Raw genomic sequence first — 55,349 nt, forward strand, 5'->3', positions numbered from 1 at the left:
CCGCGCGCTTCATCAACAAGGACAAGGTGCACGACGCCGTGTGGTTCCAGGAGCCTGGTCGCAAGGGCGCCTACTACGACCTCACAGGGCGCAGCAAGGTGCGCGCCTTCCTGTCGTCTCCGCTGGCCTTCTCCCGCGTCACCTCTGGTTTCGCCATGCGCTTCCACCCGATCCACCAGACGTGGCGCGCCCACCTCGGCGTGGACTTCGGCGCCCCGACGGGCACCCCCATCCGCGCGGTGGGTGACGGCGTGGTGAGCTTCGCAGGCCAGCAAAATGGCTACGGCAACGTCGTGCACATCCAGCACAGCGGCGACCGCACCACCGTGTACGCCCACCTCAGCCGCATCGACGTGCGCCGTGGTCAGCAGGTCGAACAGGGTGTGCGCATTGGCGCGGTGGGCGCCACGGGCTGGGCCACGGGACCGCACCTGCATTTCGAATTCAAGGTGGGTGGCCGCCAGGTTGACCCGATGACGATTGCCCGCGCTTCGGAAAGCCTGCAGTTGTCGCCGCTGGCGCTCGGCCAGTTCCGCCGCATGGCCGTGGACGTGGCGCAGCGCCTGAACATGGCCAGCGAACAGCAGACGGCCGGCGCGGCCACGGGTCCACGCTTCGAGTGAAGCTCACATGAGCGAGGGCCCCAGCCAAGCGGCCGAAACGTACATCGGCCTGATGTCGGGCACTTCGCTGGACGGCGTGGACGGCGTGCTGCTGCAGCGCACGGCCGGGCAAGGCACAGGCTGGCAAACGCTGGCGCACGCCCACCGCCCCTTCCCCCCCGCGCTGCGCCAGGCCATGCTGGCGCTCAACACACCGGGTGAGAACGAACTGCACCGCGCCGCCGAAGCCTCACAGGCGCTGGTGGTGCTCTACGCCACGGTGGTGCACGCGCTGTGCACCGAAGCCGACGTGCTGCCCACCGAGGTCACGGCCATCGGCGCCCACGGTCAGACTGTGCGACACCGCCCTGACCTTGGCTACACCTGCCAGCTCAACCACCCGGCCTTGTTGACCGAGATGACCGGCATCGACGTGGTCGCCGACTTCCGCAGCCGTGATGTGGCCGCAGGTGGCCAGGGCGCACCGCTGGTGCCCGCTTTCCACGACGCCATCTTCGCGCGACCCGACGCCACCGTGGTCGTGCTGAACATCGGCGGCATGGCCAACCTCAGCATCCTCAGGCCAGGCCAGACGCCGCTGGGCTTCGACTGCGGCCCGGGCAACGCCTTGCTGGACATGTGGTGCGAGTGCCAGACCGGCCATGCCTACGACGCCAATGGCGAGTGGGGCGCAGGCGGCAACGCCCGGGAGGCGTGGTTGTCAGACGCGCTGGCCGAGCCCTACTTCGCCCTGCCGCCACCCAAGAGCACCGGGCGCGACCTGTTCAACGCCGAATGGCTGCAGCGCTGGCTGGCGCCACACGGCCTCACCGATGGCCCCCAGGCCGACCCCGACACGGCCCGCGACGTGCAGGCGACCTTGTGCGAGCTGACCGCGCGCAGCGCCGCACTGGCCGTGCAGGCCCACGCGCCGGATGCGCAAGAGGTGGTGGTGTGTGGCGGCGGCGCGCTCAACGGCGACCTGATGCGGCGCCTGAGCGAGCAACTGCCTGGCGTGCACGTGGCACGCTCAGACGCCCACGGGCTCGACGCGATGCAGGTCGAGGCAGCAGCCTTCGCCTGGCTGGCTTGGACGCACGTGCAGCGACTGGCGGGCAACCTGCCCGCCGTCACCGGCGCCAAGGGGCCCCGGGTGCTGGGCGCCCTTTATCCCGCCTGATACCGCCCAAGCCGGCTCAACCCGGCTGGGCTGGATGCATCAGACCGAGAAACTCGAACCGCAGCCGCAGGTGGTCTGAGCGTTCGGATTGCGGATGACGAACTGGGCGCCTTCGAGGTCGTCTTTGTAATCGATTTCGGCGCCGAGCAGGTACTGCAGGCTCATGGCGTCGATCAGCAAGGTCACGCCGTTCTTGGACATCTGGGTGTCGTCTTCGTTGCTGATTTCATCGAAGGTGAAACCGTACTGGAAGCCCGAGCAGCCGCCGCCTTGCACGAACACGCGCAGCTTCAGGTCGGGGTTGCCCTCTTCGGCGACCAGCTCGGCCACCTTGCCCGCAGCCGCGTCGGTGAAGATGATGGGCGCAGGCATCTCGCCCGCATCGGCGGCGAAGTGGGCGGCGGTGTCTTGGGCGACGGCGGTCATGTGGGGCTCCGAGAAAAACAGGTCAATGACAAAAGAACGAACGATCAGGAGGCGGCGCGGTCGGCGCTGCCAGCAGGCGGCGCACCGGTCACAGGCACGCTGCTGGCCGCCAGTTTGAGCCCGGGTTTGGGCTCGGATTTCATGGCACGCAACTCACCATCGATGGTGGCGCCCTGGTGCATTTCAAGGGCTTCGTAGCGGACGTCGCCCACGATGCGCGCCTTGGGCTGCAACTCCAGCAACTCCTCGGCCATCACGGGGCCTTCCACGCTGCCATTGATGATGACATGTCCGGCCCTGACCTTGCCATGCACGCGGGCTTTGTCGCTGATGACGAGCAGGCTGCGGCCGTCGCCCACGGAGGTGACATTGCCGTGCAGCTCACCGTCGATGCGCAGGCCATCGCTGAAGCGGATTTCGCCCGTGATGACCGTGCCCTCACCGATCAAGGTGCGAATGGGGGGCGTCTTTTTCCAGTTGAACATCCATCCAGACATCACGGCATCCTCATCCAGGGTGACAAACCCACAAGCCTACACCGACGGCCGCCCCGGTCAATGCCCCGCTCGGGCGGGAGCGCGACGCAATGCACGGCCCAAGCGAAGCACACGGTGGCAGCGGGGGCGACAGCCAGGGCAATGGCGGTCACAGCGGTTGCGCCTGTGTGGCACGCACGGCACCGGCCTCGTCCAGCACGCGCACTTGCACCTGGCGCGGCTGCGCGCCCGGCGGGGCCACGAGGATGCCGTCGATGCGGCGGTACTGGCGGAACTGCACGGCCTGCTTGAACACTGCGGCCGGCTGCGAGCCGGGTGTGCCGTCGCGCTGGGCGCCGAGGGTGAGCTCGACCGTGCCGCGGAACTCGGCCGGGCTGCGGCCACCTTGCTGCATCACCAGCAACTGGTAGCGCCATTGCCCTGCCCCCGCCGCTTCGATCTGCAGCCCCCGGATGGACAGCCCCTCGCCCGCCGCGGGCAGCAGGCGCTCGAAAAAGCCCAGGTCGGCCTTGAGCATCTGGGTTTCGGCCTCCAGCGCCCTGACCTGCTCGGCCAATTTTTGCTGGGTGACGCGCTCGGCCTTGAGCAGGCTGTCCGCCGAATTGGCGATGGACTGGGCCTGGTCTCGGTCACGGCGGGCCGCGTCCAGCGCCTGGCGCACTTCGGCCAGCTGGCTGCGCTGCGCATCGAGGTCGCGCCCAGGCAAGCCCGCCAGGCCTCGGCCGAACTCGAAAGCCCACAGGGCCAGCGCGCCTGAGAAACCCAGCATGACGGCCACCACCGCCCAGCGCAAGGGCCAGGGCAGGTGGCTGCGCACCGCCATGCGCGGCGAGCTGATGGACAGCCGCCGGCGCAGCAGTCGCCAGCGCATCAGGGCAGCACGGGCACGCCGGTCAGGCCCAGGTGCTCATCGAGGCCGCACATCAGGTTCATGCACTGCACGGCCTGGCCCGAGGCACCCTTGGTGAGGTTGTCCTCGACCACCAGCACCATGACGGTGTCGGGCTGCGGGCGGTGCACCGCGATGCGCACGGTGTTCGACGCGCGCACGCTGCGGGTCTCCGGTGCGCTGCCTGCGGGCAGAACATCCACGAAGCGCTCGCCGCGGTAGGCATTTTCGAAGATGGCTTGCAGGTCGGCGGCCTGGCCCGCGCTGTTGAGGCGCGCGTACAGCGTCGAGTGGATGCCGCGGATGATGGGCAGCAGGTGGGGCACGAACAGGCAGTTGACCGAGTCGTCACCCGCAATCGCGCGCAGCTGCTGGTTGATCTCGGGGCCGTGGCGGTGGCCCTTGACGCCATAGGCCTTGAAGTTGTCAGACGACTCGGGGAACAGCGTGTGGACCTCGGCCTTGCGGCCTGCACCCGACACGCCCGAGGCGCAATTGGCAATCAGGTGCGTGGGCTCGATCAGCTTGTGCTGGAGCAGCGGCGCAAAGCCCAGCTGCACCGACGTCGGGTAGCAACCCGGGTTGCCGATGAGGCGGGCCTTCTGGATGGCCTCGCGGTTGATTTCGGGCAGGCCATACACGGCCTCGGCCAGCAGGTCAGGGCAGGTGTGGGCCATGCCGTACCACTGCTCGAAGACGGCCGTGTCTTTCAGGCGGAAGTCGGCGGCCAGGTCGATGACCTTGACGCCAGCGGCCAGCAGCTCGCGGGCCTGGGCCATGGCGACGCCATGGGGCGTGGCGAAGAAGACGACGTCGCACTCGGTGAGCTTGGCGTCATCGGGCGTGACGAAGGCCAGATCGACATGGCCGCGCAGGCTGGGGTACATGTCAGCCACGGGCAGGCCAGCCTCTTTGCGGGACGTGATGGCCTGGATCTGGGCCTGCGGGTGCTGCGACAGCAGGCGCAGCAATTCCACCCCGGTGTAGCCGGTGCCACCGACGATGCCAACCTTGATCATCTTCCATCCTTTCAACAAAGAGGCGCCATTGTAGGAACAATGCGCCCCACAAAACAGACACCCTGAATGACAAACCCGCCCGGGGCCAAGGCCAGGGGCGGGTTGGGTTGGCTCTGACCGCGCCGCAACCAGTGCAGCACAGCCAGCGAGAGCCAGCCGTGGGGTCGATCAGCGCTTGCTGAACTGCTTCCTGCGACGAGCGCCGTGGAGGCCGACCTTCTTACGCTCGACTTCACGGGCATCGCGGGTCACGAAACCAGCGCGGCTCAGTTCGGGCTTCAGGGTCGCGTCGTAGTCGATCAGGGCGCGGGTCACACCGTGACGCACTGCGCCGGCTTGACCGGATTCGCCACCACCGTGAACGTTCACCTTGATGTCGAACAGTTCGGCGTTGTTGGTCAGCACCAGGGGCTGCTTGACCACCATGATGGAGGTCTGACGGCCGAAGTACTGCTCAACGGGCTTGCCGTTGACGATGATCTGGCCGGTGCCCTTCTTGATGAAGACGCGGGCGACGGAAGACTTGCGACGGCCGGTGCCGTAGTTCCAGTTACCAATCATGTGGCCGCTCCTCAGATTTCCAGGGGCTTGGGCTGCTGGGCGGTGTGCGGATGCTCACTGCCTGCATAGACCTTCAGCTTCTTGATCATGGCGTAACCCAGGGGACCCTTGGGCAACATGCCCTTGACGGCCTTTTCGATGGCGCGACCAGGGTGCTTGGCTTGCATGTCCTTGAACTTCGTGGCGTAGATGCCGCCGGGGAAGCCCGAGTGACGGTAGTAAATCTTGTCCACGGCTTTGGTGCCGGTGACGCGGATCTTGTCGGCGTTGACGATGACGATGAAATCGCCGGTGTCCACGTGAGGCGTGTAAATGGCCTTGTGCTTGCCGCGCAGACGGAGAGCGACTTCGCTGGCCACTCGTCCGAGCACCTTGTCGGTGGCGTCGATCACAAACCACTCGTGCGTCACTTCGGCCGGCTTGGCGCTGAAGGTCTTCATGGGTGTTTCCTTTTATAGGAAGTCAGACAGTTGACTGCTGCCCTTGGAACCACTTCTTGGAACCCGCGTGACATGCACGTGGGAGTCGGTGGCCTCGCAGACGGCTTTCGTGCCAGCACGGGCGCCACCAACACGGCAGACAGCCCCACATCACCAGCAACTTCTCTGGACTGCCACGCAGCCAGCTCCCGGCAACCGCAACGGGAATCCGGCAGTATATCCCAGCCCGACCCATGTGTGCAAGGCGCGCTCGCCCACGGGCCCAGACCCGGCAAACGTGAAGGAATTGACGCGGCACAAGGCTGGATGCACCCACCGCTTGAAGGGGTTCGGGTTTTCCCCTACATTGCAGGGCATGCACCGGATGACAGGGCGCGTCCTTCATGAAAGGATGGCACCGCGATCCAGGTGAAGAAAGGGGTCTCACATGACCGCAACCAAAGACCGCACACCGATCGACCGATTCGGCATGCGCACACCCGCTGACATGACTGGACAGAACAATCCGACCCCTCGCCCCCGCACCGCGGAAGGGTGGGTGCCCATCCGTGACCTGCATGCGCGCCACCGCCGCCGCATCCTGGACCACCTGCTGGAACTCGACGAGCACGACCGCTACCTGCGTTTCGGCTACCGCGCCACGACCGAGCAGATCCAGCACTACGTCGCCTCCATCGACTTCAAGCGCGACGAGGTCTTCGGCATCTTCGACAGCAAGCTGCACCTGGTGGCCGTGGCCCACTTGGCCGCCATGCCCGGCAAGGGCCCGCACGGCGATGGTTCGTCCCGCGGTCGCGCCATGGAGTTCGGCGTGTCGGTGCTGGAAGCCGGCCGCGGCAGGGGCCTGGGTCTGCGCCTGTTCCAGCACGCCATCACCCACGCCCGCAACCAGCACGCCAGCCACCTGATGATCCATGCGCTGAGCGAAAACGGCCCGATGCTGCGCATTGCTGCGCGCGCTGGCGCCGCCATCGAGCGCGATGGCCCCGAGGCCGAAGCCTGGCTGAAGCTGCCGCCCGACACCGTGGGATCGCACATCGACAGCTCGTTGCAGTCGATCGGCGCCGAGCTGCTCTACCGCGTGCGCTACAACGCCATGCACGTCAGCGACTGGATGCGGATGCTCGTGGCCTCGCCCTGAGCCCACCCCCTCAGTCATCGACAAAAAAGCCCCGGGCGCCTCACAGCGTCGGGGCTTTTTGCATGGCGGCGTGCCCGATCAGACGGCGGCCGTCACGAGCAGGGCGTTGACGCGGCGCACGTATGCAGCGGCATCTTCAAGCTGCCCGCCTTCGGCCAGCACGGCCTGGTCCACCAGGATGTGGGCGAGGTCGTCGAAGTGCTCGCTGGCTTCCAGCTTCTTGACGAGGCTGTGCTCCGGATTGAGCTCCAGCACGGGCTTGACCTCGGGCGCTTCCTGGCCGGCTTGCTTGAGCAGGCGCGCCAGGTGGCCGCTGATCTCGCCATCTTCGGTCACGAGGCATGCGGGCGAATCCACCAGGCGGGTGGTGACGCGCACGTCCTTGACGCGGTCTGACAGCGCGGTCTTGAGGCGCTCGAGCAAGGGCTTGAGGTGCTCGGCGGCTTCCTCGGCCTGCTTCTTCTCAGCCTCGTCTTGCAAGGAGCCCAGATCGACCGCGCCCTTGGTGACGTTGTGCAGGGGCTTGCCCTCGAAGTCGTGCAGGTGCGAGAGCAGCCATTCGTCCACGCGGTCGGTCAGCAGCAGCACCTCGATGCCCTTCTTCTTGAACAGCTCCAGCTGCGGGCTGTTCTTGGCAGCGGTGACGGTGTCTGCGGTGATGACGTAGATGCCCTCCTGGCCTTCCTTCATGCGGTCCACGTAATCGGCCAAGCTGACCGACTGGGTGGCGCCGTCGTCCACCGCGGTGGAGGCAAAGCGGAACAGCTTGGCCAGGCGCTCGCGGTTGGCGAAGTCCTCGCCGATGCCTTCTTTCAGCACGCTGCCGAACTCGGTCCAGAAGGCGGCGTACTGGTCGCGCTTGGCCTGGTCTTCGTGCTTGGCCAGGTCTTCCAGCATGGACAGCACGCGCTTGGTGCAGCCTTCGCGGATGGCCTTGACGTCGCGGCTTTCCTGCAGGATCTCACGCGAGACGTTGAGCGGCAGGTCGGCCGAGTCCACCACACCCTTGACGAAGCGCAGGTAGCTGGGCAGCAGCGCTTCGGCGTCGTCCATGATGAAGACGCGCTTGACGTACAGCTTCAGGCCGCCCTTCTTGTCGCGGTTCCACAGGTCGTAAGGCGCCTTGGCGGGCACGTAGAGCAGCTGGGTGTACTCGCTGCGGCCTTCGACGCGGTTGTGCGTGTGGGCCAGCGGGGCATCCTGGTCGTGGCTGATCTGCTTGTAGAAATCGTCGTACTGCTCTTGCGTGATGTCGGACTTGCTGCGCGTCCACAGCGCGGCGGCCTGGTTGACGGTGTCCCAGGTGTCGAGGGTGACGTGCTCGCCCTTCTCGGCGTCCCACTCTTCCTTCTGCATGAGGATGGGCAGGGAGATGTGGTCGGAGTATTTGTTGACGATGCTGCGCACCTTCCAGGCCGAGAGGAACTCGTCTTCGCCTTCGCGCAGGTGCAGGACGATGTCGGTGCCGCGGGTCGGCTTGGTGATGGCGTCCACCTCGAAGTCGCCGGTGCCTTCGCTGCTCCAGCGCACGCCCTCTTCGGGCTTGAGGCCCGCGCGGCGGGACTCGACGGTGATGCGGTCGGCCACGATGTAGCCGCTGTAAAAGCCCACGCCGAACTGGCCGATGAGCTGGGCGTCTTTCTGCTGGTCGCCCGAGAGGCGGCCCATGAAGTCCTTGGTGCCGGACTTGGCGATGGTGCCGAGGTGGTCAATGGCCTCTTGCGCGCTCATGCCGATGCCGTTGTCGCGGATGGTGAGGGTGCGCGCGGACTTGTCAACGAGGATGCGCACGTCGAGGTTGGGAGCGTCTTCGTAGAACTCGGCGTGGTCCAGGGCCTCGAAGCGCAGCTTGTCGCAGGCGTCCGAGGCGTTGGAGATCAGCTCGCGCAGGAAGATTTCCTTGTTGGAGTACAGCGAGTGCGTGACCAGGTGCAGCAACTGCTTGACTTCGGCCTGAAAGGAAAGGGTTTGCTTGCTCATGGTGTGACGGTCGGTGTGTCAGGGGCGGGGTCTTGGGGGAGTCGGAGACGGCTCGGGTCAGCCCGGCGGCCGGCGCTTGGGATGTGGTGCTGGCCGCGGCGTTTTCAAGGGGTGAGGCCTGGCGCCACAAAAAAACGCGATGTGCTTGCGCGGCATTGGAAAACCGTCATATAATTTTGGTCTTGTCGGCGCTTTAGCTCAGTCGGTTAGAGCGATGGAATCATAATCCACAGGTCCGCGGTTCGAATCCGTGAAGCGCCACCAGAATTTAGCCTTGTGAATCAATCACTTGGCTCTGAAAGCCACCCTTGCGGTGGCTTTTTGCTTTGGGCCTTGGCTTGCGAGCGCCCGCGGCTTATCCACAGTTTCTGTGGACAACCCTGTGGGCGCTTGCGGGACAGCCCGCTCAGATGCCAGCTGTCACGCGATGTGCGCCAGTTTGCCCACCCGCGCAGCGCGGGGTGTCACACATCGTGCACGGGACGGGCGGGGCGGGCCGGCGGCTTGGGGCACCGCAGCTCAGCGCATAAGCAAGCGCCATTTCCTTCGTTCCGTCCTCGCAGGCCGCGGCCTAGCATGGGCTCACTGTTTCACTGCTTTGAGATCACCCCATGCCTTTGCTGTCTCGCTCTCGCCGTTCCTTCCACGCTGTGGCCGCTGTCGCCATCGCTGCAGCCGCCGGTTTCGCGTCCCTGGCCCCTGCGGTCGCCCACGCCAGGGACGTCACCCTGCTCAACGTGTCCTATGACCCGACCCGTGAGTTCTACCAAGAGTACAACGCAGCCTTCGCCAAGCAATGGAAGGCCAAGACGGGTGACAACGTCACCGTCAAGGCCTCGCACGGCGGTTCGGGCAAACAAGCACGCTCGGTGATCGACGGCCTGGAAGCCGACGTCGTCACCCTGGCCCTGGCCTATGACATCGACGCCATCGCCGAGAAGGGCCTGCTGAAAACCGACTGGCAAAAGGAATTCAAGGGCAACAGCTCGCCCTACACCTCCACCATCGTCTTCCTGGTGCGCAAGGGGAACCCCAAGCAGATCAAAGACTGGTCTGACCTGATCAAGCCTGGCGTGGCCGTCATCACCCCGAACCCCAAGACCTCGGGCGGCGCCCGCTGGAACTACCTGGCTGCCTGGGGCCATGAGCTCAAGAAGACCGGCTCCGAAGCCAAGGCCAAGGAATTCGTGGGCAAGCTGTACGAGCACGTGCCGGTGCTGGATTCCGGCGCGCGTGGCTCCACCGTGACCTTCGCCGAACGCGGCCAGGGTGACGTGCTGCTGGCCTGGGAGAACGAGGCCCACCTGTCGCTCAAGGAATTCGGCGCCGAGAAATTCGACATCGTTTACCCCAAGGTCAGCATCTACGCCGAGCCGCCCGTGGCCGTCGTGGACAAGGTGGTGGACAAGCGCGGCACCCGCGATGTGGCCAAGGCCTACATCGAGTACCTGTACAGCGCAGAGGGCCAGGACCTGGCTGGCAAGAACTTCTACCGCCCGACCGATGCCAAGGCCGCGGCCAAGTACGCCAAGCAGTTCCCGAAGATCGAACTCCTGAAGCTCGATGACCTCTTCGGCGGCTGGGCCAAGGCCCAGAAGACGCACTTCGCCGACGGCGGTGTGTTCGACCAGATCTACACGAAGAAATGAGCTGAGAGAGCAAGTGGGGGCGCGGCACGCACAGGCCCAGGTGCCTAGAATCGGTGCCCAGATGTCCGCTGTCGCCCCATGCCCACCCCGTCGCCCTCGACCGCCCCACTGAACGCCACCCTGCCGGCCACCTACGCGCTGTCTTTGCTGTCGCTGATGCTGGAGCGCGGCCAGCCCGAGGCCGATGTGCTGGCGGGCACCCAGCTCAGCCGCGAGCAGCTGCAGGACCAGCGCGCCCAGATCGGTGCCTGGCAGTACGCCGTGCTGCTGGGCAATGCCATGAAGCTCGATGGCGACCACAGCCTGGCCTACGAGCTGGGCCTGCGCAGCCAGGTCACCAAACACGGCTTCGTGGGATTTGGCCTGATCAGTTGCGCCACCCTGCGCGAGGCCATCGAGTTCAGCGAGCGCTACTTCCGGGCCCGCGTGCCGGCCTTCACCAATGTGCTGTCGGTGGTGGGCGACGAGGTCGTCATCGAACTGCGCGAGACCATCCCCCTGGGGCCACAGCGCGACTTCGTGATGGACCTGGTCGTGGTGGAACTGTGCAGCCTGTTCGCCAAGGTGCTGGGCATGGACCCGGCGGTGTCTGGCTGGCTCAGCGAAATCGGCGTGCCGCACGCCGAGCCTGCGGCCTACGCGCGCTACCGCGACCGGCTGCCGCGCTTCCACTTCCACCAGAAGGCGGTGGAAATCCGCTTCCCGGCGCGCTTGCTGGACGAGCCCATCGCCACGGCCGACCCGGTCAGCGTGCAGTTGGCCATCGAGCGCTGCGAGCAGGAGATCTCCCGCCAGGAAGCCGCCAGCGGCACGCGCGGCCTGGTGCTCCAACACCTGGTCTGCCGCGACGGGCGCTACCCCGACGTGGGCGACGTGGCCGCAGCGCTGCACCTGTCGGAGCGCACGCTCAAGCGCCGACTGCAGGACGAGGGCACCAGCTTCCAGGCCCTGCTGGACCGCGTCCGCCAACGCGACGCGCAGCAGCTGCTGGCCAACCCGGCCCTGGCGATCAAACAGGTGGCCGAGGCCGTGGGTTACAGCGACCCGGCCAACTTCGCACGGGCCTTCGCCAAATGGACAGGGCTGTCGCCGCGCGAATGGCGCACCCAGAGCGGCGGGCGCATCGGCTTTGTCGCCAACGGCAAGAACGCAGGCGCGATCCCTGGCCCAAATTGACTGGTTTTCGGCCCGCGCACCCCTCACGGTGACAGGTCGGGCCTGGGTACGCTGGCGCCTCGTCACAAGTCTCGTCCAGAGACGGAGAAAGAGGAGACCATGAGCAAGAAGCCAACCGGTGGCATGACGGACGCCCAGAAGTCCGAGCGCATCCGCAGCGTGGTGCTGCAAGCCGGCGAAGACCTGCGCGCGCGCCACCCCTGGCTGCGTCACCAGGACGCCATCGGCGCGACCATCATGGTCGTCTCGCTGCTGGGCATGATCGCCAGCGGCTGGCTCTACGTCGAAGGCGCCATCCCCTGGTGGGTGTGCGTGCCCGTGACGGCCATCTTCGCGTCGTTCATCCACGAGCTGGAGCACGACCTCATCCACCAGATGTACTTCCGCAGCAAGCCCTGGGCGAACAGCCTGATGCTGGCCGTGGGCTGGCTGGCGCGCGCCTCCACCGTGAGCCCCTTCGTGCGCCGCAAGCTGCACCTGCACCACCACAAGTTCTCGGGCACGGCCTCCGACCTGGAGGAGCGCGGCATCACCAACGGCACGCCCTGGGGCTTGCGCCGCCTGCTGATGACGGGCGACAACATGCTGTCGGTGTTCCTGCGCCCCAACGAGATGCGCCGCGCCACCGCTCAGTACATCCAGTCGCAAAAGCCCGCCAGCCGCCAGGAGGCCCTGAAGATGGCCGCCGAGCAGACCCTGGCCTACGTGCCCATCGGCCAGCTGTACTACGCCCTGTTCCATGGCTGGGTGGTGCTGCATGCGGTGATGTTCGCCGCGCCCCTGCTGGGTGTGGACATCCCCTGGCCGCAGTGGACGCCTTCGGTGATGGGCGTGCTGGACATCTTCGGCGTGGTCTATGCCCTGCCCTGCCTGCTGCGCACCTTCTGCCTGCATTTCATCAGCTCGAACATGCACTACCACGGTGACGTGGAGGCCCGCAACGCCATGCAGCAGTGCCAGGTGCTCAACCCCTGGTGGCTGATGCCGATGCAGCTGTTCTGCTTCAACTTCGGCAGCACGCACGCCATCCACCACTTCGCGGTGAAAGAGCCCTTCTACGTGCGCCAGTGGAACGCCAAGATCGCCCACCGGGTGATGAGGGAGATGGGCGTGCGCTTCAACGACTTCGGCACCTTCCGTCGGGCCAACCGCTTCGGCCTGCAGCGCACCGCACAGGCCTGATCCCCGCCCCTGATCTGGATCAGGGATTTGCGCCACCGTTGCGCAAATGCTAATCATTCTTGTTATCGTATGGGTCCGCGCTCCCTCCGGGGTTCGCGGGCCTTTTTTTCACCGACACAGGAATGCGCGCCATGGTTTCCCGTCTGACCCGACTGTCTTCCCTGACCCTGCTGGCGCTGGCCGCCACCGCACCTGCCCAGGCCGCCGACCCCGAACTCAACATCTACTCGGCCCGCCACTACCAAACGGATGAGGCCCTGTACGCCAACTTCACCAAGCTCACCGGCATCAAGGTCAACCGCCTGGACGGCAAGGAGGACGAGCTGCTGGAGCGCCTCAAGAACGAGGGCGCCAAATCGCCTGCCGACATCCTGATCACGGTGGACGCGGCGCGCCTGGAAGTCGCCGACCAGGCCGGCCTGTTCGCGCCCATCGACTCCAAGGTGCTGGCCCAGCGCATCCCGGCCAAGCTGCGCACGCCCAACTGGATCGCGTTCTCCACGCGCGCCCGCCTGATCGCCTACGACAAGTCGGCCGTGAAAGCCGAGTGGGTGCAAAGCTACGGCGACCTCGCCCACCCGCGCCTGAAGGGCCAGGTGTGCGTGCGCTCGGGCTCGCACCCCTACAACCTGTCGCTGGGCGGCGCCTTCATCGCCCACCAGGGCGAGCCGCAGGCCGAAGCCTGGGCGCGTGGCCTGGTGCAGAACTTCGCCCGCGCACCCAAGGGCGGCGACACGGACCAGCTCAAGGCCGTGGCCGCGGGCGAGTGCGGCGTGACCATCTCCAACAGCTATTACCTGGCGCGCCTGATGCGCTCGACCAAGCCGGAGGACCAGAAGGTGGTGGCGGCGCTCGGCGTGGTCTGGCCCAACCAGCAGACCTGGGGCACGCACATCAACGTCTCGGGCGCGGGCATCATCAAGACCGCGCCCAACAAGGCCGCGGCGGTGAAGTTCCTGGAGTACCTCAGCAGCGACCAGGCCCAGGCTTACTTTGCCGACGGCAACAACGAGTGGCCTGCGGTGGCCTCGGTGAAGCTGGAGAACCCGGCCCTCAAGCAGCTGGGCACGTTCAAGTCAGACACGATCAACGTGGGCGAGCTGGCCAGGAACGCCGCCAAGGCGCAGAAGCTGTACGACCGCGCCGGCTGGCGTTGAGTTGAATTGAGTGGGGCGGCGGGGCTCGGGGCGGCAGGGCTCAGCGCCCACCGCCCGGCAGCCGGCTTCGCGCAATTTCGCGCGACAACACGATCAGGGGCAGCAGCCCCACCACCACGATGGTCAGCGCCGCGGTCGAGGCCTCGGCCAGCCGCTCGTCCGACGCCAGCGTGTAAGCCTGCGTGGCCAGGGTGTCGAAGTTGAACGGGCGCATCACCAGCGTGGCCGGCAGCTCCTTCATCACGTCGATGAAGACCAGCAGCAAGGCCGTCAGCAAACTGCCCCGCAGCAGCGGGAAGTGCACGCGGCGCAAAGCCCCCAGCGGCGTCAGGCCCAGGCTGCGCGCGGCGTGGTCCATGTTGGGCGTGACCTTGAGCAGGCCCGCGTCGATCGACTGCACCGCGGGCGTCAGGAAGCGCACCACGCAGGCGTACACCAGCCCGACGATGCCGCCGGTCAGCACCAGCCCACCCTGCCAGCCCACGGCCTGCTCCATCCAGGTCGTCAGCACGTTGTCCACCCGCGTGACCGGGATCAGCACGCCCACGGCGATCACGGTGCCGGGCAAGGCGTAGCCCAGGCCGCCCAGGCGGTGCGTGGTGCGCACCAGCCAGTGCGGCTGCAGGCGCGCGGCGTAGGCCAGCAACAAGGCCAGCATCACGGCGATGAAGGCCGTCAGGCCGGAGACGGTCACGCTGTTGCGCGCCAGCTCGATGAAGCGCGGGCCGAACTGCGCGTCGCCCTGGCTGAGCGACATGTGCAGCAAGATGCCCGCGGGCAGCAGGAAGCCGGCCACCATCGGGATCAGGCAGGCCAGCACGGCCAGGGCGGCGCGCCAGCCCCCGACGCGGATGGCCATCACGCGCGAGCGGCGCAAGGTGGTGTCGTGGAAGCGCGCACGCCCGCGCGAGATGCGCTCGAAGGCCAGCACCAGGATGACGAAGCCCAGCAGGGCCGAGGCCAGCTGAGCCGCCGCCACCCGGTCGCCCAGCGAGAACCAGGCGCGGTAGATGCCGGTGGTGAAGGTCTGCACGCCGAAGTAGGACACGGCGCCGAAGTCAGCCAGGGTCTCCATCAGGGCCAGGGACACGCCCGCGGCGATGGCCGGCCGCGCCAAGGGCAGCGACACCCGAAAGAAGCTGCCCCACGGCCCCAGCCCCAGCACGCGCCCCACCTCCAGCATGCCGCCGGCGCGCTCCAGGAAGGCCGTGCGCGCCAGCATGTAAACGTAGGGGTAGAGCACCAGCGAGAACAGCACCACCGCGCCGCCCAGCGAGCGCACATCGGGGAACCAGTAATCGGCGCGGCCCCAGCCGAAGGCCTCGCGCAGCGCCGTTTGCACCGGGCCCACGAACTGCAGCAGGTCGGTGTAGGTGTAGGCCATCACGTAGCCGGGCACGGCCAGCGGCAGCACCAGCGCCCACTCCAGCGTGCCGCGCAGCGGGAACTCGTAGCGCGTGACCAGCCAGGCCGCGCCCACGCCCATGCTCGCCGTGCCCAGGCCCACGCCGAGGCACAGCCACAGGGTGGACCCGATGTAGTCCGGCAACACCGTGCTGGCCAGGTGCGACCAGGTGTCGCCCGTGTCGGTGGACAGCACCTGCGCCAGCACCGCCAGCACCGGCAAGGCCACCAGGCCGCCCACGAGCAGGGCCAGCGCCACCAACCAGCGCGAAGACGTGCGGATGCGGACGTGAGCGGGCGGAGAGGTCGGGGCGGCCAGGGTCATGGTGTGGGTGGGAATTATCATCGCTTGGCCGGACAACTCCGGCTTGCCGCCGAACACCGCCCCGCGCCCCCCTGCCATGCCCGCCTTGCCCGACCACCACCACACCCCCGCGCCACCACAGGGTCCGCCGTGGCTGGTGGTGCAGGACCTGGCCCTGCGCTACGGCCACAAGGCCGTCGTGGAGGACTTGAGCTTCTCGCTGCCCCGCGGCGCCATCGCCTGCCTGCTGGGCCCCTCGGGCTGCGGCAAGACCTCGGTGTTGCGCGCCATCGCGGGCTTCGAGCCGATCACGGCGGGGCGCATCACGCTGGACGCACGCCTGCTCAGCGAGCCTGGCCGCGTGCTGCCCCCCGAGCAACGGCGCATCGGCATGGTCTTCCAGGACTACGCCCTCTTCCCGCACCTGACCGTGGCGCAAAACATCGGCTTCGGCCTGCGCGGGCGAGCCGACGCCCCCCAGCGCGTCCAGGAGATGCTGGACACCGTGGGCCTGGCCCACGCCGGTAGCCGCTACCCGCACGAGCTCTCGGGCGGCCAGCAGCAGCGCGTGGCCCTGGCCCGTGCCCTGGCGCCCCAGCCTGCCGTGCTGCTGCTCGACGAGCCCTTCTCCAACCTCGACGTGGCCCTGCGCGAACGCCTGGCCGGCGAGGTGCGCGACATCCTCCAAGCCACGCAGACCACCGCCGTGCTCGTCACCCACGACCAGCACGAGGCCTTCGCCATGGCCGACGTCATCGGCGTGCTGGCCGACGGCCGCCTGCAACAGTGGGACACGGCCTACGCGCTCTATCACCAGCCGGCCAACCGGCGCGTGGCCAACTTCGTCGGCCAAGGCGCCTTCGTGCCCGCCACCGTGCTCGACGCCCACCAGCTGCAGCTGCAGCTCGGCCCCGTCACCGGCCTGGCCGCCACCTTCCCCACCGACGACACCCTGCCCTTCGCCGCCGGCACCCGCGTGGACGTGCTCTTGCGCCCCGACGACGTCATCCACGACGACGCCAGCCCGATCCAGGCCCGCGTGGTGCACAAGGCCTTCAAGGGCGCCGAATTCCTCTACACCCTGGCCCTGGCCGATGGCACCGAGGTGCTGTCCACCGTGCCCTCCCACCACGACCACGCCATCGGCGAGTCCATCGGCATCCGCCTGGACCTCAGCCACGTGGTGGCCTTCGCCGCCGAAGCAGCACACACCGCATGAGCCCCGTCCGCCCCCCCGCCAACCTCCCCGCGCTGATCCTGGCTGCCGGCCGCGGCGAGCGCATGCGCCCCCTCACCGACACCTGCCCCAAGCCCCTGCTGGCGGTGCGCGGCAAGCCGCTCATCGTGTGGCACCTGGAGGCCCTGGCCCGCGACGGCGTGCGCGACGTGGTCATCAACACTGCCTACCTCGAAGACCAGTTCGAGCCCGCTTTGGGCGATGGCAGCCGCTGGGGACTGCGCATCCGCTACTCGCACGAGGGGCACGACCACGGAGGCGCGCTGGAGACGGCAGGCGGCATCGCCACGGCCTTGCCGCTGTTGAGGCAGGCCGACAACGCTGAGCACGGTGCTTTCTGGGTGCTCGCCGGTGACGTCTTCGTGCCCGGCTTCCAGTTCACTGCCGATGCCGCACAGGCCTTCCTGCACGAGCCCGCGCAGGCCCACGACCTCGCCCACCTCTGGCTCGTGCCCAACCCCGAACACGTGCCCACCGGCGACTTCGCGCTGAACGTGCAAGGCCGCATCCTGCGCAAAGACCAGGCCACCGCCGGCACACCGACCTTCACCTACGCCACCATCGGCCTGTACCGCACCGGCATGGTCGAGGGCGTCGCGCCTGGGCACAAGGCCGCGCTGCGCCCCTGCCTGGACCGCGCCATCGACAGCGGCCGCCTGAGCGGCCAAGTCTGGCGCGGCGCCTGGACCGATGTGGGCACGCCGCAGCGCCTGGCCGCCCTGAATTCACCGGCCTGAGCCAGCCGGCGGCGGTTAAAATCAGGCGCTTCACAGCCCCTGGATCTACACCATGCCCCGCTGTCACGCACGCAGCTTTGCCGTGTTGCTGCTCGCATCGCCGTTCTTTGCGTCGCCCTTCCTCGCCTCGGCCGCCCACGCTCAGGCCTCCCGCCCCGTGCCCATCCCGCCGCCATCGCTGCGCGGCGAGATGCTGTTCGGCCTGCCGCCCGAGGTCAAGCTCAACGACCAGGCCACCCGCCTGTCGCCGGCCACGCGCATCCGCGGCCAGAGCAACACCCTGGTGATGTCGGCCACGCTCAGCGGCCAGACCTGGCAGGTCAACTACACGCTCGACCCCTACACCGGCCTGGTGCAGGACGTCTGGCTGCTGACGGCAGATGAGGCCGCCCGCCGCTGGCCCACCACGCGCGAAGAAGCCACCACCTGGTCCTTCGACCCGATCTCGCAAAGCTGGGCCAAGCCCTGAGCACCGCACGGAGCCCCATGAGCGCCCACACCCCCTCGACCAAAAAGGTCTACATCAAGACCTACGGCTGCCAGATGAACGAGTACGACTCGGACAAGATGTCCGACGTCATGCACGCGGCCCAGGGCTACACGCCCACCCAGGACCCCGAAGAAGCCGACCTCATCCTCTTCAACACCTGCTCCATCCGCGAGAAGGCGCAGGAGAAAGTGTTCAGTGACCTGGGCCGCGTCAAGCACCTCAAAGACAAGGGCGTGATGATCGGCGTCGGCGGCTGCGTGGCCAGCCAGGAGGGCGCGGCCATCATCGCGCGCGCGCCCTATGTCGATGTGGTGTTCGGTCCGCAAACGCTGCACCGCCTGCCCGCCATGCTCGAAAAGCGCGCCAAGCTGCAGCGCCCGCAGGTGGACATCAGCTTCCCCGAAATCGAGAAATTCGACCACCTGCCCCCGCCGCGCAAGGACGGCGCCTCGGCCTTCGTGTCCATCATGGAAGGCTGCTCCAAGTACTGCAGTTACTGCGTGGTGCCCTACACCCGCGGCGAAGAGGTCTCGCGCCCGTTTGACGACGTGCTGACCGAGGTCGCCGACCTGGCCGACCAGGGCGTCAAGGAAGTCACCCTGCTGGGCCAGAACGTGAACGGCTTCCGCGGCCGCATGGGCGACACCGCCGAGGTCGCCGACTTCGCCATGCTGCTGGAGTACGTCGCCGAGATCCCCGGCATCGAGCGCATCCGCTTCACCACCAGCCACCCCAACGAGTTCGGCCAGCGCCTCATCGACGTCTATGGCAAGACCGACAAGCTGGTCAACCACGTGCACCTGCCCGTGCAGCACGGCTCCGACCGCATCCTGATGGCGATGAAGCGCGGCTACACGGCGCTCGAGTACAAAAGCACCATCCGCAAGCTGCGCGCCGTGCGCCCCGACATCCGCCTGTCCACCGATTTCATCGTCGGCTTCCCCGGCGAGACAGACGAAGACTTCGACAAGCTCATGAAGCTGGCCACCGACCTCGAATTCGATGCCTCCTTCAGCTTCATCTTCAGCGCCCGCCCGGGCACACCGGCCGCCGCACTGGAAGACACCGCGCCCTACGAGGTCAAGCTCAAGCGCCTGCAAACCCTGCAGACCTACCTCGAAGCCAATGTGCTGCGCTACAGCGAAGAACTCGTCGGCAAGACGCAGCGCATCCTCGTCGAAGGCCCCAGCCGCAAGGACCCGTCCGAGTTGATGGGCCGCACCGAGTGCAACCGCATCGTCAACTTCGCCGCCGGCCCCACCCAGACCCTGCGCGAACGCCTGATCGGCCAACTCATCGACGTGACCATCACCAAGGCCTTCCCGCACTCGCTGCGCGCCGAGTTGCCACTGGCCTGAGCCCCCTTGTCGCGCCTTCGCCCACGAAAAGGGCCAAAGCGCGTCACACCCTGGCAATCGGATGACGAAGGCCGTTCTGTTCGGCCTTTCGGACGAGACAGCCCCGGCCACACTGGCGCCGGACCCACTGCCGTCTCACGCCATGAAACTCTTCCGTTTGTGCTCCGATCAGGTCCAGCCGCAGCACCCCTTGCCCTGGAATGTTTACAACGACAGCGGCCAGCTGCTGCTGAACCGCGGCTACATGCTGCAAGACATCGCCCAGTTGGACGCCCTCATGGCGCGCGGCGTGTACGTCGATCAACTCGACCACGAAGCCCAGCAGCAAGACGCGGCGCGCCAGGCCCGGCGCCGGGACGCGGTCACGCTGTGGGAATCGCTGCACCAGCGCATGGCCCAGTTGCTGACCCAGCCCGCCGACGCCACCGCCTTCCGCCAGACCATGGACGAGGCCTGTGAGGACATCCGCCACGCGCTGGCGCACCGCCAGGAAGCCAGCCTGTTCGAGCTGCTGCACACCGACGACCCGGCAAGCTATGCCGTGTCCCACTCGGTGCAGACGGCCTTCGTGGCCAACCTCATCGGCCAGCGCATGGGCTGGAGCGAGACCGACTGCGACACCCTCAGCCAGGCCGCCCTGACCATGAACCTGGGCATGCTGCCGCTGCAGTCCACCCTGGCCCTGCAACTGACGCCGCTGAGCCCACAGCAACGCCAGGCGGTGCACGACCACGGCGCCGTGGGTCGGCGCGCACTGGAAGCCCGCGGCGTGACCGATGTGGATTGGCTGCACGCGGTCGAGCACCACCACGTCACCCCCGACGGCGGCCCGCTGCCCGCCACGCACGCCGACAGTGGCGAGCTGGCCTGCATGCTGCACTACGCCGATGTCTATCTGGCCAAGATCAGCGCCCGCGCTTCACGCCCGGCCATGCCCTCGCACACCGCGGCGCGCTCGCTGTTCGTGCATGCCGACGGTGCCCGCAATCCCTACGTCTCGGCCTTGATCAAGGAGATCGGCGTGTACCCGCCGGGCTCCTGCGTGCGCCTGGCCAACGGTGAAATCGGCATCGTGGTGCGCCGCGGCGAGGCCGCCCACCTGCCCGAAGTGCACAGCCTCATCAACGCCAACGGCCAGCCCATGCCGCAGGCCGTGCCGCGCGACACGGCGCAAACCGCTCACAAAGTCACCGAGGCGCTGCCGCGTGGCCGCCTCAGCCAGCGTCTCAACCGCCGCGCCCTGTTCGCTCAGCCCGCAGCAGCCTGAGCCAAAGCGGCCACCAGCCGGTCGATCTGGCCGAGCGTGTGCGCCGCCGACAGCGAAATGCGCAGCCGCGCCGTGCCTTCGGGCACCGTGGGTGGGCGGATGGCCGGCACCCACACGCCCTGCGCATCGAGTGCCGCCATCACCTGCATGGCATCGGCATTGCTGCCAATGACCAGGGGCTGGATGGCCGTCTCGGAAGGCATCAAGGTCCAGGGCAGGCGCGCCGCTTCAACGCCCTCGCGCAAGCGCTGACGCAGCGTCTGCAGGTGGGCGCGGCGTTGCGGCTCGTCCTGCATCACGCGCAGCGCAGCGCGCAGCGATTCCGCCACCACCGCCGGCGCGGCCGTGGCGAACATGTAGGTGCGCGCCTTCTGCATCACCCACTCGACCATGGCCGGGTGGCCCGCGATGAAGGCCCCCGCCACACCCGCGGCCTTGCCCAGCGTGGCCATGTGAATCAAGCGGTCCACACGACCTTGCCAGGCCGGCGCAACGCCCGCGCGGCCCGCGATGCCCTGGTGCGACAAGGTGCCCTCGCCCTGCGCGCCCAGCACGCCGAAGCCATGGGCGTCATCGACCATCAGCCAGGCGTCGTGCCGCTCGCACAAGGCCAACAAGGCCGGCACATCGACCACATTGCCGTCCATGCTGAACACCGCATCGGTCACGACGAGCTTGCGCTGGGCCTTGCTGGCTTGCAGGGCCTGCGCCAAGGCGGCCAGGTCGCCGTGCGGATAGACGTTCAGCTCGGCGCGCGACAGGCGGATGCCATCGATCAGGCAAGCGTGGTTGAGCGCGTCGGAAAACACCGCGTCGCCCCGGCCCACCAGCGCAGGGATGGCGCCCACATTGGCCGCGTAGCCCGCGTAGAAATACAGTGCGCGCGGCAGACCCACCAGGGCCGCCAACTCGGCCTCCAGAGCCTCGTGCGCCGGACTGTGGCCGCACACCAGCGGCGAGGCCGTGGCGCCCACCCCGTAGCGGTCGATGGCAGCGTGCGCCGCGGCCATCAGCGCGGGGTGCTGTGACAGGCCCAGGTAGTCGTTGCTGCCAAAGGACAGGCGCTGCTGCCCGTCGATGAGGTAGGTGGTGCCGCGCAAAGCCTCGTCGTCAGGCCCCAGTTCGGCGGGCGCGACCGCGGGCGCCACCTGGCGGCGCACGCGCATGCGCTGCGCGGCCTGCCACTGCGCCAGTTCAGGCTCGAAGGAATCTTTCATGCCGCAAGGTTAACAGCCATCGTCCACGCACCATCAGCGCCACGGCTCAGCATCTCTGCGTCTCAGCGGTTCCAGGCCGCGAACAGGCCCTGGCGCGCGGCATCGGTGATGGCGGCCACGCCCGGGTGGGTGATGCGCCGCTCCACGGTGATGACATAGAACTCCTCGATGAGGTCGGTGGCCTCGCCCAGCAGCTTGGCACCGTACTCGGCGCGCACGTCGGCGTCCAGCACCATGGGCGCGATGAACACGCCGTGGCCATGCTGGCCCAGGGCCTTGAGCAAGGCACCGTCGTCGATCTCGCCCACCACCCGCGGGTTGAGCTGGTGGCGTCCAAGCCACTGCGCCATCCGGCGCCCCAGGGCCGAATCGCTGCCTGGCATCAACAGCGGCGCACCCTCCAGGCAGGCCGGGAAGGCCTTTGTGTTGAGCCGCGGCAACATCGACTTGGCGGCGTAGAAACCCACCGGCGAGCCCCCCAGGCGGTGGTTGAAGGCGTTCACGCTCAGGCCCGATGGCAAGGGCGTGTCGGACAGCACGAGGTCCAGCCGGTGCACGGCCAGTTCGGCCAGCAGGCTGTCGAGCTTCCATTCGCGGCACACCACCTTGAACGGATGCGCGCCCGTGAGCGCGGGCTCCAGCAGGCGGCAGGTGACCAACTTCGGCACAGCATCGGCGATGCCCACGCGCAGCTCGATGGGACGCGCCGTGCCGCGCGGCAGGCGCACCACCTGATCGAGCTCGGCACCGAGATTGAAGATGTCCTGGGCGTAGCTGTAGGCCAGCTCGCCCGTGTCGGTGAGCGCCAGCTTGCGGCCCTTCTTCTCGAACAAGGGGCGGCCGAAGTGCTCTTCCAGCAGCTGCAATTGCCCGCTGATGGTCTGCGGCGTCAGGTGCAGGTGCTCGCTGGCCTTGACCACGCCACCCAAGCGCGCCACCGTCCAGAAGTAGTGCAGGTGCTTGTAGTTCATATCGGATTTCCCGAAGCTTAGGTGCGAATCACTCGAATTTACACGCAAGTGCATCTTGCCTAAAGTGACAGTGTCTTGAACCCTCATGCCAGAAGGACACCACCATGTCTGACGATTCGATGTCCACCCTGCGTCCCCTGGACGCCCACACCCAGCGCGCCCACGGCGTGTCCATCAGCGACAGCAGCCGCAAGGTGCTGCGCAACACCTACGCCCTGCTCGGTCTGACCCTGGCCTTCAGCGCGCTGGTGGCTGGCACGGCCATGGCGCTGAAATTGCCTGCACCCGGCCTGATCGTCACGCTGGCCGGCTTCTTCGGCCTGATGTTCTGGGTCAACAAAACGGCGCACAAGGCGCAAGGCCTGCTGGCCGTGTTCGCCTTCACCGGCTTCCTGGGCTACACCCTGGGCCCCACGCTGAGCGTGGTGCTCGCCCTGCCGCAAGGCTCGGCCGTGGTCACGCAGGCTCTGGGCACGACGGCGCTGGCCTTCCTGGGCCTGTCGGCGGTGGCCCTGACCACGAAGCGCGACTTCAGCTTCATGGGCAGCTTCCTGATGATCGGCTCGCTGGTCGCCTTCGCGCTGAGCCTGGGCGCCATCTTCTTCAGCATCCCGGCCCTGAGCCTGGCGGTCTGCGCCCTGGTCGTCATGCTGATGAGCGGCATGATCCTGTTCGAAACCAGCCGCATCGTCAACGGTGGCGAGACCAACTACATCCTGGCCACCGTCAGCCTGTACCTCTCGCTCTACAACCTGTTCAGCGCCCTGCTGGCCCTGTTCGGCATGGGTGGCCGCGACGAGTGAGCCTCTTGCGCAGCAGTGTCAACGTGGCCGAGGTCGCCTCGCCCGTTGACGCTGATTGCCGCTGGCCGAAAAGCCACGCCATCAGACGGATGAACTCAGATCGGGTTCGCGCCTGTCAGGCCTCGGCTGACGTTGTGGGTCCAGCCAGTGCAGCAAGGTTCCGAAGAGCTGCTGGGTGTCCAGCGGCTTGCCCAGGTGGGCGTTCATGCCGGCGTCCAGGCAAGCGTCGCGCTCTTCCTGCAACACGCTGGCGGTCATGGCGATGATGGGCAGCTCAGCGCAGCCCGGCAAGGCGCGGATGTGCCGCGTGGCCGTCAGACCGTCCATGTCGGGCATGTGGATGTCCATCAGCAGCAGGTCGAATTTTTGGCTGCGCACCCGCTCCAGGGCCTGCGCACCGGTCTGCACGATCTGCGGGTGGATGTTGGCCATGCCCAGCAGCTCGTCCACCAGCAGGCGGTTGACGGGGTTGTCATCGGCCAGCAGGATGCGCGCGCCGGCGTGCCGACTGCGCAGCAAAGCCATGGCCTCAACGGGGCTGGTGGGCGCGGGCATGGCGCCACCCGATGCCGACCTCGCCTTGGCAGACGCGGGGCCCGTGGACTGCCCCCATGCCGCCACACTCGGCTCCGCCTCTTGCGCCGCGTCCAGCACCAGGGTGCACCAGAACGTGCTGCCCTTGCCTGACTCGCTGCTCACGCCGATCTGCCCACCCATGCGCTCAACCAGGCCACGCGTGATGGCCAGGCCCAGGCCTGTGCCACCGAAGCGGCGCGTGGTGGACTCGTCGGCCTGCACAAAGGCATTGAAGAGGCGCGCCAGCTGGTCGGGCGAGATGCCGATGCCCGTGTCGCGCACCTCGATGTACAGCGTGTGGTGCAAGGGAGCCTCACTGCCGGCAGTCGCACCGGCATGCGGCTTCAGCTGGCGCACCTGCAGCGTGACCTGCCCCTGATCGGTGAACTTCACCGCATTGCTCAGGAGGTTGATCAACACCTGCGAGACCCGCGTTGCATCGCCACGCACCCGCGCCGGACACCCCGCAGCGTCGAGCCGCAGACCCAGTCCCTTCTCGGCAGCGCGCACCCCGACCAGGTCGATGGCACGCTGCAGCACCTCGGGCAGGTCGAAATCCTGCGCCGCGAGCGTGAACATGCCTGCCTCGATCTTGGACAAATCCAGGATGTTGTTGATGATGTCCAGCAGGTGCTCGGTCGCTTGCTGCACCGTGCCCAGACGCTCGGCCTGTGCGGGCGTGGGCGCATCCTGCTGCAACAGGTAGGTCATGCCCATGATGGCGTTCATGGGCGTGCGGATTTCGTGGCTCATGTTCGCGATGAACGCGCTCTTGGCCCGGTTGGCCGCCTCGGCCCGGTCGGCGGCCTGGCGCAACTGCTCGGTGCGCTCACCGATCTTGTCTTCCAGGTGGTCGCGGTAGGCCGCCAGCTCGGCCAGTCGGGCCTGCAGGTTGCCGTGCAGATCGGCCAGGGCGCCCGAGAGCATGGCCACTTCATCGGGGTGCCGCGTGGGCGCCTCGAACGACGCGGGTCGTCCCTCCTGCAAAGCCCGCGCCGTGTCGGCCAGCCTGCGCAAGGGGCGCACGACCTTGCCAGCCAGCCACCAGCTCAGCCACATGAAGGCCAGTGAGCCCGCCAGGCCGCTCAGCAACAAGCGCCGTTGCAGCGTGTTGACCGGGCCGAACACCCGCGCCGGGTCCTGGCGCAACACCAGGGTCCAGGGCGCCTGGGCGGCCTGGGCCGACCAGCGCACGGGCGCCAGCGCCGTGAGCTGCTCGCCGATGTCGGGCCAATTCAGCACCCGGCTTTGGCCGTCGGCCCTGACCTGCGCCAGGCCGGACGGGGCCATGTTGCGCCCCAACCACCCCGCAGGCCCGACCGACACCTCGCCAGTGGGTGACAGCAGCAGGGTGTGCTTCAGGTCGGCGTCGGCCGCGGTGAGCGCGTGATGGATGTCGCTGATCCAGCGCCAGTTGAGCATGCCCACCATCACGCCGATGACCTTGCCATCGTTGTCGATGACAGGCACGGCGACGTCCACCAGCTGGGCGGGACGGCCATCGGCATCGAGCGGCAGAAAGCGCTTGAGCGCCCCGGCGGGGTGCGGGTTGCCCACCCACACGCCCCGACTGCCTTGCACGAACCAGGCTTCGCCAGCCACGTTGAGCCCTTCCAGCCGGGCGCCGGTGGCTGTCGTGATCACGCCGCGCGCGTCGGTCAAGGCCAGCCATTCGAACTCGGGCGAATAGCTGCGGGTGCGCTCCAGCAACAGGCGAAGCGCACCGGGCTCCATCATGCCGCTGACCACCTCGGGCAGAGACGCCATCTGCTGGACCTGGCTCTGGCGTTCGGCCAGCGCGGCTGAAATCGTTTGTCCCAGCACCGCGGCTTCACGCCGCACCGACGCGTTGACCGCGTCCAGCAACTGCTCGCGCTGCCCCTGCACCACCCAGAAGGCCAGCACACTGGCGAACAGCACCCCGCTGATCCCCGTGAAAATGGCGAAGCGGGCTCGCACACTGTGACGAGGGCGCCAGATGCTCGCGCGTGCTGGGGGGGCTTGGGTCACGATGGTCCGTTCTGTCCGATCAATTCAGTATTGACACACAATGCCATTGTCGCAAGATGATGTGCCCGCGCCAAGCTGCAGTTTCAGGCTTGTTTGCCGGTGCATTGGCTGACCCCAGGTTTTTCATTCTGACGCAAGGATGGCATGGCCCCAACGCCCGCACATCGCTGTTTGTCCCTGTGCCTCCTGCTCGCACTGAGTGGCCTGAGCCTGCCAGCCCGCGCGGTGGAGCTGGTGGTCGCCACCGTGAACAACGGCCACATGCTGACGCTGCAGCGCTTGACGCCCCAGTTCGAGCGCAGCCACCCGGGCGTGCGCGTGAAATGGGTCACGCTCGAAGAGAACGCTTTGCGCCAGCAGGTCACGCGCGACATCGCCACCCGAGCGGGACAATTCGACGTCATGACCATCGGCGGCTACGAGGCCACGGTCTGGAGCGGCCGTGGCTGGCTCAAGCCGATCACACCCTCGCGCGGCTACGAGGTCGATGACCTGCTGCCCATGATCCGGCAAGCCCTGTCGCACAAGGAGCAGCTTTACGCCCTGCCCTTTTACGGCGAAAGCGTCATGACCCTGGTGCGCACCGACCTGCTGCAGCAAGCCGGCGTCAGCCTGCCGCAGCGCCCCAGCTGGGAGCAGGTGGCGCAGGCCGCGGCCCGTCTGCACGACCCGGCCAAGGGTGTCTCGGGCATCTGCCTGCGGGGCAAGCCCGGTTGGGGCGAGAACATGCCCCTGATCGGCATCATGGCCAACACACACGGCGGCCAGTGGTTCGACATGGGCTGGCGGCCGCAACTCACCACGGCGCCCTGGCGCCAGGCCGTCACGCTCTACAGCGAGCTGCTGCGCAAGCACGGGCCGGCGGGCGCCCAGGCCAATGGCTTCAACGAGAACCTGGCGCTGTTCTCGCAAGGGCGCTGTGCGATCTGGGTGGACGCCACCGTGGCTGGCGCCTTCGTGAACCGGGCCGAGGAGTCCCGCGTGGCGGGCAAGGTCGGCTTCCTGCAGGCGCCGGTGGCCAGCACGCCCAAGGGCGCGCAGTGGTTGTGGACCTGGGCGCTGGCCATCCCGGCCAGTTCGACCAAGGCAGCGGCGGCCCAGGCTTTCATCGAGTGGGCGACCTCGCGGGAGTACACCGCGCTGGTGGCCCGCACCGAGGGCTGGAGCGCCGTGCCTTCCGGCACACGCCGCTCCACCTACGCCAATCCGGCCTTCCGCCAGGCCAACCCGCATGCGGAGGTCGAGTTGACCGCGCTGGCCGCTGCCGACCAGAACGACCCGACGCTGCCGCGCTCGCCCTACGTGGGCATCCAGTGGGTGGGCATCCCGGAGTTCCAGGCCATCGGGACGGTGGTCGGCCAGCAGATCAGCACCTTGCTGCAGCCGCAGCCGCCCAAGGTCGAGCAGGTGCTGGCGCAGGCCCAGCAGGCAGTGGAGCGCAAGATGCGCGAGGCTGGCTACATCAAGGAGGGCGTCAAGGACAGCGCCAAGGACTGATCAGGGCCGCGGCCCGGCAGGTGTGCACAGGGGCAGGCGCATCTCGGCACCCAGCACAGCCACATCGGCCAGAGGGTCCCACGCGAAGTGGGCCAGCATCGGCGCTTGCAAACGGGCCTGCAGCGTGGCGAGGTTGGCGGCCTGCTCGGGCATGTCGGCATCGACCACATTGGCCACCCAGCCGGCCAGGCGCAAGCCCCGCGCCAGGATGGCTTCTTGCGTCAGCAAGGCGTGGTTGAGGCAGCCCAGACGCAGGCCCACCACCAGCACGATGGGCAAAGCGAGGCGCTGGGCCAGGTCGGCGCTGGTCGCCCAGCCATCGTCGCCTGCCGAGGCATCGGCCGGGTCGGGCTCGCACAGCGGCACGATGAAGCCACCCGCGCCCTCCACCACGACCGCATCGGCATGCTGGCGCAAGGCGTGGAAGCTCGCTTCGATGTGGGACAGGTCGATGCGCTGGCCGTCGCGCCGCGCGGCGATGTGCGGCGACAGCGGGTCGGGCATCGCGTACGGGTTGTCGAAGGCGGGCGGCACGGCAAGGCTGGAAGCTGCGCGCAAGGCAGCCACGTCCTCGTTGAGCCAGTGGCCTGGATGGTTGTCTTGGCCATCCACCCAATCACACCCCGCAGCCACCGGCTTCATGCCGACCACGCGCGCATGGCCTGCCTGGCGCAAGGCGTGGATGAGGGCACAGCTCACGCGGGTCTTGCCCACGCCGGTGTCGGTGCCGGTGACGAAGAAGGCGGGATGGGGCATGGCGGGCTCGTTCTGGTGAAGCGGCTGGGCTGCTGACTGCGGGCTGCTGACTGCGGGCTGCTGAACCGCAGGCTCAGGCCATGGGCGCGGTCGCTGCGATCGCGTCCGGCACCGCGGTGTGCACCGGCAAGGCATCGACCTCGGCCAGCACCGCGTCCAGCACGGTCAACAGGCCGTCGGCGAGGAAGCGCTGGTCGTCCGGGCTCAGCACATAGGGCGGCATGACGTACAGCGTGTGCCCGATGGGGCGCAGCAGCAAGCCGGCATCGAGCGCGGCGCGGTGCATGCGCTGCGCGAAGGTGGGCTCGGTGGTGTCGCTGCGGACGTCGATGTCCCAGGCCCAGACCATGCCGATGTGGCGGTGCGCCTTCACGCGCGGGTGGCGGCGCAGCGGCTCGGTCAGGGCATGGAAATGCGCGGCGGCCTCGCGGTTGCGGGCCAACACGTCGAGGCCTTGGGCGTCGCGCGCGGCGAAGGTGTCGAGCACGGCCAGCGCGGCCCGGCAGGCCAGCGGGTTGCCGGTGTAGGAGTGCGAGTGCAGGAAGCCATGCACGGTGCGGTCGTCCCAGAAGGCCTGGAAGACGGCATCGGTGGTGAGCACGGCCGACAGCGGCATCACACCGCCGGTCAGGCCCTTGCTCAGGCAGATGAAGTCGGGCTTGACGGCCACACCATCGGGTCCGATGGCTTGCTGGTGCGCGAACAGCGTGCCCGTGCGGCCAAAGCCCACGGCGATCTCGTCGGCGATCCAGTGCACCTGGTGCTGGTCGCACAGGCGTCGCACGGCCACGAGGTAGGCCGGGTCGTGCATGGCCATGCCGGCCGCGCCCTGCACCAAAGGCTCCAGGATGATGGCCGCGGTTTCGTGCGCGTGTTCGGCCAGGTGGGCGGCCAGCGCGTCGATGCAATCCTGCAGATGCTGTTCGGGCGACACCCCCGGCGCGGCACGGCGCGGGTCGGGCGAGGGCAGCGTGGCGCTCAGGCGCAGCAGCGGCGCATAGGCTTCGCGGAACAGCGGGATGTCGGTGACGGAGAGCGCCCCGGCCGTCTCACCGTGGTAGCCGCCTTCCAGCCCGATGAAGCGGTGCTTGCAGCCCAAGCCGCGGTTGCGCCAGCTGTGCGCGCTCATCTTCAGCGCGATCTCGGTGGCGCTGGCGCCATCGCTGGCGTAAAACGCATGGCCCAGGCCGGTGAGCTGGCCCAGGCGCTCGGACAACTCGACCACCGGCGGGTGCGTGAGCCCGGCCAGCATGATGTGGTCCACGCGGCCGAGCTGGTCGGTGATCGCCTCGCGGATGGGCGCGAAGCCGTGGCCGAACAGGTTCACCCACCACGAGCTGACGGCGTCCAGGATGCGGTGGCCGGCGTCGTCCACCAACCAGGGCCCTTCGGCCGAGACGATGGCGCGAGGCGGCAGCTGCGCGTGCTGCTTCATCTGCGTGCAAGGGTGCCAGACGGCCTGGCGGCTGCGTTCGGACCAGTTCATGGCGGTGCTGAGCGCTGTGCGCGGCGTTCAGGCCGCAGCGCCGTGGTCGGGGCCTGGGCGGTATTCACAGCGGTCACCGGCCGCGCGCGACACCACCACCGCGCTGACCTGCGGGATCTGCTGGCGGGCCCGCTCGTGGATGAACACGCAGAGGTTCTCCAGCGTGGGCGCGCCCAGGCCGGCCACTTCGTCGAGGAAGTGGTGGTCGAGCTGGTTGCGGATGCCGGCGATCACGGCGCGCAGCTCGGCCAGGTCCACCACCATGCCGGAGTCGGCCTGGCGCTCACCCCGCACGATGACCTCGGCCGTGTAGGTGTGACCGTGGATGCGGCGGCTGCCGGCGGCCTCCTCGGGCGAGACCTGACGCTTGAGCGTGTGGGCGGCATCGAAAGCAAAGGTCTGGCTCAACTCGAACATCGGAGGGTCCTCACAGCGAGGGGATCAGGAAGGTGAAACAACTGGGGGCAGGCGTCAGGCAGAGCCTCAGGCCACGCTTCAGCGGATGCCCAGGGATTTGTGCGTCTGCACGCTCAGCAGCCAATCGGGGTGGTCCAGGCACCATTGCACGGCCCAGGCCGCCGCGTGTTGACGGGCCGCAGCATCGGCGCTGTCCATGGCCTGCACGCGGCGCTGGCCGAACTGCCACGACGACATCGCCTGCAAGTCGGCCTCGCTGAAACCGGCTTGCGGCACCACCACTTTCAGCTCATGGCCCGAAGTCTGCACCACGGTCGAGCCGGCCTTGGGGCTGACGCAGACCCAGTCCAGGCCCGCCGGTGCGGCGATGGTGCCATTGGTCTCCACCGCGATCAGGAAGCCCTCGGCGTGCAGGGCGTCGATCAGGTCGGCATCGACTTGCAGCAGCGGCTCGCCGCCGGTCAGCACCACGAAGCGCTGGCCCTTTCGGCCGGCCCCTGTGTCGGGCCAGAAGCTGGCGATGCGCACGGCCAAGGCCTCGGCGTGCTCGAACTTGCCGCCGCCCAGGCCATCGGTGCCGACGAAATCGGTGTCGCAGAAACGGCAGACGGCCGTGGCGCGATCGGCCTCGCGGCCGGACCAGAGGTTGCAGCCCGCAAATCGGCAGAACACCGCCGGGCGGCCGGCGTGCGTGCCTTCGCCCTGCAGGGTGTAGAACATTTCCTTGACGCTGTAGCTCACGCTGCCCACTCCTGAAGACTCACCGCAACCCGGTCCACCAAACGGTCAGCGCCGAGGCCAGCACCAGGCCGGCGTACGTCGCCATGGCCCCGTCGCGGCCCATCACCAGCAGCCCGATCACCAGCGCGGCCACGTTCAGCACCGCGCACCAGCGCACCTGGCGCCACCACCCGGCCGACTTCAGCGCCTGCCACCACACCACGCGCGCCAGGGCCGGCACCAGGACGGCCATGGCCAACGCCGGCAGCAAGAAATTCAACAGGTGGCTGAGAAATTGACCCACATCATGGGCGATCGGCTGCAGGAAAGCCCCGCGCCGACCGATGAGCAAAGGCATGATTTTATAATCAATGACCATGACCGTCCTGACCCTGGGCTTGAACCACCACACTGCCGCCGTTGACCTGCGCGGCAGATTCGCATTCGCGGTGGAGCAACTCAGTCCCGCCCTGCGCCAGTTGCACGAGCGCCTGGCCTCGCCGCACGGGTCGACGCACGCGGCCAGCGCCCAGCCCGAAGTCGCCCTGCTGTCCACCTGCAACCGCACCGAGCTGTACTGCGCGCCGGGCGGCCTGGGCGCCTCGGCAGGGGCCTCCGCCCGCGATGTGCGCCATGCCGCCATCGCGTGGCTGGCCCAGGTCGGTCAGGTCAGCCAGGAAGAATTGCTGCGCCACACCTACCTGCTCGAAGACGGGCAAGCGGCCCGCCACGCCTTCCGCGTCGCCAGCGGCTTGGACTCCATGGTGCTGGGCGAGCCGCAAATCCTCGGCCAGATGAAGCAGGCTGTGCGCGAGGCCGACACCGCCGGCACCCTGGGCACGACCCTGCACCAACTCTTCCAGCGTGGCTTCGCCGTGGCCAAGGAGGTGCGCACCTCCACCGAAATCGGCGCGCATTCCATCAGCATGGCCGCGGCCGCCGTGCGCCTGGCCGGCGAGCTCTTCGAAGACCTGGGCCGCACCCGCGTGCTCTTTGTGGGCGCTGGCGAAATGATCGAGCTCACCGCCACGCACTTCGCCGCCCGCACGCCGCGCGCCATGGCCGTGGCCAACCGCACCCTGGAGCGCGGCGAGAAGCTCGCCACCCACCTCGGCGCCCAGGCCATCCGCCTGGCCGACCTGCCCGAGCGCCTCCACGAGTTCGACGTCGTCGTCTCCTGCACCGCCAGCACCCTGCCCATCATCGGCCTGGGCGCGGTCGAGCGCGCACTCAAGGCCCGCAAGCGCCGCCCCATGTTCATGGTGGACCTGGCCGTGCCGCGCGACATCGAACCCGAAGTGGCGCGCCTGGGCGACGTCTATCTCTACACCGTCGATGACCTCTCCGCCCTGGTGCAAACCGCCAGCGAGAAGCGCCAGGCCGCCGTCGCCCAGGCCGAGGCCATCATCGAAACCGGCGTGCAAGGCTTCGTGAGCTGGCTGGACCAGCGCACCACCGTGCCCCTCATCCAGGCCCTGCACACCCAGGCCGACGCCTGGCGCGCCACCGAAATCGCCCGCGCCCGCAAGCTGCTGGCCAAGGGCGAAGACGTCGAAGCCGTGCTGGACGCCCTCTCGCGCGGCCTCACGCAAAAGATGCTGCACGGCGCCCTGGCCGAGCTGCACAGCGCCGACACCCGCCACCGCCCCCAGGTGGCCGCCTCGCTGTCGCGCCTCTTCCTGCGCGGCGACCTGGCGCCCCTGGCCCCGCCCCGCCAGCCCCGCTCCCCGGCAGACGAGCCCGAGGACCTCGCGTGAGCCTGCAGCTCGCGCCCGCCCTGGCTTCATCGCTCGACCGCCTGGCCCGCCGCCTGCAAGAGCTCGACGCGGCCCTGTCCGACCCCGCCATCGCCGCCGACAACCGGCGCTTCCGCGAGCTCTCGCGCGAACACGCCGAGCTCAGCGGCGTCTGTGAGCTCGCGCGCCGCCACACCCAGCGCGACGCCGACCTCGCCACCGCCCGCCAGATGCTGGACGAGGCCGGCAACGATGCGGACATGCGCGCCATGGCCCAGGAAGAAATCGCCTCAGCCGAAGCCGACCTCGACGCCCTCGTCGCCCAGCTGCAAACCGCCCTGCTGCCGCGTGACCCGGACGACGCCCGCCCCGCCTTCGTCGAGATCCGCGCGGGCACCGGCGGCGACGAATCCGCCCTCTTCGCAGCCGACCTGGCCCGCATGTACACCCGCTTCGCCGAGCGCCGCGGCTGGGCCAGCGAAGTGATGTCGGCCAGCGAATCCGACCTGGGCGGCTACAAGGAAGTCGTCATCCGCATCGCAGGGCCGCAGGCCTACGGCCAGCTCAAGTTCGAGTCCGGCGGCCACCGCGTGCAGCGCGTGCCCGTCACCGAAACGCAAGGCCGCATCCACACCAGCGCCTGCACCGTGGCCGTGCTGCCCGAGCCCGACGAGGCAGAAGCCGTCAAGCTCAACCCGGCCGACCTGCGCATCGACACCTTCCGCGCCAGCGGCGCCGGCGGCCAGCACATCAACAAGACGGATTCGGCCGTGCGCGTCGTGCACCTGCCCACCGGCATCGTCGCCGAATGCCAGGACGGCCGCAGCCAGCACAGCAACAAGGCCAAGGCCCTGCAGGTGCTGCAAGCCCGCATCCAGGAAAAAGAGCGCAGCGAGCGCGCCGCCAAGGAAGCCGCCACCCGCAAGGGCCTGATCGGCACGGGCGACCGCTCCGACCGCATCCGCACCTACAACTTCCCGCAGGGCCGTCTGACCGACCACCGCATCAACCTCACGCTCTACAAACTGGGCCAGGTGATGGAAGGCGAACTCGACGACGTCGTGGCCGCGCTGGTCTCGGCCCAGGCCGCCGAACAACTCGCCGAACTGGAGGCCGCCAGTGGCGTCTGACGCATCCCGCCCGATGACCACGCCGACCACCGTCGCCCAGGCCCTGCAGCACGCCCGCGAAGCCGGTCTGGCGCGCCTGGACGCCCAGCGCATCGTCGGCGGCGCGCTGGGGCGCACACACGCCTGGCTGCTCGCCCACGACACCGACGGCCTGGCCGAAGCCGACGCCCAACGCATCGCCACGCTCGTGGCCCGGCGCGCCGCCGGCGAGCCCCTGGCCTACCTGCACGGCGACCAGGAGTTCTTCGGCCTGAACCTGCACGTCACGCCCGACGTGCTCATCCCCCGGCCCGACACCGAAACCCTGGTCCACTGGGCCCTGGATGTGCTGCCTGCCGACCGGCCCTGCCGCGTGGCCGACCTGGGCACCGGCAGCGGCGCCATCGCCCTGGCCATCGCCTCGCAGCGTCCCCTGGCCGAGGTCACGGCCGTCGATCTGTCGGATGCCGCCCTGGCCGTGGCGCGCGGCAATGCCCAGGCGCTCGGCCTGACCCAGGTGCGCTTTGCCGCCGGCAGCTGGCTGGCACCCCTGGCCGGCCAGCGCTTCGACCTGATCGTCAGCAACCCGCCCTACATCGCCGAGGGCGATCCCCACCTGCCCGCCCTGCGCTTCGAGCCCATCACGGCACTCACTGCCGGGCGCGACGGCCTGTCCGACCTGCGCCAGATCGTCGCCCAGGCCGGTGGGCATATTCACGGAAATGGCCACTTGCTGTTGGAGCATGGTCACGACCAGGCCGAAGCCGCGGCGCAACTGCTGCGCGATGCCGGCTTCACCGATGTGAGCACACGCTTCGATTTCGGAGGCCAAACCCGCTGCACAGGCGGTCGTTGGCGCGGCTGAACCCCTCGGGAAACTGCCCTTCTGACCGGGCTTTGGATGGGGCAAATTGGACATCCCCCGCCTTTCACAGCGTGAAACAACCCTGACGAAGGCACACATCTCTGAAGCACAAGCTCAGCCCGGCCCCGTAGCATGAAGTCGTTCTCCAGGAGCGCACCATGTGCCCATCGACCCGCACCGCCACACCCGCCACGTTCGCCAGTTCCGCGGCCCTGCACCCCACCCGCGCGGCCCGCATCGCCATGCTGGCCGGCATCCTGTGCAGCGCCGTGAGCGTGCAGGCGCAGATGGTGCCGCGCGACGAGCACTTCCTGCACCAGGGCCAGACCTCCGGCGTGACCGCCGTGCGCGTGCGCTGGGGCCATGCCCCAGCGGCGGCGGACATGCGCGGACAAGGCCTGGCGCTCAAAGGCCAGACGTCATGGCCGCGCTGGGAAGGCCGCATCGGCGCCGTCATCGACCGCCCCATCAACCCGCTGCGCGACAGCTTCGTGCTGGCCCAACCCATGCAGGCCGGCCTCCAAATGCGCAGCATGCACGTGCTCTCCGACTACTACGTCGAAGGCGGCTTCCGCGCCACGGTCGGCCTGGTCAGCGGCGAGGCCGGACAAGCCTGGTGGTCCAGTGGCGACAATGGCGGCGGCCTCAACCTCAGCCTGCAGCACATCGACAGCCTGGGCGCGCCCGTTGGCCTCGGCCAGCAGCGCGGCCTGACCCTGCCCCAGCCCAATGCCTACGTCGGTGCCGGCTACAGCACCCGCCTGAGCAACCCGCAGCAAAATGCCGTCTGGCGCTTCAACGCCGACTTCGGCCTCATCAACACCAGCGGCGCCAATGGCACGAGCCTGTCCAGCATCCTGCAAGGCGACCGCTCACTGGACGAAGCCTTGCGCACCCTGCGCATGCGCCCCGTGATCAAGGTGTCCCTGGGCTACGCTTTCTGACAACGCCGATGGGGATGATGGCCGAGACCGCCGCGCACGCGCCTCAGGCCTGATATAACCGGGCCTGTTGATTTTTTCGAAGAAGCACCAGCCATGAGCGACGTTCAGCAGCGCATCGACGCCCTTGTCAAAGGCCACAAAGTGGTCCTGTTCATGAAGGGCACTGCCCAGTTCCCGCAATGCGGCTTTTCCGGCCGCGCCATCCAGATCCTCAAGGCCTGTGGCGTCCAGGACATCACGACCGTGAACGTGCTGGAAGACGAAGGCATCCGCCAGGGCATCAAGGCTTACGCCAACTGGCCCACCATCCCCCAGCTCTACGTCAACGGCGAGTTCGTCGGCGGCTCCGACATCATGATGGAGATGTACCAGGCTGGCGAGCTGCAGCAAGAACTGGCCAAGTGAGCCAGGCGTGCCGCCTGTGACCCCGCCCCGCACCCGCCGCCTCATCGTCGGCATCACGGGCGCCAGCGGTGCGCTCTACGGCGTGCGCCTGCTGCAGCGCGCACGCACGCTGGGCATTGACACCCACCTGGTGGCCACGCCTGCGGGCATCCTCAACGTCCACCACGAGATGGGCCTGAGCCGCTCCGAGCTCGAAGCGCTGGCCACGCAGGCCCATGCGCCAGGCGACGTCGGCGCCTGCATCGCCAGCGGCAGTTTCACGACCGACGCCATGGTGATCGCCCCTTGCTCGATGAAAACGCTGGCCTCCGTGGCCCACGGTTTCGGCGACAACCTGCTCACCCGCGCGGCCGACGTCACCCTCAAGGAACGCCGCCGCCTGGTGCTGATGGTGCGCGAAACGCCCTTCAACCTGGCCCACCTGCGCAACATGACGGCCGTCACCGAGATGGGCGGCATCGTCTTCCCGCCGCTGCCGGCTTTCTACCACCGGCCGCAAACCATCGAGCAGCTCATCGACGACACCGTCGAGCGCGTGCTGGCCGTCTTGCAGATGGAAGCCGCCCGGCCCACCGAATGGCAAGGGCTGTGAGCCGCTGAGGCTTGCAGCACAAACGGCTCAGCGCCGTACCGCCATCGTCACAGTCCCGGCATCGGCCACCTGCGTGCCGCCCTCCGGCAGCTTCCAGCCGCGCCAGGCGGCCGTGACCATGTTGGGGTACTCGGCCCGCCCGCGGCTGCCGTTGTAGCGGCCCAGGGCCAGGAACAGGTTGCCCCGCTCCACATCGAGGTAGTGCCGCAGGATCACGCAACCGAAGCGGATGTTGGTCTGCATGTGGAAGAGGCTGGCCGGGTCGCCCGTGCCGATGGTGCGCGACCAGAACGGCATGATCTGCATGTAGCCGCGCGCGCCCACCGAAGAAATCGCGTACTTGCGAAAGCCGCTTTCCACCTGGATCAGTCCCAGCACCAGGCCGGGCTCCAGGCCCGCGCGCTTGGCCTCGTAACAGACGGTCTGCAGGAATTCTCGGCGCACCAGCTCTTCGGGCTTGCGCTTGAGCAGCTTGGCCTCCAGGGACACCGCCCAGCCTTCGCACTGTTGGCGTTGCGCGGCGTCGGCAAACACCAGCACCGGCTCGGTCCGGCCGATCGCGGCCGACAGGGCCGTGCGCACCGAATCGGCCAAAGGCTCCTCGACCTGGGCACCGGCCCAGGCCGCACCCGACACGACAGCGCACACCCCAGCGGCCGTGGCACACACCGCCGCGGCCAGCCAGGCTCTCACCCGGCCACCGAGGCGACGGTCAACAGCGAAAGGCGAAAGCGTGTCCATGGTCCGCTACATTAGCGCAACGCTGTGACAGTCATCCGGCGATTTGCAGGCGAGACAGCAGGTGGTTCAGGACTTCCGTCACGGGCACCTTCGCCGCTTCGGCATCCTGACGCCCTTGGTATTCGGCCAGGCCTTCTTTCAGGCCCTTGTCACCGAACACCACGCGGTGCGGCACGCCGATCAGCTCCCAGTCGGCGAACATGGCACCGGGGCGCTCACCGCGGTCGTCGAGGATCACGTCCACGCCCTTGGCCAGCAGTTGCGCGTGCAGTTCGTCGGCGGCGGCTTTGACAGCTTCTGAGCGGTCGTAGCCCACCGGGCAGATCACCACGGTGAAAGGCGCGATGGCCTCCGGCCAGACGATGCCGCGCTCGTCGTGGCGCTGCTCGATGGCCGCGCCCAGGATGCGCGTGATGCCAATGCCGTAGCAACCCATCTCGAAATGCTTGGGCTTGCCATCGACATCCAGGAAGGTCGCGTTCATGGCCTTGGAATACTTCGTGCCCAGGTAGAACACGTGGCCGACTTCGATGCCGCGCTGGATGGCCAACACGCCCTGGCCGTCGGGAGACGGGTCGCCTTCGACGACGTTGCGGATGTCGGCGATCAGGTCAGGCTCGGGCAGGTCACGGCCCCAGTTCACGCCGCGGAGGTGGAAGCCCGCGTCGTTGGCACCGCAGACGAAATCGGCCATGTTCGCCACCGTGCGGTCGGCGATCACCTTGACGGGCTGGGCCAGCTTGACCGGGCCCAGGTAGCCCGGCTGGGTGCCGAAGTGCGCGACGATTTCCTTTTCGGTGGCGAAGCGGAAGCCGGCCTTCAAGCCGGTGCCATCGGGCAACTGCACCTTGCCGGCCTTGACCTCGTTGAGCTCGTGGTCGCCACGCACCAGGAACAGCCAGACCGTGCTCTCGACGATCTCGCCCTTGTCGTTGGTCTCGTCGGTGGCCAGCACCAGGGACTTGACCGTCTGCGACAGCGGCAGGCCCAGCAGCTCGGCCACATCGCCACAGGTGCTCTTGCCGGGCGTCGTCACCTTCTCCATGGCCTGCGACGCTGCACCACGCTGCGCGATCAGGCTCACGGCTTCGGCCAGCTCGATGTTGGCGGCGTAGTCGCTGGTGGGGCAATAGACGATGGCGTCTTCGCCCGTGTCGGCGATCACCTGGAACTCGTGCGAGCGGTCGCCCCCGATGGCGCCGGTGTCGGCGGCCACGGCGCGGAACTGCAGGCCCAGGCGCTGAAAGATGCGGCTGTAGGCGGCGAACATGCCGTCGTAGGTCTTGCCGGCGCTCTCGACGTCGCGGTCGAAGGAGTAGGCGTCCTTCATCGTGAACTCGCGGCCGCGCATGATGCCGAAGCGCGGGCGGCGCTCGTCGCGGAACTTGGTCTGGATCTGGTAGAAATTCTTGGGCAGCTGGCGGTAGCTGCGCAGCTCCTGGCGCGCGATGTCGGTGACGACCTCTTCGGCGGTGGGCTGGATGACGAAGTCGCGGTCGTGGCGGTCCTTGAAGCGCAGCAGCTCGTCGCCCATCTTCTCGAAGCGGCCGGTTTCCTGCCACAGCTCGGCCGGCTGCACCACGGGCATGACCAGCTCGACGCAACCTGCCTTGTTCAGCTCATCGCGGACGATGTTCTCGACCTTGCGGATGGTGCGCAGGCCCATGGGCATGTAGTTGTACAGGCCCGCGCCCAGCTTCTTGATGAAGCCCGCGCGCGTCATCAGCTTGTGGCTGACGATTTCTGCGTCTGCAGGGGCTTCCTTGAGGGTCGAAATGAAGAACTGTGAGGCTTTCATGGCAGAAAAAAAGTGCACCGCTCAGGTGAGGCCTTGACAAACGCCTCAGGGTCTAGGCGTTTCGGCTCAGCGGTGCAATAATGAAACCAGTTGAAAATTTGGAGTTGATTATGCTCGACCGGGAAGGCTTCCGCCCCAACGTCGGCATCATCCTGCTCAATCACCGGAACCAGGTATTTTGGGGCAAACGCATCCGCACCCATTCCTGGCAATTCCCGCAAGGCGGCATCAAGCATGGTGAGTCGCCCGAGCAGGCGATGTTCCGCGAGCTCCACGAAGAAGTGGGCTTGCTGCCCGACCACGTGCGCATCGTCGCGCGCACCCGGGACTGGCTGCGCTATGAGGTGCCGATGCACTTCATCCGCAAGGATGCGCGCGGCCACTACAAAGGCCAGAAGCAGATCTGGTTCCTGCTGCAGCTCACCGGGCGTGACTGCGACATGAACCTGCGCGCCACCAGCCACCCGGAGTTCGACGCCTGGCGTTGGCACGAGTACTGGGTGCCGCTGGACACCGTCATCGAGTTCAAACGCGACGTCTATCAGCTGGCGCTGTCGGAGCTGGCGCGCTTCCTGCCGAAGCCGCAAGGCCAGCTCAACCGCTTCTTGCGGGGCGGCATGCGGGGTGTGCGCCAGGACGCAGAAGCCTCCATGGAGGGCAGCGGCGACTCGCCGTACTGACCTGGTCGGACACCGGTTGCGAATGGCCGTGAAAAAGGGCTCCCGCGGGAGCCCTTTGCTTTGTCTGCGCCAGCCGGGTCAGCTTGCCCCGGCCAGTGCACACCTCAGTCGATTTCGGCCTTGGACGCGCATTCGGCGTCAGAGGCGTTGATGCTGCAGCGCGCGCGTTTGATGATGTTCAGGCCCTGCTTGTTGTAGAGGCCTTGCTTGGCGATCTCGATGCGCGACTCGCGGAACATCAGCACGTACTTGGGCACGGCTTCCACGGGCAGGTCCTGCCACATGGCAGCGGGGATGCCGTTTTCGGCGGCCTTGATGAGGCGCAGCGCGTTGTCGAACTTGGTCAGCCAGTACTGGCGCGAGGCCTCGCCGAAGCCCTCGGGGAACTTGGCCTTGTTGATGACCATCTGCACCGTCGGGATCATGATGGGCAAGCGACCGATGCCGCCGGTTGCGCCGATGCCCTTGTAGAGCTCGAAGGGCTTGAAGGCCACGGCAGGCAGGGTGACCATGTCAACGAAGCCGTTGTTGAACTTCGGACCGATGTTGGTGACGTCCACCGAGACGGGTTGCGCGCCGATGCGCTGGATCATCACGCCCTGGGCCTTGTCGTAGTCGAAGGCCGCGATCTTCTTGCCCGAGAGGGCTTCGACGGAGTTGATCTTGCGGTCACGCACCATCGGGTAGGCCGCGCCCAGCGGGAAGATGCCGCCGATTTCGTAGTTGCCCTCGACCATCAGCTTGCCGGCCTTGGGGTCGGCGAAAACCTGGATGACCTTGCGCACCACCTCGTAGCTGGCGTCGATGTCCACCTTGCCGCCCTTGACGATGGTGGTGGCGCCGATGCTGTCGAGCGAACCCGCGACGTTGTTGAACTGGCGGGTGCGGAAGCCGGTGGCGATGACGCCATCGCACTGGCCGGCGCGGAAGTCCTCGATGGCCACGCGCTCATCGACGTAGCTCTTGAGTTCGATGTCGGCGCCGTGCTTTTGCATGGCGATGGCGTAGTCGGTGGCCTGGGCATAGACGTCGCCCGTCTTGCCGGCCACGTCCCAGACGCAGACCAGGGTCTTGGCCTGGACGGCCGAGGAGGCGCCGAAAGCGGTGATCAGGGCAGAGGCAGCCAGGGCCAGCGGCTTGAGGCAGGCCAGGGTGCGGTTTTTCAAGGACATGGGGACTCCTGGGAGGGGTCGGATGGACAAGGAACGGGGTCAAGCGCCGCAGCGCAGGTCCGTCTTTTTAACGTCTTGCGCCGGGTCCTGCTGGACAGGCAAAACCCTTGGAACCCCCATCAGGGGGTGCTTCGGGCGGCTTGAACGCCAGCGCCCATCATGCCGTCAGTTGTCGCCGCTGCACGCCATGTTGCAAAAAGTGACAACAGGATTGTCCTGATTTCACCCCACCACGAGGTTGTCGCGGTGGATCATCTCGGGCTCGTTGGTGAACCCCAGTTGGGCCTCGATCTCGTTGGAGGCCTTGCGCACCAGCAGGCGCGCCTCGCTGCTGGCGTAGTTGGCCAAGCCGCGGGCGATGTCCTGGCCGCGCAGGTCGCGCACGGCGATGACGTCGCCGCGGTGGAACTCGCCTTGCACCTCGATCATGCCGATGGGCAGCAGGCTGGCCCCGCCCTCGCGCAGGCGAGCGGCGGCACCCTCGTCCACCACCACGGCGCCGCGCAGTTGCAGGTGGTCGGCCATCCAGTTCTTGCGGGCGGTCAGCTTGGCCGTGGCCGCCATGAACAGCGAGCCGATGGACTCGCCCTGGGTCAGGCGCACCAGCACGTCCGGCTCGCGGCCCCAGGCGATGACGGTGGAGGCACCGCTGCGCGCCGCGCGCTTGGCGGCCAGCACCTTGGTGATCATGCCGCCCGTGCCCACGCCGGAACCCGCACCACCGGCCATCTGTTCGAGCAGGGGGTCGCCCGCGGTGCAGACGTCGATGAAGCGAGCGGCCGGGTCCTTGCGCGGGTCGGCGCTGTAGAGGCCCTTCTGGTCGGTCAGGATGACCAGGGCATCGGCCTCGACCAGGTTGGCCACCAGAGCGCCCAGGGTGTCGTTGTCGCCGAACTTGATTTCGTCGGTGACGACGGTGTCGTTCTCGTTGATGACCGGCACCACCTTGTGCGACAGCAGGGTCAGCAGCGTGGTGCGGGCATTGAGGTAGCGCTCGCGGTCGGCCAGGTCGGCGTGCGTCAGCAGCACCTGGGCGCTGCCCATGCCGTGCGAGCGCAACTGGGTCTCGTACATCTGCGCCAGGCCCATCTGGCCAACGGCGGCAGCGGCCTGCAGCTCGTGGAGCTCCTTGGGGCGCGTGGCCCAGCCCAGGCGCTTCATGCCTTCGGCGATGGCGCCGCTGGAGACCATGATGACCTCGCGCCCGTCGGCAGCCAGGGCGGCCATCTGACGACACCAGGTGCCGATCGCGTCCGCATCGACGCCCTTGCCTTCGTTGGTGACCAGGCTGGAGCCCACCTTCACAACGATGCGGCGGGCGTGCTGGAGGACCTGGTTCATGCGCGGGCGGCCTTCTTGGCGACAGCCTTCTTGGCTGGGGCTTTCTTCGCTGCGACTTTCCTGGGTGGCGCTTTCTTGGCCGCGACCTTCGGAGTGGCGGCCTTCTTCAGTGCCACCTTCTTCACTGCCACCTTCTTTGCAGCCACGTTCTTCACGGCGGGCACGGTCTTGGCCGTTGCCTTCTTGGCCACGGCTTTCTTCACCGCAGCTTTCTTCACCGCGACCTTCTTCGCGGCCACGGGCTTGGGCGCCGCCTTCTTCACCGCCGCCTTCTTCACCGCCGCCTTCTTCACGGCGACTGCTTTCTTGGCTGCCGCCTCTTTGGCGGGGGCCTTCTTCGCTGCGGCCTTCTTCGCTGCGACCTTCTTCGCTGCGACCTTCGTTGCTGCAACCTTCTTGGCCGGAGCTTTCTTCGCCACCACTTTCTTGGCTACTTTCTTGGCAGCCACCTTGGCCTTGGCCCCGCGCGGCTTCACCAAGGCTTCGATGTCATCGTCATAAGCCACGCCGGCGCGGGCCAGCAGGTCGGTGGCCATGGGCAGGCTGTCTGCCAGATCGAAGCGGACGTCGGTCTCGACGTGGTGCTCCTGCATGGAGGCCACGTGCTGGTAGATCGTCTGCACGAGCTTTTCGCAGCCTTCGCGGGTCAGTGCCGAAATCTGGAACACCGGGCCCTTCCAGCCATAGCGGCGCACGAAATCCACCACCTTGGCCACGCGCTCTTCTTCAGGGATCATGTCCAGCTTGTTGAGCACCACCCAGCGCGGCTTGTGGTAGAGCTCTTCGTCGTAGATCTTGAGTTCGTTGACGATGGCGCGGGCCTGCTTGACCGGATCGACATCGTCGAACGGTGCCAGGTCCACGACGTGCAGCAGCACGCGGGTGCGCTGCAGGTGGCGCAGGAAGAGGTGGCCCAGGCCAGCGCCTTCAGAGGCCCCCTCGATCAGGCCCGGGATGTCGGCCACCACGAAGCTCTTCTCGGGGCCGACGCGCACCACGCCCAGGTTGGGGTGCAGCGTGGTGAAGGGGTAGTCGGCGATCTTCGGGCGGGCGTTGGAGATGGCCGTGATCAGCGTGGACTTGCCGGCATTGGGCATGCCCAGCAGGCCGACGTCGGCCAGCACGCGCAGCTCCAGCCGGAGCTTGAAGAGCTCGCCGGGCCAACCCGGGGTCTTCTTGCGCGGGGCACGGTTGGTCGGGGTTTTGTAGTGCAGGTTGCCGAAGCCGCCGTCGCCGCCCTTGGCGAGCAGGCGCTTTTCGCCGTGCTCCAGCAGCTCCATCATCACTTCGCCGGTTTCGAAGTTGCGGATGATGGTGCCCACGGGCATGCGCAGGGTGATGTCGGGACCGGCCGCGCCGAACTGGTCGGAGCCGCGGCCCTGCTCGCCGTTGCGCGCTTCGTGGCGGCGGGCATAGCGGTAGTCGATCAGGGTGTTGATGTTGCGGTCGGCCACGACATAGACATGACCGCCGCGCCCGCCGTCGCCGCCATTGGGGCCGCCAAAGGGGATGAATTTCTCGCGACGGAAGCTGATGCAACCGCTGCCGCCGTTGCCGGCGGCCACATCGATGGTGGCTTCATCAACGAATTTCATGGGGCGTCCTGATCGAGGGGTGCCAGCGGCACGGAAGGCACGGAGGGCACAAAGAGCACGGAAGGTGCGGGTTCGGCGAGCGACATTATCGGCGCTCGTGGCACGGCCCGATGGGTCTGGCGCCAGCCGAGAAAGGCAAATCGAAAAAACAAAAGCCCCGGAGGACCGGGGCTTCGTGGGTCGGCAACACCAGCGAGGCGCTGCCGACGGGTGATGCAAGCATCAGACCGGGGTGACGACCACGGTCTTGCGGTTCAGCGAGCCCTTGACGGCGAAGGACACCGTGCCGTCCACCAGCGCGAACAGGCTGTGGTCGCGGCCCATGCCGACGTTGGGACCCGCATGGAAGCGGGTGCCACGTTGGCGAACGATGATCGAGCCTGCGGGGACCACTTGGCCGCCAAAGACCTTCACACCCAGCATCTTGGGTTGGGAATCACGGCCGTTCCGCGTGGAACCGCCGCCTTTTTTCTGTGCCATGGATTTTCTCCTGAGGGACTAGATTGAGGACGAACGGGCGGATCAGGCGTTCACGGAGCTGATTTCCAGCTCGGTGTAGTTCTGACGGTGGCCCTGGCGCTTCTGGTAGTGCTTGCGACGGCGCATCTTGAAGATGCGGACCTTGTCGTGCCGACCTTGCGACAGAACGGTTGCCTTGACAGTTGCGCCAGCCACCAAGGGCGTGCCCACCGTGAGTTCAGCGCCGGAGCCGACTGCCAGAACCTGGTCGATCACGATCTCTTGGCCAACGTCCGCAGCAATCTGTTCTACTTTAATTTTTTCGCCGGCAGCAACTTTGTATTGCTTACCACCGGTTTTTATGACCGCGTACATGTTGAGACCTTTCAAAAAAGAGCTTGTGCCTCCACCCAAAGTGCCTCGAAGGTGACAGCCATCATCTTCTGACTTGCGTCAGAAAAACGCACACTGGCACCCAAGGCGCTCTAAGCGAAGCTCTCCACTTTAGCCGGGCCTGATGATGCTGTCAAGTTCGGGCCATCTTGCGCGCCGGGAGCCCCCCAGCCGAAGAAGCGCACCACCTCCTCGCGCTTGGCGAGGGCGTCGGTGAAGCCGAGGTGGATCAGCTCCCGCGTGAACGAGGATTCGAACAGCAGGTAGCTGGCCAGGGCCGTGCCGCGGGCGCTTTTGCCCCGACCGTACACGCCCACGGCACGCAGCATGCCGCGCACAGCGGGCGGCAGCGCCCAGAGGTGGCGCGCGGCGATGTCGTCGATGCGCTGGCTGGGCGCGATCACCAGGATGTCCACCGGGCGCAGCGACGTCTGGGCGCGCTGCTCGGGCGTGAGCAGACCCAGCGTGTGGTTGACGCGCTGCATGCGCTCGATGTCCACGGCCAGGGCGTCCAGGAAGATGCTGGACATCGCGTGGCCGGCGATCTGCGCCAGGTTGGGGTACTCGGCCGCCGTCTGGCGCGGGGCCTGGGGTTCGTGCAGGCGCCCTGCCCCGATCACGAGGATGCGGTCGGCGCCCAGGTGGATGGCCGGCGACATGGGCGCGGCCTGGCGCATCGCGCCGTCGCCGCAGTAGTGCGCGCCATCGTTGACGCCGAGCTTGACCGAGGGAAAAACGAAAGGGATGGCCGAGGACGCCATGAGGTGGTCCAGGCTCAGGCTGTCGCGCACGCTGATGCGCTGCGAGCGCGACCAGGGCTCGATGGGTTCGGCGCTGTCATAGAACGTGACGTGCTCGCCGGTGGTGTAGCTCGATGCCGTGACGGCGACGGCGTCCAGGTGGCCCTTGGCCATCATCTCGGGGATGCGGTCGATGCTGAACAGGTGGGGCAGCAGCTCCCGCAGGGGTTCGTTGTCGAGCAAGGAGCGCGGGCGGGCGCGGCGCCAGCGGGCCAGCGCCCAGCCCAGCGAGAACAGGGTGAGCCATTGCGCCCCGCTGCGGATGACGCCGAAGGAGTCGGAGCGGTACACCTGCTCGGTGCGGAAGTCCCGCCAGACCTCGATCATGGCGCGCAGGGCCAGGTCGTAGTGGTCGGCGCGACTGGCCAGGGCCATGCCGTTGATGGCGCCAGCCGAGGTGCCGCAGATGATGCGGAATGGGCTGCCGCGGAGTTTTTCACCTGCGTCGCGCCGGATGAGTTGCAAGGCCTGCAACACGCCCACCTGGTAGGCGGCGCGCGCGCCACCGCCGGTAAGGATGAGGGCGGTCTTCCCGGCGCTGCTCATGGCCCCGTCCGCCTCACCAGCCGCAAGCCGTGTCGGCCTCGGGCTGGCCCAGGCGATAGACCTCGCGCAGGGTTTCCCAGGCCTCGTCGGCGGTTTCGACGTAGCGGAAGAGGTGCACATCCTCCGGGCTGATCATGCCGGTCTCCACGAGGTGCTCGAAGTTGATGAGTTTGGTCCAGAAGGCGCGGCCGAACAGCAGCACGGGGCGCTTGCGGCACTTGCCGGTCTGGATGAGGGTGAGCGTCTCGAAAAGCTCATCGAGCGTGCCGAAGCCGCCTGGGAAGCACACCAGCGCCACCGAGCGCATCAGGAAGTGCATCTTGCGCAGCGCGAAGTAGTGGAACTGGAAGCACAGGCGCGGCGTGATGTAGGGGTTGGGCTCCTGCTCGTGGGGCAGCACGATGTTGAGGCCCAGGCTCTTGCCACCGACCTCGTGCGCGCCGCGGTTGCCCGCTTCCATCACGCCCGGGCCACCGCCGGTGACCACGTAGATGGGGTTGTCCAGCTGCGCGGAGTGCTCGGTGACGAGGCTGGCAAAACGCCGTGCCTCTTCGTAATAGCGCGACATCTCGACGTGGCGCTTGGCCGCGCGGATGGCTTGCTCGCGCGCGCTGCCCGGTGGCAAGGCCTCGGCCTCGTCCAGGTGGGCATGGGCCACATCGGCGGGCTGGATGCGGGCGCTGCCGAACACCACGATGGTGGATTCGATGCCTTCCTCGCGCTGCACCATCTCGGGCTTGAGCAGCTCCAGCTGCATGCGCACCGGGCGCAGGTCGGCGTTGAGCAGGAAGTCGGTGTCGGTGAAGGCGAGCTGGTAGCTGCTGTCAGGGCCGTTGTACAGGCTGGTCTTGGCCGCATTGCGGGCGTCCTGGACGGCGGTCGGGAAATTGCGTTCCAGCAGCTCTTTGGGGTTGTTCATGTCGCAGCGGTTCTGAAGTCGTGGCACCAGTATGGGGCGGCTGCGCAGGGCGGCAGACCGCGAATAGGGGCCGGAAAGCGCGGGAATCGGACGCTCTAGGACGCTCTCAGGCGCTCTCGGGCGCTCAGCGCGGGCCGCACACCGGGCAGGCCGGGTCGCGCTTGGCGCGCAGCCGCGTCCATGACCAGTCCCGGCCGTCCAGCATGAGCAACTGACCCGCCAGGCTGGTGTGCCCGGCCAGCGTGTCGGTGACGCCAGGTGCGCCCTGCCCGGCCAGCAGCTTGAGTGCCTCACCGGCCTGCATCACGCCCATCAGCCCGACCACGGGCGCGAACACACCCAGCAAGGCGCAGCGGGTTTCTTCGGGCGGCGCGTCAGGGGGGAACAGGCAGGCGTAGCAAGGGCTGTCGGCGCGGCGCGGGTCGAACACGCTGATCTGGCCGTCCCAACGCAGGGCCGAGGCCGTGACCAGCGGCACGCCCGCGCGCCAGGCCAGGCGGTTGATGAGCTGGCGGGTGGCGAAGGTGTCGGTGCAGTCCAGGACCACGTCGGCCTGTGGCAGCAGTTCGGTCAGCAGGGCCTCGTCGGCGGCCTGGGCCACAGCCTGCACCTGCACCCCGGGGTTGATCGCGGTCATGGCGGCGCGGGCCGAATCGACCTTGGGCTGGCCGATGCGCTCGGTGCTGTGCGCGATCTGGCGCTGCAGGTTGGAGAGCTCGACCGTGTCAGGGTCGATCACGGTGATGCGCCCGACCCCGGCAGACGCCAGGTAGAGCAAGGCCGGGGCTCCCAGGCCGCCGGCACCGATGACCACGGCGTGCGCGGCCAGCAGCCGCTCCTGGGCGGCCTCGGGCCAGTCGTCCAGCAGCAGGTGCCGGCTGTAGCGCAGTTGCTGGGCGTCGTCCACGCCGAATCAAGGGGCTTTCGGTTCGTCGGACTTGCCTTCGGCCTTGCGCTCGGTCATGGTCTTGGAGACCAGCACCGTCTTGCCCTGCAGCTTGTTGAGGGCCTGGCGCAGCGGGAAGTCCTCGGCGCTGCCGAACTCGGGCAGGGGCTTGGGCGCTTCGTTCTTCTTGCCGGCATTGGCCTCTTCCAGCTTCTTGACGGCTTCCTCGCGGGCCTTCTCGCGGGCGGCGTCCTTCTCTTCCTTGCCCTGGCCGCTGGCGATGTGCTTGTCGAGGTCGGCCTCGCGCAGGCGCAGCGCCGCGAACAGGTTGCCCTCTTCGGACTCGTCCACCATCACGTCGGGGACGATGCCCTTGGCCTGGATGGAGCGCCCGTTCGGCGTGTAGTAGCGCGCGGTGGTGATCTTGAGGGCCGTGTCGGCGGTCAACTGGCGCACGGTCTGCACCGAGCCCTTGCCGAAGGTTTGGCCACCCATGATGACGGCGCGCTTGTGGTCCTGCAGGGCACCGGAGACGATTTCCGAAGCCGAGGCCGAGCCTTCGTTGACCAGCACCACCACCGGCACGCTCTTGAGCGCGGCGGGCAATTTGGCCAACGGGTCGGCGCCATAGCGGCGCGAGTAGTCTTCGGCGCGGGCCTTGAAGACCTGCTTGGATTCGGCGAGCTGGCCGTTGGTGGACACCACCGTCACGTCCTTGGGCAGGAAGGCGGCCGACACGGCGATGGCGCCTTCGAGCAGGCCGCCCGGGTCGTTGCGCAGGTCGAGCACCAGGCCCTTGAGCTTGGGGTCGTCCTTGTAGAGCTTCTCGACCTTGGCGACGAAGTCTTCGACGGTGCGGTCCTGGAACTGGCTGATGCGGACCCAGCCGTAGCCCGGCTCGATCATCTTGGCGCGCACGCTCTGGACGCGGATTTCCTCGCGCACGATGGTCACGGGGAAGCTGCGGTTTTCGAGCTTGCGGAAAATGGTGAGGACAACCTTGGTGTTGGGCTCGCCACGCATGCGCTTGACGGCCTGGTCCATGCTCAGGCCCTTGACGAAGGTGTCGTCGATCTTGGTGATCAGGTCGCCGGTTTTCAGGCCGGCGCGGAAGGCGGGCGAGCCTTCGATGGGCGAGACCACCTTGACGAGGCCGTCTTCCATGCCGATTTCGATGCCCACGCCGACGAATTTGCCGGTGGTGCCTTCGCGGAATTCCTTGAAGGTGGTTTTGTCGAAATACACGGAATGGGGGTCGAGGCCCGCGACCATGCCGCCGATGGCGTCGCTGAAGAGTTTCTTTTCATCGACCGGCTCGACGTAATCGGTCTTGACCATGCCGAAGACGGCAGCGAGTTGCTGCATTTCTTCCAGTGGCAGGGGGGCCACGGCATTGCGTGCGGTGGCGCCGAATTGCAAGGTGGTCAGGCCACCGGCCAGCGCGCCCAGCGCAACCCAGCCAGCAATTTTCAATTTGGAGGTCATGGCAATCTCAGCCCGTGTTCGACCCGGGGCGCAGGCGCGGGATGCGCAGCGGGCCCAGTTTCTCGTGGTGTGCAGTCAGTATAGGGCGCGGCAAGTGCCCGCACTGGGCAATAAGGGCAGAACTTGCCCGCAGATGTGTGGATTGAAGCGCGCTTGTGTCACCGCAGTCGCGCGAAACAGACGGCGCTGTGCCGCGGCGCCGCGCTCACCGCGGCGCATATTCGGGCACCAGCCCGTGCAGGCGCGCGCGCAGCGTGGCGGGCGTGCAGGCGGCTTCGTCCTCGGCCAGGGCGCGCATGCGCTCGATCCAGTCGGCAGGCAACTCCCCACGCAACTGCGCCAGGCGCAGGCGCGGGTGTGGCGTCGGCAAGGTGGTGTCGGCATCGGCGAGCAATTCTTCGTAAAGCTTCTCGCCGGGGCGCAAACCGCTGAAGACGATGGGGATCTCGGCCTCGGTGTGGCCGCTCAGGCGGATGAGCTCGCGCGCCAGGTCGGCAATCTTCACCGACTGGCCCATGTCCATCACAAAGACTTGGCCCGAGTCGGCCAGCGCGGCGGCCTGCAGCACGAGCTGGGCAGCCTCGGGGATGGTCATGAAGAAGCGCGTGATCTCGGGGTGCGTGACCGTGACCGGCCCGCCCTTGGCGATCTGCTCCTTGAACTTCGGGATGACGCTGCCGCTCGACCCCAGCACGTTGCCAAAGCGCACGGCCATGAACCGCGTGGCGGGCACCTGCGTGGCCCAGTGCGACACCACCATCTCGGCGGCGCGCTTGGTGGCGCCCATGACGTTGGTCGGGTTGACGGCCTTGTCGGTGGAGATGAGCACGAAGCGCTGGACGCCATGCTCGGCCGCGGCCTGCGCCGTCAGGTAGGTGCCCAGGGTGTTGTTGCGCAGGGCGACCCAGGCGTTCTCGTCTTCCATCAGCGGCACGTGCTTGTAGGCCGCGGCGTGGAAGACGAGGTCGGGGCGGTGCTGGGCCATGGCGCGGCGCAGGGCACCGAGGTCCTTCACATCGCCCACCAGGCGCACCAGGGGCAGGTGCGGGAAGTGCTCGCTCAAATCCTGCTCGACCTGGTAGAGCGCGAACTCGCTGAGCTCAAAGAGCACCAGGCGGCTGGGGCCGAAGCGGGCGATCTGGCGGCACAGCTCGGAGCCGATCGAGCCGCCAGCCCCGGTGACGAACACCGTTTGCCCGCTGATCAGGGCCGAGACGGCGCTTTCGTCGAGCTTGACGGCCTGGCGACCGAGCACGTCTTCGGGTTCGATGTCGCGCACGCGGTCGATGCGCGAGCGGCCTTCACGCAGCTCGTCGGCGGTGGGCACGGTGACGACGGGCAGGCCCGTGGCCGCGGCCAGGTCGAGCGCGCGCTTGCGCTGCTCCAGCGTGGCCGAGGGCATGGCCAGGATGAGGTGGGTGACGTCGGCGAGGGTGTCGGCCAGGGCGTCGGGTCGGCTCAGGAGGTCCAGGCCGCCCCACACGGCCACGCCGGAGATGGTGGCGCCGTGCTTGCGGGTGTCGTCATCGAGCAGGCCGACGACGGTCCAGCCACGGTGCTGGATGCCTGCGATCAGCAGCTTGGCCGCCGCACCGGCGCCCAGCACCAGCGCGTGCTGGCCGGTGGGCGAGCGCCCGGCCCGGCGCGCCCGGGAGGATTCGCTGCGCATGCGCACGGCCATGCGCGCGATGGCCAGCAGGGTCAGCGTGAACAGCGGGTGCAGGGCCAGCACGGCGCGCGGCACCTCGACGAGTTGGGCCATGAGCACGACGACGGCACTGGCCAGGCCGGCACCGAGGCAGACCCAGCCCAGGCGGCTGATGTCGTGGAAGCTGACGTAGCGCCAGGTGGCGCGCGGCACGCCCAGGGCCCAGGACACCACGCTGTAGATGCCGATGACGCCCAGCAGCACGGCCCAGTCGTAAGTCGGGCGTTCGTGCAACCAGCGCTCCACCCCCATGCGGAAGAGGTAGGTGAGGTGCCAGGCCAGCAGGATGAGCACGGCATCGGCCAGCAAAACGACCGCCTGGCGGTGGGGGCGCAGGCGGTCGAGGAGGCGACCGGAGGATCGGTTCAGCGGGGACCAGGGCATGGAGGCGGCAGCGGGGGCGGCAGGTGCGGCAGGGGAGGCGGCAAGACGCTCATTGTGCCTGTGCCGCGTTCGTGGCCTGCACCGGCTTGCAGCTCACTGGGCGGCAGAAGCGGGGACAATCGCTGCATGCACACCCTGCCCCACCCCTCGGACGCCTCCGACCTCGCCCCCCTGCCGACTTTGTCCATGGGCCTGTACGTGCATCACAAGGGCGGTCGCTACGAGGTGCTGGGCGTGGCGCGGCACAGCGAAACGCACGAGGCCTTGGTGGTGTACCGACCGCTGTACGGCGAAGGTGCGCTGTGGGTGCGGCCCTTCGCGATGTTCGTGGAAGAGGTGGTCATCGACGGCGTGCGCCAGCCGCGCTTCAGGTGGATGGCGGCGGAGGCAGAGGCGCAGGCTGACGCTGCGCCAGCGGCGCCTCGATGACGATGTTCACGGCCTCGCCGGTCTCGCCGACATCGGTGCCAGGCAGGGCCACACAGGGCAGGATGTCGCCGGCATCGCGCTCGTCAGGGCTGAGGCCGGGCCAGTCGATGCGGTAGCGCACCGCGCCCGACCGCATCTGGCAGCGGCAGGCGCGGCAGGTGCCGTTGCGGCAGGAGCGCGGCAGGCTCACGCCCGCGGCCAAGGCGGCCTCCAGCAGGCTTTGGCCCGGCACCACGGGCACGGTCACGCCCAGGGGCAAGATGGTGAGGCTGGTGGGAAGCGTCATCGGCGGCTCCAGGCAGGCGTGCACCCAGGCCGCCAAGGTCCAGCCTCCTGTCCAGCCGGATGTCCAGCCACCCGCACCGTCACTCGGCGACGGGCGTTGGCTCGACCGGGGCGTCGTCCTTCGTCACGGCCTTGACGCCGGCAGCGGCCACATCGACCGTGGTCTCGACCACCGTGGCCGTGACCTTGACGGCGGTGGCGGCAACGCTGACCGCGGCATCGGCCACGGTGATGATCGCGCAACCGGACAGCAGCCACGGCGCGCCGCACAGCAGCACACAGGTGCGGGCAAGACGTGCCACAGGGCGGACAAACACAGCGGGCATCAGGCGGACTCGGTGAAATCGAACAAAGGCAGGGACCCGTGGGGCGCCAACGGGCCCTCGGCGGACGAGGTGGCATCGGTGGTGTGGCCATCGCCCACCGCGAGCGACGCCATTTTCACGCCAATCAGGCGCAGGCGGCGGTCCAGCGGCACGGTTTTCAGGCAACGCCCGGCCCAACGGCGGATGTCGGCGGCGTCCCGCGTGGCCTGAGGCAAGGTGATGCTGCGGGTGACGATGCGGAAATCGTCGTAGCGCAACTTGACGCCGATGCTGCGCCCGACATAGCCCTTGCGCTCGAGGTCGGACGCGAGCTGTTCGCACAGGCGGGTGAAGATCGGGCCGAGGCTGGCACGGTCGTCGCGCGGGTGGAGGTCGCGCTCGAAGGTGGTTTCGCGGCTGATGGATTTGGGCTCGCGCCAGGTCACCACCGGGCGATCGTCGCGGCCATGCGCGGCCTCGTGCAGCCAGTGGCCTTGGTTGCTGCCGAACTCTGCGATCAGTTGGTCCAGCGGGGCCGCGGCCAGTTCGCCGATGGTGTGGATGCCCAGCGCGGCCAGGCGCTCGTTGGCTTTGGGGCCGATGCCGTTGATGCGGGCGGCCGGCAGGGGCCAGAGGCGGACGGGGATGTCGGCGGGCATGAGCAGGGTCAGGCCGTCGGGCTTGTCGAGGTCGGAGCTGAGTTTGGACAGCAGCTTGTTGGGCGTGATGCCGACCGAGCAGGTCAAGCCGGTGGCGTCTTTCACGGCCTGTTTGAGGCGCTGGCCGATGGCGCGCACGCCGCCCAGCGGGTCGCCGCCGACCGTGTCGCGCGCGCCGGGCACGTCGCTGAGGTCGATGTAGATCTCGTCGATGCCGCGGTCTTCGATGACGGGCGCGACCTCGGCCACGGCGGCCTTGAACAGGCGCGAGTGGCGGCGGTAGGCGTCGAAATCCAGCGGCAGCAGGATGGCGTCGGGCGCCAGTGCGGCGGCCTTCATCAAGCCCATGCCGGAGTGCACGCCCAGGGCGCGGGCCGCATAGGTGGCGGTGGTGATGACGCCGCGGCCGGCGTAGTCGCGCAAGCGTGCGTGGGCGTGGGCGCGGCCATCCTCTGCTTGCGCGCTGGGCTGCGGGCGGCGCCCTCCCCCGATCACCACCGGCAGACCTTGCAAATCCGGGTAGCGCAGCAGCTCGACGGAGGCGTAGAACGCGTCCATGTCGAGGTGGGCGATGAGGCGATCGGGCAGCGGTGCGGGCGCCGCGGTCACGCTGCGATCAGGGCCACTGGCATGGCCGCCGGGAGGGCCGTCGGCAGGGCTGTGGAAGGGGGCGGGCGCGCTCAAGGGCCGGGACCAGGGATGCCGTGGGGGATCACGGCATTCTGACGCCCCTTCGGTCCACGGTCTTTGGCCTCAGGCGCGGATGTCGAGCAAGCTGCCCATCAGCTCGTCTTGCGTGCGGATGCTGCGCAGGTTGGCCCTGTAGGTGGCGCTGGCCGACATTTGCTCGACCAGGTCGGTGGCCAGGTCGGCGCCGATTTCCGAAGATTTGCCGATGGTGACCACCACGCCCGGCTGCTCCTGGCCCTGGCCGGTGCCCACGGTTTGCTGCTGCACGACCTCGCGGCGGAAATCGGGCGTCTGCGCATTGGCGATGTTGTGTGCCGAGGCGTCCAGCCGCGTGGTGGCGGCTTGCAAGCCCGACAGGGAAATCGGCAGGACGGGGTTCATGGCGTGCCTCGGCAGTGGTTCCTGCTCGCAGTGTGCGCCGTCAGGCGCCCTCGGTCACGGGGGGCTGACGCCGGTTTGTCGCCAGAACCGTGAGAACACCACGGCACCCCACGTTGAACGAATTTCGTCCAGGGCGCTAGCATGTCGGGGAACACATCCCTTCAGTCGTCCCGGGAACACCATGTTCGATGCCGTTGTTGTGGGCGCGCGCTGCGCCGGTGCCGCCACCGCCCTCCTGCTGGCCCGCCAGGGTCACCGCGTGCTGATCGTCGATCAGGCGCATTTCCCCAGCGATGTGCGCTTGTCCACCCACCTGGTCTGGCATGCGGGCGTGGACCTGCTGGACCGCTGGGGCCTGCTGCAGGCGCTTCAAGACAGCGGCTGCCCCTTGCTGACCGACTTCACCCTGGACATGGGTGGCCTGGTGCTGCAGGGACAACCACCCGCCACGCGTGTGGGCGCGGCCATGGCGCCACGGCGCGTGGTGCTGGACCAGGTCCTGCTGGACGCCGCCGTGGCCGCGGGTGCCGAGTTGCGCGAGGGCGTGACCTTCGAGGGTGTGCTCCGCGAGCGGGACTCGGCCGATGGCCGCGTGTGCGGCATCCGCGGACGGCTGCAGGACGGCCAGCCGGTGCAGTTCGAGGCGCGCGTTGTGGTCGGCGCCGACGGGACGCATTCGCCGCTGGCCCGTGCCGTGGGAGCACGCGCGCTGGTGCACCATCCCAAGGACGATGGCTCCTACAACGCCTATGCCTACTTCAGCGGCCTGCCGGTGGACGCGGTCGAGTTCCACTCCCGGCCCGAGCGCATGGCCTACGCCTGGTCCACGCACCACGGCCAGACGCTGGTGGGCGTGATCCTGCCCGGGCGCGCGCCGCGCGTGCCGCTGGCCG

The 55,349-nt window shown here is 68.0% G+C and carries 54 protein-coding genes, 1 tRNA gene and 1 pseudogene (2 of these 56 cut by a window edge); 24 read left to right on the forward strand and 32 right to left on the reverse strand.

What is annotated here, in order from left to right; genetic code table 11:
• Both EV672_RS05605 and EV672_RS05610 read left to right on the forward strand, forming a co-directional pair.
• Nucleotides 1-623: the end of a M23 family metallopeptidase gene (locus EV672_RS05605; protein ID WP_243738540.1), read on the forward strand. It extends 790 nt beyond the left edge of the window; only the last 623 of its 1,413 coding nucleotides appear in the window; its start codon lies beyond the left edge, outside the window; the stop codon is at nt 621-623.
• A gap of 7 nt (nt 624-630) precedes the next feature.
• The gene (locus EV672_RS05610; RefSeq protein WP_133607086.1) at nt 631-1,782 is read left to right on the forward strand and encodes an anhydro-N-acetylmuramic acid kinase; all 1,152 of its coding nucleotides are present in this window, start codon (nt 631-633) and stop codon (nt 1,780-1,782) included.
• Between the two features lie 39 nt (nt 1,783-1,821).
• On the opposite strand, the gene erpA is transcribed toward EV672_RS05610, so the two are convergent.
• The 6 genes from erpA to rplM all read right to left on the reverse strand — a co-directional run bounded on the left by erpA (nt 1,822) and on the right by rplM (nt 5,614).
• The gene (gene erpA / locus EV672_RS05615; RefSeq protein ID WP_133607088.1) at nt 1,822-2,208 is read right to left on the reverse strand and encodes an iron-sulfur cluster insertion protein ErpA; all 387 of its coding nucleotides are present in this window, start codon (nt 2,206-2,208) and stop codon (nt 1,822-1,824) included.
• A gap of 44 nt (nt 2,209-2,252) precedes the next feature.
• Complete coding sequence (locus EV672_RS05620; RefSeq protein WP_133607393.1) at nt 2,253-2,693, reverse strand: bactofilin family protein; 441 nt, start codon at nt 2,691-2,693, stop codon at nt 2,253-2,255.
• 160 nt (nt 2,694-2,853) lie between these two features.
• On the reverse strand, nt 2,854-3,576 hold the full coding sequence (locus tag EV672_RS05625) for a DUF6776 family protein (protein WP_133607090.1): 723 nt from the start codon (nt 3,574-3,576) through the stop codon (nt 2,854-2,856).
• Nucleotides 3,576-4,613, reverse strand: coding sequence for an N-acetyl-gamma-glutamyl-phosphate reductase (gene argC, locus EV672_RS05630; RefSeq protein ID WP_133607092.1), 1,038 nt, complete (start codon nt 4,611-4,613; stop codon nt 3,576-3,578). The genes EV672_RS05625 and argC overlap by 1 nt, the downstream gene beginning before the upstream one ends.
• 168 nt (nt 4,614-4,781) lie before the next feature.
• Nucleotides 4,782-5,174, reverse strand: coding sequence for a 30S ribosomal protein S9 (gene rpsI / locus EV672_RS05635; RefSeq protein WP_133607094.1), 393 nt, complete (start codon nt 5,172-5,174; stop codon nt 4,782-4,784).
• Nucleotides 5,175-5,185: 11 nt separating this feature from the next.
• Nucleotides 5,186-5,614, reverse strand: a complete 429-nt coding sequence (rplM, locus tag EV672_RS05640) for a 50S ribosomal protein L13 (RefSeq protein ID WP_133607096.1) — start codon at nt 5,612-5,614, stop codon at nt 5,186-5,188.
• Nucleotides 5,615-6,152: 538 nt separating this feature from the next.
• On the opposite strand from rplM, the gene EV672_RS05645 reads away from it, so the two are divergent.
• Nucleotides 6,153-6,755, forward strand: a complete 603-nt coding sequence (locus tag EV672_RS05645) for a GNAT family N-acetyltransferase (RefSeq protein WP_243738541.1) — start codon at nt 6,153-6,155, stop codon at nt 6,753-6,755.
• 78 nt (nt 6,756-6,833) lie between these two features.
• On the opposite strand, the gene htpG is transcribed toward EV672_RS05645, so the two are convergent.
• Nucleotides 6,834-8,735 carry a molecular chaperone HtpG gene (gene htpG, locus EV672_RS05650; protein ID WP_133607098.1) on the reverse strand — a complete coding sequence of 634 codons (1,902 nt, stop codon included), beginning with the start codon at nt 8,733-8,735 and terminating at the stop codon, nt 6,834-6,836.
• A gap of 187 nt (nt 8,736-8,922) precedes the next feature.
• Here htpG and EV672_RS05655 point away from each other — a divergent pair.
• From EV672_RS05655 to EV672_RS05675, 5 genes are all read left to right on the forward strand, one after another.
• A tRNA-Met gene (locus tag EV672_RS05655) sits at nt 8,923-8,999 on the forward strand.
• A gap of 347 nt (nt 9,000-9,346) precedes the next feature.
• The gene (locus EV672_RS05660; protein WP_133607100.1) at nt 9,347-10,384 is read left to right on the forward strand and encodes a sulfate ABC transporter substrate-binding protein; all 1,038 of its coding nucleotides are present in this window, start codon (nt 9,347-9,349) and stop codon (nt 10,382-10,384) included.
• Nucleotides 10,385-10,462: 78 nt separating this feature from the next.
• Nucleotides 10,463-11,560 carry an AraC family transcriptional regulator gene (locus EV672_RS05665; protein ID WP_133607102.1) on the forward strand — a complete coding sequence of 366 codons (1,098 nt, stop codon included), beginning with the start codon at nt 10,463-10,465 and terminating at the stop codon, nt 11,558-11,560.
• Between the two features lie 99 nt (nt 11,561-11,659).
• Entirely contained in the window at nt 11,660-12,742 is a 1,083-nt protein-coding gene (locus EV672_RS05670) for a fatty acid desaturase (protein ID WP_133607104.1), read from the forward strand.
• Nucleotides 12,743-12,873: 131 nt separating this feature from the next.
• A complete protein-coding gene (locus EV672_RS05675; RefSeq protein ID WP_133607106.1) occupies nt 12,874-13,899 on the forward strand; it encodes a Fe(3+) ABC transporter substrate-binding protein in 1,026 nt (341 codons plus the stop codon).
• 40 nt (nt 13,900-13,939) lie between these two features.
• On the opposite strand, the gene EV672_RS05680 is transcribed toward EV672_RS05675, so the two are convergent.
• Nucleotides 13,940-15,628, reverse strand: a complete 1,689-nt coding sequence (locus tag EV672_RS05680) for an ABC transporter permease (protein WP_133607108.1) — start codon at nt 15,626-15,628, stop codon at nt 13,940-13,942.
• 76 nt (nt 15,629-15,704) lie between these two features.
• Here EV672_RS05680 and EV672_RS05685 point away from each other — a divergent pair, with 76 nt between their 5' ends.
• The 5 genes from EV672_RS05685 (at nt 15,705) to EV672_RS05705 (ending at nt 20,696) form a co-directional block, all read left to right on the forward strand.
• Nucleotides 15,705-16,826 carry an ABC transporter ATP-binding protein gene (locus tag EV672_RS05685; protein ID WP_133607110.1) on the forward strand — a complete coding sequence of 374 codons (1,122 nt, stop codon included), beginning with the start codon at nt 15,705-15,707 and terminating at the stop codon, nt 16,824-16,826.
• Nucleotides 16,823-17,581: an N-acetylmuramate alpha-1-phosphate uridylyltransferase MurU gene (gene murU / locus EV672_RS05690; protein WP_133607112.1), complete on the forward strand. Its 759-nt coding sequence runs from the start codon at nt 16,823-16,825 to the stop codon at nt 17,579-17,581. The genes EV672_RS05685 and murU overlap by 4 nt, the downstream gene beginning before the upstream one ends.
• A gap of 52 nt (nt 17,582-17,633) precedes the next feature.
• Entirely contained in the window at nt 17,634-18,050 is a 417-nt protein-coding gene (locus tag EV672_RS05695; RefSeq protein WP_133607114.1) for a hypothetical protein, read from the forward strand.
• A 17-nt stretch (nt 18,051-18,067) separates the two neighbouring features.
• Nucleotides 18,068-19,429 (forward strand): tRNA (N6-isopentenyl adenosine(37)-C2)-methylthiotransferase MiaB, encoded by a 1,362-nt coding sequence (gene miaB, locus EV672_RS05700; RefSeq protein ID WP_133607116.1) that lies wholly within the window; start codon nt 18,068-18,070, stop codon nt 19,427-19,429.
• 142 nt (nt 19,430-19,571) lie between these two features.
• Entirely contained in the window at nt 19,572-20,696 is a 1,125-nt protein-coding gene (locus tag EV672_RS05705; protein ID WP_133607118.1) for an HD-GYP domain-containing protein, read from the forward strand.
• Here EV672_RS05705 and bioF read toward each other — a convergent pair.
• Both bioF and nhaR read right to left on the reverse strand, forming a co-directional pair.
• Nucleotides 20,678-21,913 (reverse strand): 8-amino-7-oxononanoate synthase, encoded by a 1,236-nt coding sequence (gene bioF / locus EV672_RS05710; protein WP_243738542.1) that lies wholly within the window; start codon nt 21,911-21,913, stop codon nt 20,678-20,680. The two genes, EV672_RS05705 and bioF, sit on opposite strands and share 19 nt — an antisense overlap.
• Before the next feature lie 62 nt (nt 21,914-21,975).
• Nucleotides 21,976-22,884: a transcriptional activator NhaR gene (gene nhaR / locus EV672_RS05715; protein WP_133607120.1), complete on the reverse strand. Its 909-nt coding sequence runs from the start codon at nt 22,882-22,884 to the stop codon at nt 21,976-21,978.
• A 104-nt stretch (nt 22,885-22,988) separates the two neighbouring features.
• Between nhaR and EV672_RS05720 the strand changes: the two genes are divergently transcribed.
• Nucleotides 22,989-23,687 (forward strand): Bax inhibitor-1/YccA family protein, encoded by a 699-nt coding sequence (locus tag EV672_RS05720; RefSeq protein ID WP_243738543.1) that lies wholly within the window; start codon nt 22,989-22,991, stop codon nt 23,685-23,687.
• Nucleotides 23,688-23,768: 81 nt separating this feature from the next.
• Here EV672_RS05720 and EV672_RS05725 read toward each other — a convergent pair whose 3' ends face one another.
• Nucleotides 23,769-26,183, reverse strand: coding sequence for a HAMP domain-containing sensor histidine kinase (locus tag EV672_RS05725; protein WP_133607122.1), 2,415 nt, complete (start codon nt 26,181-26,183; stop codon nt 23,769-23,771).
• Between the two features lie 234 nt (nt 26,184-26,417).
• Between EV672_RS05725 and EV672_RS05730 the strand changes: the two genes are divergently transcribed.
• The gene (locus EV672_RS05730; protein ID WP_133607124.1) at nt 26,418-27,770 is read left to right on the forward strand and encodes an ABC transporter substrate-binding protein; all 1,353 of its coding nucleotides are present in this window, start codon (nt 26,418-26,420) and stop codon (nt 27,768-27,770) included.
• Here the strand turns inward: EV672_RS05730 and bioD are convergent, their stop codons facing one another.
• From bioD to EV672_RS05755, 5 genes are all read right to left on the reverse strand, one after another.
• Nucleotides 27,771-28,526 (reverse strand): dethiobiotin synthase, encoded by a 756-nt coding sequence (gene bioD / locus EV672_RS05735; protein WP_133607126.1) that lies wholly within the window; start codon nt 28,524-28,526, stop codon nt 27,771-27,773. It abuts the gene before it with no gap.
• A gap of 73 nt (nt 28,527-28,599) precedes the next feature.
• The gene (gene bioA / locus EV672_RS05740) at nt 28,600-30,012 is read right to left on the reverse strand and encodes an adenosylmethionine--8-amino-7-oxononanoate transaminase (protein WP_133607128.1); all 1,413 of its coding nucleotides are present in this window, start codon (nt 30,010-30,012) and stop codon (nt 28,600-28,602) included.
• Nucleotides 30,013-30,039: 27 nt separating this feature from the next.
• Nucleotides 30,040-30,429, reverse strand: coding sequence for a 6-pyruvoyl trahydropterin synthase family protein (locus EV672_RS05745; protein ID WP_133607130.1), 390 nt, complete (start codon nt 30,427-30,429; stop codon nt 30,040-30,042).
• A gap of 78 nt (nt 30,430-30,507) precedes the next feature.
• Complete coding sequence (gene queE / locus EV672_RS05750) at nt 30,508-31,170, reverse strand: 7-carboxy-7-deazaguanine synthase (RefSeq protein ID WP_133607132.1); 663 nt, start codon at nt 31,168-31,170, stop codon at nt 30,508-30,510.
• A 19-nt stretch (nt 31,171-31,189) separates the two neighbouring features.
• Complete coding sequence (locus EV672_RS05755; protein ID WP_243738545.1) at nt 31,190-31,528, reverse strand: hypothetical protein; 339 nt, start codon at nt 31,526-31,528, stop codon at nt 31,190-31,192.
• On the opposite strand from EV672_RS05755, the gene hemA reads away from it, so the two are divergent.
• The 6 genes from hemA (at nt 31,527) to EV672_RS05785 (ending at nt 36,800) form a co-directional block, all read left to right on the forward strand.
• A complete protein-coding gene (hemA, locus tag EV672_RS05760; RefSeq protein WP_133607134.1) occupies nt 31,527-32,906 on the forward strand; it encodes a glutamyl-tRNA reductase in 1,380 nt (459 codons plus the stop codon). The two genes, EV672_RS05755 and hemA, sit on opposite strands and share 2 nt — an antisense overlap.
• A 2-nt stretch (nt 32,907-32,908) precedes the next feature.
• A complete protein-coding gene (prfA, locus tag EV672_RS05765) occupies nt 32,909-34,015 on the forward strand; it encodes a peptide chain release factor 1 (protein WP_133607403.1) in 1,107 nt (368 codons plus the stop codon).
• A gap of 13 nt (nt 34,016-34,028) precedes the next feature.
• Complete coding sequence (gene prmC, locus EV672_RS05770; protein WP_133607136.1) at nt 34,029-34,859, forward strand: peptide chain release factor N(5)-glutamine methyltransferase; 831 nt, start codon at nt 34,029-34,031, stop codon at nt 34,857-34,859.
• A 158-nt stretch (nt 34,860-35,017) separates the two neighbouring features.
• Complete coding sequence (locus tag EV672_RS05775) at nt 35,018-35,803, forward strand: hypothetical protein (RefSeq protein ID WP_133607138.1); 786 nt, start codon at nt 35,018-35,020, stop codon at nt 35,801-35,803.
• Nucleotides 35,804-35,896: 93 nt separating this feature from the next.
• On the forward strand, nt 35,897-36,208 hold the full coding sequence (gene grxD / locus EV672_RS05780; protein WP_133607140.1) for a Grx4 family monothiol glutaredoxin: 312 nt from the start codon (nt 35,897-35,899) through the stop codon (nt 36,206-36,208).
• A gap of 7 nt (nt 36,209-36,215) precedes the next feature.
• Nucleotides 36,216-36,800, forward strand: a complete 585-nt coding sequence (locus EV672_RS05785; protein WP_424923116.1) for a UbiX family flavin prenyltransferase — start codon at nt 36,216-36,218, stop codon at nt 36,798-36,800.
• Nucleotides 36,801-36,827: 27 nt separating this feature from the next.
• On the opposite strand, the gene EV672_RS05790 is transcribed toward EV672_RS05785, so the two are convergent.
• Together EV672_RS05790 and EV672_RS05795 are read right to left on the reverse strand one after the other, a co-directional pair.
• Nucleotides 36,828-37,541: a lytic transglycosylase domain-containing protein gene (locus tag EV672_RS05790; protein WP_133607142.1), complete on the reverse strand. Its 714-nt coding sequence runs from the start codon at nt 37,539-37,541 to the stop codon at nt 36,828-36,830.
• A gap of 31 nt (nt 37,542-37,572) precedes the next feature.
• Nucleotides 37,573-39,339 carry a proline--tRNA ligase gene (locus EV672_RS05795; RefSeq protein WP_133607144.1) on the reverse strand — a complete coding sequence of 589 codons (1,767 nt, stop codon included), beginning with the start codon at nt 39,337-39,339 and terminating at the stop codon, nt 37,573-37,575.
• Nucleotides 39,340-39,449: 110 nt separating this feature from the next.
• Between EV672_RS05795 and EV672_RS05800 the strand changes: the two genes are divergently transcribed.
• The gene (locus EV672_RS05800; protein WP_133607146.1) at nt 39,450-40,019 is read left to right on the forward strand and encodes an RNA pyrophosphohydrolase; all 570 of its coding nucleotides are present in this window, start codon (nt 39,450-39,452) and stop codon (nt 40,017-40,019) included.
• A 104-nt stretch (nt 40,020-40,123) separates the two neighbouring features.
• Here the strand turns inward: EV672_RS05800 and EV672_RS05805 are convergent, their stop codons facing one another.
• The 10 genes and pseudogenes from EV672_RS05805 to EV672_RS05855 form a co-directional block, all read right to left on the reverse strand.
• Entirely contained in the window at nt 40,124-41,191 is a 1,068-nt protein-coding gene (locus tag EV672_RS05805; protein ID WP_243738546.1) for a putative solute-binding protein, read from the reverse strand.
• A 222-nt stretch (nt 41,192-41,413) separates the two neighbouring features.
• On the reverse strand, nt 41,414-42,532 hold the full coding sequence (gene proB / locus EV672_RS05810) for a glutamate 5-kinase (RefSeq protein ID WP_133607148.1): 1,119 nt from the start codon (nt 42,530-42,532) through the stop codon (nt 41,414-41,416).
• Nucleotides 42,533-43,020: 488 nt separating this feature from the next.
• Nucleotides 43,021-44,127: pseudogene (gene cgtA, locus EV672_RS19285) on the reverse strand (Obg family GTPase CgtA); the annotation flags it as partial.
• A gap of 222 nt (nt 44,128-44,349) precedes the next feature.
• Nucleotides 44,350-44,607: a 50S ribosomal protein L27 gene (rpmA, locus tag EV672_RS05825; RefSeq protein WP_133607150.1), complete on the reverse strand. Its 258-nt coding sequence runs from the start codon at nt 44,605-44,607 to the stop codon at nt 44,350-44,352.
• A 42-nt stretch (nt 44,608-44,649) separates the two neighbouring features.
• Nucleotides 44,650-44,961, reverse strand: a complete 312-nt coding sequence (gene rplU / locus EV672_RS05830) for a 50S ribosomal protein L21 (protein WP_133607152.1) — start codon at nt 44,959-44,961, stop codon at nt 44,650-44,652.
• Nucleotides 44,962-45,071: 110 nt separating this feature from the next.
• Entirely contained in the window at nt 45,072-46,325 is a 1,254-nt protein-coding gene (locus EV672_RS05835; RefSeq protein ID WP_133607154.1) for a patatin-like phospholipase family protein, read from the reverse strand.
• 13 nt (nt 46,326-46,338) lie between these two features.
• Entirely contained in the window at nt 46,339-47,244 is a 906-nt protein-coding gene (locus EV672_RS05840; protein WP_133607156.1) for an LOG family protein, read from the reverse strand.
• 124 nt (nt 47,245-47,368) lie between these two features.
• On the reverse strand, nt 47,369-48,151 hold the full coding sequence (locus tag EV672_RS05845; RefSeq protein ID WP_133607158.1) for a HesA/MoeB/ThiF family protein: 783 nt from the start codon (nt 48,149-48,151) through the stop codon (nt 47,369-47,371).
• 6 nt (nt 48,152-48,157) lie between these two features.
• Nucleotides 48,158-49,615: a S41 family peptidase gene (locus EV672_RS05850; RefSeq protein ID WP_133607159.1), complete on the reverse strand. Its 1,458-nt coding sequence runs from the start codon at nt 49,613-49,615 to the stop codon at nt 48,158-48,160.
• 205 nt (nt 49,616-49,820) lie between these two features.
• Nucleotides 49,821-51,707 carry a polysaccharide biosynthesis protein gene (locus EV672_RS05855; RefSeq protein ID WP_133607161.1) on the reverse strand — a complete coding sequence of 629 codons (1,887 nt, stop codon included), beginning with the start codon at nt 51,705-51,707 and terminating at the stop codon, nt 49,821-49,823.
• A 126-nt stretch (nt 51,708-51,833) separates the two neighbouring features.
• On the opposite strand from EV672_RS05855, the gene EV672_RS05860 reads away from it, so the two are divergent.
• Complete coding sequence (locus EV672_RS05860; protein ID WP_133607163.1) at nt 51,834-52,136, forward strand: DUF1653 domain-containing protein; 303 nt, start codon at nt 51,834-51,836, stop codon at nt 52,134-52,136.
• Here the strand turns inward: EV672_RS05860 and EV672_RS05865 are convergent.
• From EV672_RS05865 to EV672_RS05880, 4 genes are all read right to left on the reverse strand, one after another.
• The gene (locus EV672_RS05865) at nt 52,075-52,422 is read right to left on the reverse strand and encodes a 2Fe-2S iron-sulfur cluster-binding protein (RefSeq protein ID WP_133607166.1); all 348 of its coding nucleotides are present in this window, start codon (nt 52,420-52,422) and stop codon (nt 52,075-52,077) included. The genes EV672_RS05860 and EV672_RS05865 overlap by 62 nt on opposite strands.
• A 79-nt stretch (nt 52,423-52,501) precedes the next feature.
• Nucleotides 52,502-52,747 carry a hypothetical protein gene (locus EV672_RS05870; protein ID WP_243738547.1) on the reverse strand — a complete coding sequence of 82 codons (246 nt, stop codon included), beginning with the start codon at nt 52,745-52,747 and terminating at the stop codon, nt 52,502-52,504.
• On the reverse strand, nt 52,747-53,943 hold the full coding sequence (locus tag EV672_RS05875) for a DNA polymerase Y family protein (RefSeq protein WP_133607413.1): 1,197 nt from the start codon (nt 53,941-53,943) through the stop codon (nt 52,747-52,749). Before EV672_RS05875 ends, EV672_RS05870 begins: the two co-directional genes overlap by 1 nt.
• Nucleotides 53,944-54,138: 195 nt before the next feature.
• Entirely contained in the window at nt 54,139-54,456 is a 318-nt protein-coding gene (locus EV672_RS05880; protein WP_133607168.1) for a flagellar basal body rod protein FlgC, read from the reverse strand.
• A 181-nt stretch (nt 54,457-54,637) separates the two neighbouring features.
• Here EV672_RS05880 and EV672_RS05885 point away from each other — a divergent pair, with 181 nt between their 5' ends.
• Nucleotides 54,638-55,349 carry the 5' portion of an NAD(P)/FAD-dependent oxidoreductase gene (locus tag EV672_RS05885; RefSeq protein WP_166643472.1) on the forward strand. It continues 530 nt past the right edge of the window, so 712 of the gene's 1,242 nt are visible here — the first part of the coding sequence; the start codon lies at nt 54,638-54,640; its stop codon lies off the right edge, out of view.

Origin of the sequence: Aquabacterium commune (genome assembly GCF_004362855.1) — a bacterium.
In the GTDB taxonomy this organism is placed as follows: Bacteria; Pseudomonadota; Gammaproteobacteria; order Burkholderiales; family Burkholderiaceae_C; genus Aquabacterium; species Aquabacterium commune.

What these genes read in the sequence shown, in the direction of transcription:
- EV672_RS05610 (WP_133607086.1), top strand. Translation starts at nt 631, where the DNA reads ATGAGCGAGGGCCCCAGCCAAGCGGCCGAAACGTACATCGGCCTGATG.
- erpA (WP_133607088.1), bottom strand. Translation starts at nt 2,208, where the DNA reads ATGACCGCCGTCGCCCAAGACACCGCCGCCCACTTCGCCGCCGATGCG.
- EV672_RS05620 (WP_133607393.1), bottom strand. Translation starts at nt 2,693, where the DNA reads ATGTTCAACTGGAAAAAGACGCCCCCCATTCGCACCTTGATCGGTGAG.
- EV672_RS05625 (WP_133607090.1), bottom strand. Translation starts at nt 3,576, where the DNA reads ATGCGCTGGCGACTGCTGCGCCGGCGGCTGTCCATCAGCTCGCCGCGC.
- argC (WP_133607092.1), bottom strand. Translation starts at nt 4,613, where the DNA reads ATGATCAAGGTTGGCATCGTCGGTGGCACCGGCTACACCGGGGTGGAA.
- rpsI (WP_133607094.1), bottom strand. Translation starts at nt 5,174, where the DNA reads ATGATTGGTAACTGGAACTACGGCACCGGCCGTCGCAAGTCTTCCGTC.
- rplM (WP_133607096.1), bottom strand. Translation starts at nt 5,614, where the DNA reads ATGAAGACCTTCAGCGCCAAGCCGGCCGAAGTGACGCACGAGTGGTTT.
- htpG (WP_133607098.1), bottom strand. Translation starts at nt 8,735, where the DNA reads ATGAGCAAGCAAACCCTTTCCTTTCAGGCCGAAGTCAAGCAGTTGCTG.
- EV672_RS05660 (WP_133607100.1), top strand. Translation starts at nt 9,347, where the DNA reads ATGCCTTTGCTGTCTCGCTCTCGCCGTTCCTTCCACGCTGTGGCCGCT.
- EV672_RS05665 (WP_133607102.1), top strand. Translation starts at nt 10,463, where the DNA reads ATGCCCACCCCGTCGCCCTCGACCGCCCCACTGAACGCCACCCTGCCG.
- EV672_RS05670 (WP_133607104.1), top strand. Translation starts at nt 11,660, where the DNA reads ATGAGCAAGAAGCCAACCGGTGGCATGACGGACGCCCAGAAGTCCGAG.
- EV672_RS05675 (WP_133607106.1), top strand. Translation starts at nt 12,874, where the DNA reads ATGGTTTCCCGTCTGACCCGACTGTCTTCCCTGACCCTGCTGGCGCTG.
- EV672_RS05680 (WP_133607108.1), bottom strand. Translation starts at nt 15,628, where the DNA reads ATGACCCTGGCCGCCCCGACCTCTCCGCCCGCTCACGTCCGCATCCGC.
- EV672_RS05685 (WP_133607110.1), top strand. Translation starts at nt 15,705, where the DNA reads ATGCCCGCCTTGCCCGACCACCACCACACCCCCGCGCCACCACAGGGT.
- murU (WP_133607112.1), top strand. Translation starts at nt 16,823, where the DNA reads ATGAGCCCCGTCCGCCCCCCCGCCAACCTCCCCGCGCTGATCCTGGCT.
- EV672_RS05695 (WP_133607114.1), top strand. Translation starts at nt 17,634, where the DNA reads ATGCCCCGCTGTCACGCACGCAGCTTTGCCGTGTTGCTGCTCGCATCG.
- miaB (WP_133607116.1), top strand. Translation starts at nt 18,068, where the DNA reads ATGAGCGCCCACACCCCCTCGACCAAAAAGGTCTACATCAAGACCTAC.
- EV672_RS05705 (WP_133607118.1), top strand. Translation starts at nt 19,572, where the DNA reads ATGAAACTCTTCCGTTTGTGCTCCGATCAGGTCCAGCCGCAGCACCCC.
- bioF (WP_243738542.1), bottom strand. Translation starts at nt 21,913, where the DNA reads ATGAAAGATTCCTTCGAGCCTGAACTGGCGCAGTGGCAGGCCGCGCAG.
- nhaR (WP_133607120.1), bottom strand. Translation starts at nt 22,884, where the DNA reads ATGAACTACAAGCACCTGCACTACTTCTGGACGGTGGCGCGCTTGGGT.
- EV672_RS05720 (WP_243738543.1), top strand. Translation starts at nt 22,989, where the DNA reads ATGTCTGACGATTCGATGTCCACCCTGCGTCCCCTGGACGCCCACACC.
- EV672_RS05730 (WP_133607124.1), top strand. Translation starts at nt 26,418, where the DNA reads ATGGCCCCAACGCCCGCACATCGCTGTTTGTCCCTGTGCCTCCTGCTC.
- bioD (WP_133607126.1), bottom strand. Translation starts at nt 28,526, where the DNA reads ATGCCCCATCCCGCCTTCTTCGTCACCGGCACCGACACCGGCGTGGGC.
- bioA (WP_133607128.1), bottom strand. Translation starts at nt 30,012, where the DNA reads ATGAACTGGTCCGAACGCAGCCGCCAGGCCGTCTGGCACCCTTGCACG.
- EV672_RS05745 (WP_133607130.1), bottom strand. Translation starts at nt 30,429, where the DNA reads ATGTTCGAGTTGAGCCAGACCTTTGCTTTCGATGCCGCCCACACGCTC.
- hemA (WP_133607134.1), top strand. Translation starts at nt 31,527, where the DNA reads ATGACCGTCCTGACCCTGGGCTTGAACCACCACACTGCCGCCGTTGAC.
- EV672_RS05755 (WP_243738545.1), bottom strand. Translation starts at nt 31,528, where the DNA reads ATGGTCATTGATTATAAAATCATGCCTTTGCTCATCGGTCGGCGCGGG.
- prmC (WP_133607136.1), top strand. Translation starts at nt 34,029, where the DNA reads ATGACCACGCCGACCACCGTCGCCCAGGCCCTGCAGCACGCCCGCGAA.
- EV672_RS05775 (WP_133607138.1), top strand. Translation starts at nt 35,018, where the DNA reads ATGTGCCCATCGACCCGCACCGCCACACCCGCCACGTTCGCCAGTTCC.
- grxD (WP_133607140.1), top strand. Translation starts at nt 35,897, where the DNA reads ATGAGCGACGTTCAGCAGCGCATCGACGCCCTTGTCAAAGGCCACAAA.
- EV672_RS05790 (WP_133607142.1), bottom strand. Translation starts at nt 37,541, where the DNA reads ATGGACACGCTTTCGCCTTTCGCTGTTGACCGTCGCCTCGGTGGCCGG.
- EV672_RS05795 (WP_133607144.1), bottom strand. Translation starts at nt 39,339, where the DNA reads ATGAAAGCCTCACAGTTCTTCATTTCGACCCTCAAGGAAGCCCCTGCA.
- EV672_RS05800 (WP_133607146.1), top strand. Translation starts at nt 39,450, where the DNA reads ATGCTCGACCGGGAAGGCTTCCGCCCCAACGTCGGCATCATCCTGCTC.
- EV672_RS05805 (WP_243738546.1), bottom strand. Translation starts at nt 41,191, where the DNA reads ATGTCCTTGAAAAACCGCACCCTGGCCTGCCTCAAGCCGCTGGCCCTG.
- proB (WP_133607148.1), bottom strand. Translation starts at nt 42,532, where the DNA reads ATGAACCAGGTCCTCCAGCACGCCCGCCGCATCGTTGTGAAGGTGGGC.
- rpmA (WP_133607150.1), bottom strand. Translation starts at nt 44,607, where the DNA reads ATGGCACAGAAAAAAGGCGGCGGTTCCACGCGGAACGGCCGTGATTCC.
- rplU (WP_133607152.1), bottom strand. Translation starts at nt 44,961, where the DNA reads ATGTACGCGGTCATAAAAACCGGTGGTAAGCAATACAAAGTTGCTGCC.
- EV672_RS05835 (WP_133607154.1), bottom strand. Translation starts at nt 46,325, where the DNA reads ATGAGCAGCGCCGGGAAGACCGCCCTCATCCTTACCGGCGGTGGCGCG.
- EV672_RS05840 (WP_133607156.1), bottom strand. Translation starts at nt 47,244, where the DNA reads ATGAACAACCCCAAAGAGCTGCTGGAACGCAATTTCCCGACCGCCGTC.
- EV672_RS05850 (WP_133607159.1), bottom strand. Translation starts at nt 49,615, where the DNA reads ATGACCTCCAAATTGAAAATTGCTGGCTGGGTTGCGCTGGGCGCGCTG.
- EV672_RS05855 (WP_133607161.1), bottom strand. Translation starts at nt 51,707, where the DNA reads ATGCCCTGGTCCCCGCTGAACCGATCCTCCGGTCGCCTCCTCGACCGC.
- EV672_RS05860 (WP_133607163.1), top strand. Translation starts at nt 51,834, where the DNA reads ATGCACACCCTGCCCCACCCCTCGGACGCCTCCGACCTCGCCCCCCTG.
- EV672_RS05865 (WP_133607166.1), bottom strand. Translation starts at nt 52,422, where the DNA reads ATGACGCTTCCCACCAGCCTCACCATCTTGCCCCTGGGCGTGACCGTG.
- EV672_RS05870 (WP_243738547.1), bottom strand. Translation starts at nt 52,747, where the DNA reads ATGCCCGCTGTGTTTGTCCGCCCTGTGGCACGTCTTGCCCGCACCTGT.
- EV672_RS05875 (WP_133607413.1), bottom strand. Translation starts at nt 53,943, where the DNA reads ATGGACGCGTTCTACGCCTCCGTCGAGCTGCTGCGCTACCCGGATTTG.
- EV672_RS05880 (WP_133607168.1), bottom strand. Translation starts at nt 54,456, where the DNA reads ATGAACCCCGTCCTGCCGATTTCCCTGTCGGGCTTGCAAGCCGCCACC.